The sequence below is a fragment of the Bradyrhizobium oligotrophicum genome (assembly GCF_051168495.1).
Classification (GTDB): Bacteria; Pseudomonadota; Alphaproteobacteria; order Rhizobiales; family Xanthobacteraceae; genus Bradyrhizobium; species Bradyrhizobium oligotrophicum_A.
In genome coordinates, this window is the sequence record NZ_JBNPVB010000009.1 from 110,793 (window position 1) to 166,291 (window position 55,499).

Sequence of the window (55,499 nt, forward strand, 5' to 3'; positions counted from 1 at the left end):
AAAAATCCCGGCCGCGCGCGGCCGGGAAGCTGTCGTTCGACGTTTCTTCTTCCTATCCCGTGTTGCTATCAGAAATGGAAGTTGATGCCTGCGCGCACCAATCCAAACCGATAGTCGTTCTTCGCCCCCGTGATCACGAAATGATTGCTGTCGAGATCGACATAGAGATATTCGATCTTGGCCGACCAGTTCTGCGCCAGGCCGAATTCCGTGCCGACCCCGAGCGTCCAGCCGACGGCCGTGTGCGATTCCGATAGGCCGAAGGTCTCGGCGCGCAGGCTGCCGAGCGCGAGACCACCGGTGCCGTAGAACAGGATGTTGTTGAAGGCGTAGCCGGCGCGGCCACGCAGGGTGCCGAACCACGGGTTCGAGAACTTCCACGGCGCGAAGGTGTCGTTGGCGCCGGTGAGGTTGAAGTCGCCCTCGGCTCCGAACACCCAGGGACCGTTCTGCCAGTTGTAGCCGGCGGTCAGGCCGCCGGTGAGGCCGGACGGCTTGGTCGCGTTGTTGCCGACCGTGCCCCATTCATAGCCCAGCGTACCGCCGAGATAGGGGCCGGCCCAGCTATAGGCGTTGAGGGGCTGATTCACCGTATAGGGCGCGCCGCGCCCGTAGCCGAAATCAGCGGCCTGCGCCGACACCGATCCGAGAGCCGCTGCGCCAAGACCCATCGCGCCAAGGCCCGCCATAGCGGCGGCACCGACCAAGAACCTGTTCATCGCTCACTCCACGCAACTCGCCGTCACCACCCGGAGCATGCGCCGCGCGACCGTCGCGCGCCGGCTGTCGTGGTTACGGAACTCCTGCTGTTTTCGTGAGCATTTATCGAGAGTTTTAGGTTAAGCACTTGTTAAGCCGGGTTACCCGCCGATTAATGTGCTTAACGAAGCGTTACCGCGCGGCCCTGTGCATGGCGCCACCGCACGCTGGCGGGAGCGGCCGCCAGCGCTTAATTTGCAGACATGACCACCCAAAGCCCCGATCCACCCAACGCGCCCGCGACCCGGCGTGGCGCCACGGCAGACCTGCCGCCCGAGGCCATCGACACGCCCGATCTCGATCCCGCCGCGTCCTCCGCCGACGAGGACGATGACGGGCGGCTGCCGGAGCTGACCGAAGAGAGCCTGGAGGCGGTCGGCGAAGGCCCGCTCGCGATCGGCCATGCCGCCATCGAGAACGCCGTGCGGCTGGCGCCGACCTCGCCCGGCGTCTACCGCATGCTCAATGCGGCCCACGACGTGCTCTATGTCGGCAAGGCCAAGAACGTCAAAAAGCGCCTGTCGTCCTATGCGCGCGCCAACGCGCCGCTGCCGGCGCGCATCCTGCGCATGATCGCGGCCACCGTGACCGTCGAGATCGTCTCGACGACCACGGAGACCGAGGCGCTGCTGCTGGAGGCGAACCTCATCAAGCAGCTCAAGCCGCGCTTCAACGTGCAGCTGCGCGACGACAAGTCGTTTCCCTACATTCTGATCACCGGCGACCACTGGGCGCCGCAGATCCTCAAGCATCGCGGCGCGCAGTCCAGGCCGGGCCGCTATTTCGGTCCGTTCGCCTCGGCCGGCGCGGTCAACCGCACCATCACGGCGCTGCAGCGCGCCTTCCTGATCCGCTCCTGCACCGATTCCTTCTTCGAGAGCCGCACCCGCCCCTGCCTCCTGCACCAGATCCGCCGCTGCGCAGGGCCGTGTACCCAGGAGATCGACTTCCCCGGCTATACCGAGCTGGTGCGCGAGGCGACCGACTTCCTGTCCGGGCGCAGCCAGGCGGTGAAGGCGCTGCTGGCGACCGAGATGGAGAAGGCCTCCGGCGAGCTCGAATTCGAGACCGCCGCCGTCTACCGCGACCGCCTCGCCGCGCTCTCGGCGATCTCGTCGCAGCAGGGCATCAACCCGCGCACGGTGGAGGAGGCCGACGTGTTCGCGATCCACCAGGAGGGCGGCTATTCCTGCGTCGAGGTGTTCTTCTTCCGCACCGGCCAGAACTGGGGCAACCGCGCCTATTTTCCGCGCGCGGAGAAGAGCTATTTGCCGGAGGAGGTGCTGTCCGCCTTCATCACGCAGTTCTACGACGACAAGCCGCCGCCGAAGCTGATCCTGCTGTCGCACGAGATCGAGGAGGCCGAGCTGCTTGCGGAAGCGCTATGCGTCAAGGCCGGCCACAAGGTCGAGGTCTCCACGCCCAAGCGCGGCGAGAAGAAGGATCTCGTCACGCATGCGCTCACCAATGCGCGCGAGGCGCTGGGCCGTAAGCTGGCGGACACCGCGACGCAGAGCCGCCTCCTGGAGGCGATGACCGCGACGCTCGGCCTGCCGCAGATCCCGAAGCGCATCGAGGTCTACGACAACAGCCACATCCAGGGCACCAACGCGGTCGGCGCCATGATCGTCGCAGGGCCCGACGGCTTCATGAAGAACCAGTACCGCAAGTTCAACATCAAGTCGGAGGGGCTGACGCCCGGCGACGACTACGCGATGATGAAGGAGGTCTTGCAGCGCCGCTTCAAGCGGCTGGTCGCGCCGTCCGAGAAGGACGTCGCCCGCGCCGCCAAGGAGGACGACGTGCCGCAATGGCCCGACCTCGTCATCATCGACGGCGGCCGCGGCCAGCTCAACGCCGTGCGCGAGATTTTCACCGAGCTCGGCGTCGACAAGGTCGCGCTGATGTCGGTCGCCAAGGGCCCGGATCGCGACGCCGGTCGCGAGACGCTGTTCATCCCGGAGCGCGAGGCGATCAAGCTCGAGCCGCGCGACCCCGTGCTGTATTTCATCCAGCGGCTGCGCGACGAGGCGCATCGCTTCGTCATCGGCTCGCACCGCAAGCTGCGCAAGAAGGACATCCGCGAGGCCGGCCTGCAGGAGATCCCCGGCATCGGCCCGTCCCGCAAGCGCGCGCTGCTGATGCATTTCGGCACGCTGAAGGAAATCGAGCGCGCCTCGATCGCCGACCTCGGCAAGGTCCCCGGCGTCAGCGCGGAGAGCGCGCGCAAGATCTTCGAGTACTTCCACAGCAACGCCAGCTGACGGAACGCCCTCCGTCCAAGCCGGCCGCTCAGAACGGCTTGACGACGACGAGAACGGCGATCGCCGTAACGCCACCTGCGATCAGCGGCGGCAGATGAGAGAACCAGCGCGGCACCACGGCGTCCGGCTGGCCAAGCCGCCGCAGCGTTCCCGCCAGCACGCCGTGCAGCGCGGACAGCCCGACCACGACAGCGAGCTTGACCGTCAGCCAAAGCGAGCCGAACCATTCACCTTGCATCGCGAGCGCAAGGCCTGCGCCCCACACGATCAGCATCGCCGGCATGGTGACCCGCCGGTCCCAGCGGCCGACGGTCTCGATCAGTGCCGTGCCGCTGGCTGCGTCTGCCCTCGCCGCATGCGCAGCGATGGTCACCGCTGAGGCCAGCATCCCGCCGCTCCAGCACAGCACGGCGGCGACATGCAGCGCCTTCAGCCAGAGATAGATCATGGCGCGGCCAGCTGCATCTCGCGTCGTGCCAGGACGCGGGCATTGACGAAGCCACCGAACGGCACGAGCGCTGCCACCGTCATCCGGATGATCTCCGCCCGCCGCCAGCCGCCATTGGTGGAGAGCTGCATCAGCATCCAGATGTAGGCCAGGAAAGCGAGTCCATGGATCGGACCGATGATCCGGGTCGCGATGGCCAAGCCGGCAAAGTGCTTCAGCGGCACCGCCACCAGCACCAGCAGCAATAACGTACTGCCTTCGATCAGCGAGATCGCGCGCATCCGCTTCAGCTCCGCCAATTCCTCCGCCCGATGGTGAGGGGTCATCATTCGACCTCCTTCAGCACCTTTTCGACCTGGGCGAGCCGCAGCTCGATCTGCCCAAGACTGCCCTTGAGCGCGGCGAGCAGCTCTGCACTCGTCTCCTGCGCCCGCACGGCCCGCTCGGTCAGGGCGCGATAGCTTTCCGCGGTCGCGACCTGCAATCCGGCCTGACGAGCGGCCGCGAAATACTTCATCGCAAAGACCAGGATGATGGTGACGAGCACGAGGATCGTCACCAGCAGGAAGATGGCGGCCTTGTCAGCCATGAGGGTCTCCTTCCGGTTTCATGGAGGGTCGAATGATGGTCAGCGTCTGAGCCGCCTCGGCGATCGAGGACGGCGTGAGCGCGATGTCGAATGGAGCGATCTCGAAGTAGTTCAGCGCTTTGCCATCGGCGGAGAGCTCCAGCCGGCTGGTGACGAGTCCCGCCTCTTCGAGCTTGCGGAGATGGAGGTGCAGCAAGGGCCGGCTGATCCCGAGCTCCCGCGCGAGCTGGCTGACATAGGTCCGCCCGTTGCGCTGAAGCGCCGCCAGCACCCGCAGCCGATGCGGGTTGGCCAGTGCCGCCAGCCTGTCCAGCAGTTGATCGCCCGCGTTCGGCACGCCCGCACTCCACCTGTCAGAGTTTTCTTACGGGTAGAGGACGCTAGCGTCAATCGATGAGAACATATGTCAGAAAAATATTTCACATGCGCAGCAAGCCGCAATCGTTCTGCACCGGGAGGCGCCACGGCAACGCCAATGACGCCGTCGCAGCTTCATTTCCCAGCCGGCGGCTCCTCCTTCACGGCATCGGCGAACTTCCGCATCAGCCGCACCAGCTCATCCACATCGCTGATGTCCCAGCTTTCGAAGATGGCTCGGCCGATCCGCTCGCGCGCGGCGTCGACGAGGTCGGTCATCGCCTTGCCCTTCGGCGTGATCACGGCCTCGCGCACCCGCCGGTCCGCGGCGCTGGACTGGCGCGCCACCAGCCCGAGACTCTCGAGCTTGGCGACCTGCCGGCTGACGGTGGTGTAGTCGCGGCCGACCCGGTCCGCCATTTCCACCACGCCGATCGGGCCGAAGCGCTCGATCCCGACCAGCAGCGGGAACAGCGCGCGGTCGAGCGCAATGCCGGCTTCCCTGATCAGCCCCTCGTCGCGCTGCGGCCGGTTCATCACGGCGACGATGTCGAGCAGCGCCCCGTGCAGGACGCGGAGCTGCTCACTTATATGTGTATTTTGCACATTATTCCTTGTCGACATCGGCACCCTCCGGATATATGTGCATTATACACATATGATCCGGAGCTCCACCATGAAAGCCGCCATTGTCCAGAAGGCCGGGCAGCCGCCGGTCTACGCCGATTTCGCCGATCCGATCGCGGCTCCCGGCGAGCGTCTGATCACCGTGACCGCCGCCGCGATCAGCCAGATCACCAGGGCGCGCGCCTCCGGCACGCATTACAGCTCGACCGGCGCGTTTCCCTTCGTGCCTGGGATCGATGGGGTCGGCCGCTGCGAGGACCGCAGCCGGGTCTACTTCGTGCTTCCCAGGGCCCCCCATGGCGGCATGGCCGAACAGACGGTGGTGCCGAAGGCGCGATGCCTCGCCCTGCCCGACGATCTCGATGATGTCACCGCGGCCGCCATTGCCAATCCCGGCCTGTCGTCCTGGGCGGCGCTGCGCGAGCGCGCACACCTCCGCGCCGGCGACACCGTACTGGTGAATGGCGCCACCGGAACGTCCGGTCGGCTCGCGGTCCAGATCGCCAAGCATCTCGGCGCGGCCAAGGTGATCGCGACCGGGCGCAACGCCGCGACGCTGCAATCCCTGACCGCGCTCGGCGCCGACGCCGTCATTCCCCTGGTCGGCGATGGCGAGGCGCTGGAGGAACGTTTCAAGCCGCATTTCGCAGGGGGTGTCGACGTCGTGCTCGACTATCTCTGGGGCGCCAGCGCCGAACGGCTGCTGATGGCAGCAGCCAAGGCCGGCGCGGAGGCGGGGCCGATCCGATTCGTCCAGATCGGCTCCGTCAGCGGCGGCGACATCACGCTGCCGAGCGCGGTGCTGCGCGCATCGGCGATCGAATTGATGGGCAGCGGCATCGGCAGCATCCCGCTCGAACGCCTGATCGCGCTCACCGGTGAGCTGTTGCAGGCGGCCATCCCTGCCCGACTCGAGATCGCAGTCGATCCGACCCCGCTGAGCGCGATCGAACGCCATTGGGCCAGGGACGATGCCACCCGCCGCATCGTGCTCACCATGTGAAAGTCGGACGGTCACGGACCGACAAGCTGGCCGGCGGCGTGCGAAAGTAATTTACCCGGATACAAATATAGGGTATTTACCCGGGTGAAAAATGGAGTCCCGCCATGACCCCTGCTCAACGCAAGGCCGCCGTCGCCGCCTACAAGGAACGCAAGACGCCGGCCGGTATCTTCGCCGTCACCTGCGCCGCCACGGGCGAACGCTGGATCGGCTGCGCGCCGGACCTCGACAAGATCCAGAACCGGCTGTGGTTCACTCTGCGCCAGGGCGGCCACCGCCGCGGCGGGCTGCAGGCGGCATGGACGACCCACGGCCCGGACGTGTTCAGCCTCGAGATCATCGAGACCTTCGATCAGGAGGCGCTGGCTTACTTGCGCGACCGCGCGTTTGCGGAGCGCCAGGCGCATTGGTGCGCGGTTCACAGAGCCGAGGCGATCTGACGCAGGAGCGGCGGTCGCGCCACTGCCATTGCACCGCAGCAGATTCGGCGGCGCGCACCGCTGCGCGCCGATCTGAGGACTGGCGCGACTGCCTCCCGTTGCTTAAGGAAGCGTTATCGATCTCTTTGTCCGGCGTGGGAGAGTTCCTATCTCCCATGTGACGTCAAGCGATTCGCGTCATATCTGCGTCATCCCAGCGGAGCGGCTCGGCTCGGAGGTTGACGTTCGAACGGCGGCAGTATTGGTACACCGGATGAATATTGCGACCACACGCGTGCCCAGTAAGACATCGACGTCCCTGCCGAACATCCTGACCTATACGCGGATCGCCGCGATACCGGTCGTGGTGGGCTGCATCTACGCGCAGTCGATCATGGACTACCCGCTGTGGCTGCGCTGGGTCGCGGTCGCCGTGTTCATCGCCGCCGGCGTCACCGACTATCTCGACGGCTATTACGCCCGCATCTGGAACCAGCAATCGGCGTTCGGCCGCATGCTCGACCCGATCGCCGACAAGCTGCTGGTGGCGTCCTGCCTGCTGATGCTGGCCGCCGACAACAGCATCCATGGCTGGACCCTGTGGGCCGCGATCGTGATCCTGTGCCGCGAGATCCTGGTGTCGGGCCTGCGCGAATATCTGGCGGCGCTGCGCGTCAGCGTGCCCGTGACCAAGCTCGCCAAGTGGAAGACCACGATGCAGCTGATCGCGATCGGCTTCCTGCTCGCCGGCGAGGCCGGTGACCAGGTCGTGCCGGTGGTGACCATGATCGGGATCGTGCTGCTGTGGGCGTCGGCGCTGTTCACGATCTATACCGGCTACGACTATTTCCGCGCCGGCATCCATCACCTCATCGAGGAAGATTCGCGATGAAGGTGAAGTATTTCGCCTGGGTGCGCGAGCGCATCGGCAAGGCCGAGGAGACCATCGAGCCGCCTGCGGAGGTGCGCACGGTGGGCGACTTGATCGGATGGCTCAGCGAACGCGGCGAGGGCTATGCCTATGCGTTCGAGAAGCCGAAAGTGATCCGCGCCGCCATCGACCAGACCCATGTGCAGCCGGACGCCGCCATCTCCGGCGCCCGCGAGATTGCCTTCTTCCCGCCGATGACCGGCGGCTGAAGCGAAGCCAGCGGAACGCCCCATCGATGACCGCGATCGTCACCGTCCGCGTGCAGCAGCAGGATTTCGACACCGCCGCCGAAATCGCGGCACTCAGCCATGGCCGCACCGACATCGGTGCCGTCGTCAGCTTCTCCGGCCTGTGCCGCGGCAACGACCATGACACCCCGATCAGCGCGCTGACGCTCGAGCACTATCCCGGCATGGCGGATGCGGAGATCATGCGCCACGCCGAGGAGGCGATGGCGCGCTGGCCGCTGCAGGGCCTGACGGTGATCCACCGCTTCGGCCGCATCAGGCCGGGCGAGAACATCGTGCTGGTGGTCACCGCATCCAGCCACCGTCAGGCGGCGTTCGAGGCCGCGGAATTCCTGATGGACTATCTCAAGACCAACGCGCCGTTCTGGAAGCGCGAGGAAACGGAAGACGGCGGCAGCTGGGTCGAGGCCAAGAGCCACGACGACGACGCCGCTTCGCGCTGGACATCGTGATGGCAAAGAAGGTCAAGACGGCAGCGCCGCGCAAGGCGCCGGCTGCCAAGCTGCCGAAGGTCAATGCGGGCGAGTTGCTGACCGTGCTCGACCATCTGCGCTATGCCGTGAGCCGCTTCCAGGACGCCGATCTGGTGTTCGCCCACGGCACCCCCGATCCGGTCTCCGAGGCTGCCTTCCTGATCGGCGAGGCGCTGCATCTGCGTCCCGAGCAGTTCGAGACCTTCGTCACGGCGCGGGTCACCGCGGCCGAAGGCAAGGCGATCCTCGACCTGATCGCGGCCCGGATCACCACGCGCAAGCCGGCGGCCTATCTGGTCAACAAGGTCTACATGCGCGGCCTGCCGTTCTACGTCGACGAACGCGTCATCGTGCCGCGCTCGTTCATCGGCGAACTCTTGGAGACCCATTTCGGCGGCGCCGAGGGCGACGGCACCTCGCTGATCGACGATCCGCTCGCCGTCGACAGCGTGCTCGACCTCTGCACCGGCTCGGGCTGCCTCGCGATCCTCGCCAGCCGCCACTTCCCCAACGCCGTGATCGATGCGGTCGACATCTCCAAGGATGCGCTCGCGGTCGCCGCGCGGAACGTCGCCGACTACGACCTCGCGGGGCAGATCTCGCTGCATCGCGGCGACCTGTTCGCGCCACTGAGCCAGCGCCGCTACGACCTGATCATCAGCAATCCCCCCTATGTCGATGCCGAAGGCATGGCCGGCCTGCCGAGCGAATGCCGCGCCGAGCCGGCGCTGGCGTTCGACGGCGGCGCCGACGGGCTCGACATCATCCATCGCATCCTCGGCGCGGCCCGCGACCACCTGACGGCCGAGGGCGGGCTGCTGTGCGAGGTCGGCCGCGACCGCCCGCAGATCGAGGCCGCCTATCCCGACCTGCCGCTGCTGTGGCTCGATACCGAGGAGTCCGAGGGCGAGGTGTTCTGGATCACCGCGCGCGATCTGGTGTAATCGGCCGGCCGTGACGGCTGCCACGAAATGACGCAGCGACTTCCAATAAACGGCACTTTCTGCTGTTGTTGTGCAGAAACCGCTCATCAGGGCAGCAGGAACGCCGGGCCTTCAGCGTTTCCGTCTGCGCGCGAAACTGATAACTTGGCACCGGCCCGGATCAGCGGCTGACGACGTCGGCGTACGCATTCAGGCCCCATCAGCACGATCCGTTCGCTAGTCCCGGCAGCCGGTTTGCCACCTTTTGCGGATCAGGCTGCCGCCGTCGCCCATTCTGCTTTGAACGTCCGAAGAGGTCCCCATGCTGGACAAGAGCCCCCGCCCCGCCGTCACCGTCCCGAACGATCTTGCCGCGCATTGGATGCCGTTCACCGCGAACCGCGCCTTCAAGAAGAACCCGCGCCTGCTCGCCGGTGCCAAGGACATGCACTACATCACCGTCGACGGCCGCAAGATCATCGACGCCGCCGCCGGCATGTGGTGCTGCAACGCCGGCCACGGCCGCAGCCAGATCGCCGAGGCGATCGGCAAGCAGGCCGCAGCGCTCGACTACGCACCGCCGTTCCAGTTCGGCATCCCGCAGGCGTTCGAGCTCGCGACGCGCATCGCCGACCTCGCGCCGGCCGGCCTCGACCACGTGTTCTTCTGCAACTCCGGCTCGGAGGCGGCCGACACCGCGCTGAAGATGGCGCTCGCCTATCACCAGATCAACGGCCAGGGCAGCCGCACCCGACTGATCGGCCGCGTCCGCGGCTATCACGGCGTCGGCTTCGGCGGCACCTCCGTCGGCGGCATCGTCAACAACCGCAAGCTGTTCGGCACCCTGCTGACCGGCGTCGACCACATCCCGGCGACCTATGACCGCGACAAGCAGGCCTTCACCAAGGGCGAGCCGGACTACGGCGCGCACTTCGCCGAGGAGCTCGAGAATCTCGTCGCCCTGCACGGCGCCAACACGATCGCCGCCGTCATCGTCGAGCCGATGGCCGGCTCCACCGGCGTGATCCCGGCGCCGAAGGGCTATCTCAAGCGCCTGCGCGAGATCACCCAGAAGCACGGCATCCTCTTGATCTTCGACGAGGTCATCACCGGCTTCGGCCGCCTCGGCCACGCCTTCGCCGCCGAACGTTACGGCGTGACGCCGGACCTCTTGACCTTTGCCAAGGGCGTCACCAACGGTGCGGCGCCGATGGGCGGCGTGGTGGTGCGCGACACCATCCATGACGCGTTCATGAGCGGCCCGGAGCACATGGTCGAGTTCACCCATGGCTATACCTACTCGGCGCATCCGATCGCCTGCGCCGCCGGCCTCGCGACGCTCGACATCTATCGCGACGACAAGCTGTTCGAGCATGCCAAGGCGCTCGAGCCGAAATTCGCCGACGCCGTGATGTCGCTGAAGGGCCTGCCCAACGTGCTCGACATCCGCACCGTCGGTCTCACCGCCGGCATCGACCTCGCAGCCCTGCCGGACGCGCCCGGCAAGCGCGGCTACGCCGCGATGGAGGAAGCCTTCCACAACACCGACCTGATGCTGCGCATCGCCGGCGACACCCTCGCTTTGACCCCGCCGCTGATCATCAACGAGGACCAGATCGGCGAGATCGTCGAGAAGGTCGGCAAGGTGATCAAGGCGGTGGCGTAAGCTGCGCGGACATCGAGCCTCGATCAGATGGCGGCCCTTGTGGCCGCCATTTTTTTCGACCGCATAAAAGTGCTATCGTGCCGGAGCGAACATCAATGCGAGGGCCCGGATGGCGCAGCCATCAAGGTGAAGTGAAATCGCGTGTCCAGATCGTCCGGCACGAAATGAAGCGTGTCCGGATACGAGTCCGATGGGTCGCCGGTGTCATCCGCGTTGTTGAATCTGAATGATGACCAGCATTCGAGAACCAGCTTGCAGAACGCGTCCCTCAAAATCAAAATCGTGGCGTCGCTGGTCTTCGCAGGCACCTCGAACAGGCGCACCTCGAACGTATGTCCATGTTCGGCAGCGTAGCGCTCGACATATGTCCTCACTTGCGTCGGGTGCAAGGACCAGAGACTCGCGCCACCCTCGCCAAATTGCCGGGCGGCAGCCATGTCCGTGACAATCGCGAGGATTGCATGCACATCAACATTGCCAGAGGGCGCCCTGAACCTGAACAGGTACTCGAATCCTCCCACATCCCTGCTCGTGTTGACCTTCAAGAATTTGATCGACGCGGCGCCATCATCGGTCTGAAGATTTTTGATGCGTGGAAAAGCGAGACGCATTTTGACCCCCTCTTCGCGGCGGGCCGCTCCACTCGCATTCCCCGCGCAACAATGCTTCGGCTGCCCCTATCGCCGGCGCTTCGCCAACGCGAGACCGAGCCCAGCAGGTGCAGCCCCCCTTGACGATCTGAACCATCCTCAAACCTCTTCGAACAGCGGAGCATCATAAAACGAGCGGACGTCCGCGTCCTGAAGCCTCCTGAACAATGCCTCGGAGACGAGCGGCCCCTTCGTTGGCATGTGCGGATCGATCCACATATGGACGTCACCCATGCGGTCCTTGTCGAACGAAAATATCTCGCCGGCCCTAGGTTGCCATAGCCCGCCGCGAGCCGTCGGTACCCAATTGGCATTTGTCCTTTCGCGATTCACCGCATCGAGCAGCACCGTCGTAAAAAAGAAGTAGAACTGACCAGCGTCGGAGCCGTCGCCCCAGACGCATTGCACCGGGAAAACCTGAATGTCCTTCTGAAGGCTCTCGACCAAGTCAATGAAGCGGCGGCTGACCAGGAGCATGTGGTACTGGTTGTCGAAGTCGAGCAGCTTCCGCTTGCGTCCTTTCAGACGGAGTCTGGTAGGCATGTGGCGGCTCGACACCCGAGCGCCGCCGCCAAACCCTCGCCACGGAGAATAAAGCTCCAGCGCGTAAGGAACGGGCTCTTCGAAGGCAACCTTGTCCACGTCCCCGTCGAGCGCGTCGGAGCCGTACTCGTACATACCTGGAGCTTTCGGCAGTAGAAACCGAGCCATCGCCGAGCGACCTTCTCATTCCGTTTGCGTCATGATCGGACGAAGCGGAGTTTACCTTGAGGTTCACGCTGCGTCCCGGGGAAAGGTGCCGGCCGGCCGCCGCCCAGTGCTTGACCCCGCCGGTCTCGGCCCCCGTGACGGCTCGTTTCTGGTGCCATCGCGATATCGTCTATCCTGAAGAGATCGCCCCATAGCTGTCAACTGAGCGCCGGGAACCTTCGCAAATCCTCCACGTTCATGTCGCGAGCCGGCGGTTTCGCGGCGAACGGATGCGGAGGACGGGCATGCTGGCACCGCCAGGGGAGCTGTTGCGATTGGGGCTCGAGCAGAGGCTCAACCGCGTCAAGCGCGCCACCCAGTCCTACATGCGCGATCGCACGCGGCAGGCGACCGGCACGATGACGTCCTACGCCGTCGCCGCCGGGCTGTTTGCCGTCGCCGGAGTTTTCCTGGTCGCGGCCTGCCTCGTCGGACTGACGGCGTTGTTCCGTTGGGTGGAAATCAGCTACGGCCTGTTCACAGCGTTCGCGGTGGTCGGTGGCCTCCTGGTTGCGCTGGCCCTGATCTGCGCGGTGACCGCGGCGGTCAGGCTACGCCGCCCGACGCCGCAATATCCTTCGCTCTCGAGCCGGCTGCGGGTGGCGATCGCCTCGCCGGTGGTGCGGGATCCCATCGCCGACGGAATCGATCCGACGGCCATCCCTCTGGCGCCGTCGTCGACGTCATCGAGTCCCATGGCTGGACTCACGAATGCGCTCGGCCGGGTCGACGTGCCCGTCGGAGTTGCCGTGGTTGCTCTGCTCCTGGGCGTGGCCGCTCTGCGAAGGCGTCGACGCAGCGCGTAACACGGCCCTGGTACGAGCGCGCGTCGTTCGACCTTCGTCGAAACATCTTCGAATCGTTGAGTTGATCAGCAATGCGATCGCGCGGCGGCGCGGCGGTCGCCTGCTGATGGCGGTCTGCCCCGGCATCGCGCCAATTCGAAAGAGCCTTGATTGCACGAAGCGGAGCGTGCGAGACGGCGGACCAAAGCCGGTGAGCCGATCGACGCCGGCCGAACTATCCCACATCGCGGGCACATCCTCCGTCGTTCTACGGGACGACACACTACGATGACACTCCACCTTTCCGCGTAGACTTGCGTAAATGACACGCCACCGGGAAATCATCGGCGCGTCCCGGTATTTGAATCCTGCCGACTATCCTCGCGAATCAACAGAAGTGCTAAGGTTGCATCTGGTTGGGAGCGTCGCGCAGCATGATCCGCATTTCCACGATTTTCATCGCCATCTGCATGGTTCTGGTTGCGGCATCGCTCGGCCTGATCCTGTATTCGGTGGCCGGCATCAGTGGATCGGAATCAGCGATCATCTCGCTGGCCGCACTGACCTTCCTCATTCTCTACAACGCCGTGTCGATGCGGCTGCGCGACCGCTCCGACGTCGGCAGCCAGATCGCCGATCTGTCGCGCGGCACCGCCGATCTCGCGCGTCAGATCGCCGAATTCGGCCGGCGGTTGTCCGCGGTCGAAGGGCGCATGGTGTCGTCGAACTCGGTCAGTGCCGACCGTCTGCAGGGCGTGATCGGCGAGATCAACGAACTCGGCGGACTGATGAAGCAGCTCGCGGTCACCGTCGCCCAGCATGAGGACCTGATCGCCGCCATCTCGCCGGCAGCAGCCGACGCTGCCGCGGCGGCTGTTCACGATGTCGCCCCTGCCGCCGCTGCGCCGGCCGTGTCCACCGCTGTTCCGGACGCGAAGCCCGCTGCCTCCAGCAGCGCGGACACGCCGAAGGAGGCGACCGCAACGTTCAGCGCAGCACCGGCGCCTGCCCCCGTTGCGAGGGCACCGGTCGCGCCGCCCGCGGCGTCGACGGTCGCAACGCCGGCGCCCGTCGCCCCGTTGGTGCCACGGAGCCAGCCGCAGATCCTCGCGGCGGTCAAAGGCGCGATCGAGGACAACCGCCTCGACATCTATCTGCAGCCGCTGGTGACGCTGCCGCAGCGCAAGGTCCGCTTCTACGAAGCGGTGACACGGCTGCGCGACGACCACGACCAGGTGGTCGCGGCCGAGGACTTCATCGGCATCGCCGAGGCGGCCGGACTGGTCGGACGCATCGATCACATGGTCCTGCTCCGCTGCGTCCAGGTGCTGCGCCGCCTGATGGTGCGCAACAAGGACGTCGGCATCTTCTGCAACATCTCGTCCGCGACCCTGAGCAGCCCTGCAAACTTCTCGCAGTGCCTGGATTTCCTCGAAGCCAACCGGGCGCTGGCGCCCTCCTTCGTGCTGGAATTCAAGCAGTCGACCTTGCGCAGCCTCGGCCCGACAGAGACCGAGCATCTCGCGGCGCTGGCGCAGCGCGGCTACCGCTTCTCGATCGACCACGTCACCGACCTCAGGTTCGAGCCGCGCGAGCTCGCCGATCGCGGGGTCCGCTTCATCAAGGTGCCGGCCGCGCTGCTGCTCGATCCCAAGCAGAGCTCGCTGTCCGACATTCACCCCACTGATCTGTCCGACCTGCTGGGCCGTTTCGGCATCGATCTGATCGCCGAGCGGATCGAGGGCGAGAACAGCGTCGTCGACCTGCTGGACTACGACGTCCGGTTCGGCCAGGGCTTCCTGTTCGCACCGCCCCGCCCATTGCGACCGGATGGCGCATCTGGTACCGGCGAGCCCGCCGCCGGCCGTGCCGGCGGGCAGGACATCAAGATTCAGGACCCCAATGCCGCCGGCCCCACCTCACTCGACGTGTCGAACACCAGCGCCGCAACGCGCAGCGGCAACGCGGCACTGGCCCGCCGTATCGCCGGGACCATCTGATCTGCGACGCCTGCCATGACCGGACTTCGGTTCGAACAGCGGCTGCGCGATGTGGTCGGCCGCAAGCGGGTGCTGCTGAGCGATATCTGGGGCGTGGTCCATAACGGGCTGGAATCCTTCCCCGAGGCCTGCGACGCGCTGCATCGCTTCAGGCGCGAGGGCGGAACGGTGATTTTGATCACCAACGCGCCGCGGCCGGCGGATTCGGTGCAGCGGCAGTTGCGTAAGCTCGGCGTGGCGGACGAGGTCTACAGCGCCATCGTCTCGTCCGGCGACCTGACGCGCCATTATGTGGCGGACCATCCGGGCGGCAAGGTGTTCTGGCTCGGCCCCGAGCGCGACAACTCCATCCATCGCGGCCTGGAGCTGACGTTGTCGCCGCTGGAGGAGGCCTCCTACATCATCTGCACCGGCCTCTACGACGACGAGACCGAGACCGCCGAAGACTACCGGCCGATGCTGCTGCGCGCCCGTGAGCGCAAGCTGCCGCTGATCTGCGCCAATCCGGACATCGTGGTCGAGCGCGGCGACCGGCTGATCTACTGCGCCGGCGCCATCGCGGAGCTCTATCGCGAGCTGGGCGGCGAGGTGATCTTCTACGGCAAGCCGCACCGGCCGATCTACGACCGCGCCATGGCGCTGGCCGAACAGCATGCCGGCCGGCCGGTCGGGCGCGACGAGGTGCTGGCGATCGGCGATTCCGTCCGCACCGACCTCGCCGGCGCGCACGGCTTCGGCATCGACTGCCTGTTCGTGACCCGCGGCATCCATTCGGAGGAGTTCACCGGCGTGGAGCAGCTCGATCCGGCCTCGGTCAAGGAGCTGTTCGGCCACCCGCCGCGCGCGCTGATGCGCGAGCTGAAGTGGTAAAATGAAATACGCCCGGCACTGCCGGGCGTATTTCCTTGGATTGGGAAGATTCAGCCCGTTGGATCAGGCCGTCGCCATGTCCGGGAACACGGCGTCGATCTTGGTCTTCAGGGTCGCGGCGTTGAACGGCTTGACGATGTAGTTGTTCACGCCGGCCTTCTTGGCCGCGATCACGTTCTCGGTCTTGGATTCCGCCGTGATCATGATGAACGGCGTGGTCGCCAGGTTCGGGTCGGCGCGGACCTCGCGGAGCAGGTCGTAGCCGGTCATCGGCTCCATGTTCCAGTCCGAGATCACGAGGCCGTACTTCTTGGCGCGCATCTTGTTGAGCGCCATCGAGCCGTCGCTCGCGTCGTCGATGTCCTCGAAACCGATCTGTTTCAGAAGATTCCTGATGATCCGGATCATGGTGCTGTAATCGTCGACGACGAGCACCGGCATCGTCAAATCAACCGCCATCTTGACTCCCCCAGACGCGAACACAACGCGCAGACTGTTACCAGAACACTTATTCGGCTCAGGTCCCTCAGCGACCCCCGCCATCCATTCTCAGGAGTAGCACCTGCCGTTAAACAGCGCGTTAACTGCACAGCTGCGGCATCTCTCTATTGCTGCACTGCATAAGCCGGGGAACCGCTCCGGCTTGACTTCGGCCGGCCGGCCGCCCACCGTCGGCCGCACTCCCGCCGGCCGGCGGCTTTCCGAATCTGCGAGATATTTCCGTCACATGTCCGCTTTCACGATCATCCGCGATTCCACCCCGCCGTCGGACATCCTCAAGGGCGCGGTGGTGGCGATGGGAAATTTCGACGGTGTCCATCTCGGCCACAGGGCCGTGATCGAGGCCGCCGTCGAGATGGGCAGGAACCAGGGCCGCCCGGCCCTCGCGCTGACCTTCGAACCGCATCCGCGGCGCTTCTTCAGCCCCAATACCCCCCAGTTTCGGCTGACCGACGAGACTGCCAAGCTGCGGCTGCTGGCGGGTGCCGGGCTCGCCGGCGCCGTGGTGATGACCTTCGACAAGGGCCGCGCCCAGACCACGGCGCAGGACTTCATTCACCATGACCTGATCGGACGGCTCGGTGTGGCCGGAATTGCCGTCGGCTACGACTTCCATTTCGGCAAGGGGCGGGTCGGCTCGCCCAGCCTGCTCGCCAACGAGGCCCCCAAGCTCGGCATCGAGGTCGACGTCCAGGCCCATGTCGACATCGACGAGCGCCCGGTGTCCTCGACCGCGATCCGCGAGGCGCTGGCCGAAGGCCAGGTGAGCGACGCAACCGCGATGCTCGGCGGCCCCTGGTTCGTGACCTCGGAGGTGATCCACGGCGAGAAGCGCGGCCGCGACCTCGGCTATCCCACCGCCAACATGCGGCTCGACCGCGATTGCGGGCTGCGCCACGGCATCTATGCCGTCCGGGTCGGGCGCGGCCGCGGCGCCGACCGGGTGCTGATCGATGGCGTCGCCAATTTCGGCCGCCGGCCGACCTTCGACAACGGCGCGCCGCTGCTCGAGACCTTCCTGTTCGACTTCAAGGACAGCCTCTATGGCGAGGTCCTGGATGTCGCGTTCATCGGTTTCATCCGCGAGGAGGCCAAATTCACCTCGATCGAGGCCTTGATCCGGCAGATGGACGACGACAGCGCCAAGGCCCGCGCCCTGCTGGCCGCCAATGCCGGCCTCTTCCCCCGGCTCGGCGAGATCGGCTGACGGGCGCGCGAACTGGACTTTGCGATTTCGCCGCCCGGCTGCTATGAGGGAGCCCCATGTTGATACGGCGCATCATCGGCATTAGCGGCCCGGCTTCCGCCTGAGCTTTCCGAGCTCGGCGCAAGACCGGGATGTGTTCGTCCGCCGCCCGCGACCCAATCGCGTCTCAGCGCCTTATCCTTTCAGCCAAGCCAGATCACGATGTCCGAGAAGCCGCAAAAGTCCGACGCTCCCGACTATTCAAAGACCCTGTACCTGCCGCAGACGGATTTCCCGATGCGCGCCGGCCTGCCGCAGCGCGAGCCGGAGATCCTGAAATATTGGGGTGACATAGACCTCTACGGCAAGCTGCGCGAGACCGCCAAGGGACGGCCGAAGTTCGTCCTGCATGACGGCCCGCCCTATGCCAACGGCAACATCCATATCGGCCACTCGCTCAACAAGATCCTCAAGGACGTCGTGACCAAGAGCCAGCAGATGCTCGGCCACGATTCCAACTACGTGCCGGGCTGGGACTGCCACGGCCTGCCGATCGAGTGGAAGATCGAGGAGGAGAACTATCGCAAGAAGGGCAAGACCAAGCCCGACTTCCGCGACTCCTCCGCCATGGTCGCGTTCCGCCGCGAGTGTCGCGCCTATGCCGAGCACTGGCTCAACGTGCAGCGCGAGGAGTTCAAGCGTCTCGGCGTGATCGGCGACTGGGACCATCCCTACGCCACCATGACCTATCCGGCGGAGGCGCAGATCGCGCGCGAGCTGATGAAGTTCGCCGCCAACGGGACCCTGTATCGCGGCTCCAAGCCCGTGATGTGGAGCGTGGTCGAGAAGACCGCGCTCGCCGAGGCCGAGGTCGAGTATGAGGACTATCAGTCCGACACGGTGTGGGTGAAGTTTCCGGTGACCTCGCCGGCGCATGGCGCACTTGCGTCAGCCTCGGTGGTGATCTGGACCACCACGCCCTGGACCCTGCCCGGCAACCGCGCCATCTCGTTCTCGCCGAAGATCGCCTACGGCCTCTACAAGGTCACGGACGCCCCCGCCGACAACTGGGCCAAGACCGGCGACCTCTTGATCCTCGCCGACGCCCTTGCTGAGAGCGTCTTCAAGCAGGCGCGCGTCACCGCCTATGAGAAGGTCCGCGACATCCCCGGCGACATGCTGGACGCGGTCGAATGCGCCCATCCGTTCAAGGGCCTCGAAGGCGGCTACAACTTCATCGTGCCGCTGCTGTCGGGCGAGCACGTCACCGACGACACCGGCACCGGCTTCGTGCACACCGCGCCCGGCCATGGCCGCGAGGACTTCGACGTCTGGATGGCCAATGCGCGCGAGCTCGACGGCAGGGGCATCGCGACCACGATCCCCTACACCGTCGACGAGAACGGCGCGCTGACCGATCATGCCCCCGGCTTCACCGGCAAGCGCGTCATCAACGACAAGGGCGAGAAGGGCGACGCCAACGAGGCCGTCATCAAGGCGCTGACCGACGCGGGCATGCTGCTCGCGCGCGGCCGGCTCAAGCACCAGTACCCGCATTCCTGGCGCTCCAAGAAGCCGGTGATCTTCCGCAACACGCCGCAATGGTTCATCGCGATGGACAAGGACATTGCGGACCATGGCACGGCGAAATCCGGCGACACGCTGCGCGCCCGCGCGCTTGCTGCGATCTCGGTGACCCAATGGGTGCCGGCCGCCGGCCAGAACCGCATCAACGGCATGATCGCCAACCGGCCGGACTGGGTGATCTCGCGCCAGCGCGCCTGGGGCGTCCCGATCGCCGTGTTCGTGCGCGAGAAGGCCGACGGCTCCGCCGAGATCCTGCAGGACGAGACCGTCAACACCCGCATCGCCGACGCTTTCGAAAAGGAAGGCGCCGACGCCTGGTACGCCGACGGCGCGCGCGAGCGCTTCCTCGGGCCTCGCGCCAACGAGGACTGGAAGAAGGTCGACGACATCTGCGACGTCTGGTTCGATTCCGGGTCGACCCACGCCTTCGTGCTCGAAGACCCCGTGCACTTCCCCGGCCTCGCCGGCATCAGGCGCAAGATCGACGGCGGCCAGGACACGGTGATGTATCTGGAAGGCAGTGACCAGCATCGCGGCTGGTTCCACTCGTCGCTGCTGGAGAGCTGCGGCACCCGCGGACGGGCGCCTTACGACGTCGTGCTGACGCACGGCTTCACGCTCGACGAGAACGGCCGCAAGATGTCGAAGTCGCTCGGCAACACCATCGAGCCGCAGAAGGTGATCAAGGATTCCGGCGCCGACATCCTGCGCCTGTGGGTGTGCGCGACCGACTATGCCGACGACCAGCGCATCGGCCCGGAGATCCTGAAGAACACCATCGAGACCTACCGCAAGCTGCGCAACAGCATCCGCTGGATGCTCGGCACGCTGCACCATTACAATCGCAGCGACGCGGTCGCGTTCGCCGACATGCCCGAGCTGGAGCGGCTGATGCTGCATCAGCTCGGTCAGCATGCCGAAGTCATCGGCCGCGCCTATGCGGCGTTCGACTACAAGACCGTGATCTCCTCGCTGGCTGCGTTCATGAACACCGAGCTGTCGGCGTTCTATTTCGACATCCGCAAGGACACGCTGTATTGCGATCCGCCGTCCTCGGTGGCGCGCAAGGCGGCGCTGACCGCGATCGACCTGATCTGCGACGCGATCCTGAAATGGCTGGCGCCGGTGTTGTCCTTCACCACCGACGAGGCCTGGCGGATGTATCGTCCGGATGCCGAGCCATCGGTGCATCTGACGCTGTTCCCGGGCGCGATGCAGCAGTATCGCGACGACGCCCTCGCCGCGAAATGGGAGACCATCCGCAACGTCAGGCGCGTCGTCACCGGCGCACTGGAGCTCGCGCGCGCCGCCAAGACCATCGGCTCCTCGCTCGAAGCCTCGCCGATCATCTTCGTTGCCGACCGCGGGCTGCTCGGCACCTTGTTCGATGCCGATCTCGCCGAAATCTGCATCACCTCGAACTACGAGGTCCGCGAGGGCGAGGCGCCGGACGGCGCATTCCGCCTCGATGCGGTGCCGGGCGTCGCGGTGGTGGTGGAGAAGGCGGCGGGCAAGAAATGCGCCCGCTCCTGGAAGATCCTCGAGAGCGTCGGCGAGGACGCGGAGTATCCCGACGTCTCCCCGCGCGACGCGAAGGCGCTGCGCGAATGGAAGGCGCTGGGGGTCGGCGTGTAGTCACCGCTGTCGCCCCGCACTCCGCTGTCGTCCCCGCGAACGCGGGGACCCATGACCACAGTCCTCGCTTGTCGGCAAAGAACGATGATCCAGAGTCTTTCAAACAAGATCCGCCGCGGCGTATGGGTCCCCGCGTTCGCGGGGACGACGGCTGTGCTGGTGGCGAGCGGTAGGGCATGACCCCCCGCCTCCGCCTCGGTGTCCTCGCCGGCCTCGTTACGCTGGTCCTCGACCAGGCCTCCAAGCTGTGGCTGCTGTACGTGTTCGACCTGCCCAATCGCGGCACGGTGAAGGTCACCCCGTTCTTCGACCTGTATCTGGCCTGGAACATCGGCATCAGCTTCGGCTGGCTGCAGAACGACTCGCCGCTGGCGCAATATGGCCTGATGGCGGTGAAGGTCGTGGCCGTGGTGTTGCTGGCCATCTGGATGGCGCGATCGGAAACCAGGCTGGCGACCACGGCGCTGGGCATGATCATCGGCGGCGCTATCGGCAACGGCATCGACCGGCTGGCCTATGGCGCGGTGGTCGATTTCGCGCTGTTCCACATCGAGATCGGCGGCACCGTTTACAACTGGTACATCTTCAACCTGGCCGACGTGGCCATCGTTGCCGGGGTGGCGGCCCTGCTGTATGACTCCTTCTTCGGGGGCCCCGCCGCAAAAGCGCCCTGATCCGGGTCGATACCGGCCGGTGCCGATCCAGGGTCAAGAGCCTGACGTCCTTCACGTTTTCGGGATCGGCGTGATGACCGGACGGCCCACCGGGGTCGTGGGTCCTTTGACCATCGGATTCGCGGCCGGTTCGTCGGAGCACGAGCACTGGACAAGCGAGGACAGGGATAGCCATGCGCAAGACCGAAGTCAGCAGCCGGATCGTGACCAGCACGGCCATTCGCACTCTGAGGCTGTCCGCCGTCGCGCTCGGCATTGGCGTCATCCTGGCCGCCGGCGCCGCTCGCGCCGAGGATGGCGATGAGGACGACAAGACCTTCGAAGAGAAGATCATCGACAACGTGATGCGCGGCCTTGGCGGCACCAACATGGAGACGCCGACGATCGACTACCGCGAGCGCTCGCCGCTGGTGGTGCCGCCCAAGCTCGATCTGCCGCCGCCGGCCGCGGCGGCCCAGGCCACCGCACCGAACTGGCCGAAGGACCCCGACGAGCAGCAGCGCCGCGCGGCCGCTGCCGCGCGCAAGAAGGACAACAAGGATCCGGTCGCCTCGTCCCGTCCGCTGACCCCGGCCGAGATGAAGATGGGACGAACGGCGGCGGCGAAGCAGACCGAGCCGGTGCAGCCTGGCGTCACCAACAATCCGATGCTGAGCCCGTCGCAGCTCGGGTTCAAGGGCGGCCTGTTCGGGATGTTCAAGGGCAATGACAAGGAGGAGGCGAAGTTCAGCTCCGAGCCGCAGCGCGAGAGCCTGACCCAGCCGCCCCCGGGCTACCAGACCCCGTCGCCGAATTATGCCTATGGCACCGGCCCGAAGGAGCCGCTCGGCGGCAAGCAGATGGACATCATGACCGGCAAGGAACGGTGACGGCGGCCGCCCGCCGGAGTTCCCCGGACTGGCCGGCTTTGCCGGCATTAGCGAAATTTAACGTCTTGCGACGGCACCATGCCGTCGCTGTTTTGTGACGCCGGGGCTATCCCCGCGCGGTGTAGCATGCTGCGCTCAAACCCGATCGCCCTCCCCGCGGGCCTTCAGAAGGATCATGATGTCCTCGCACCGGTTAACTCACCTCGCCGCCGCGCTCGTCTCCCTCCTCGCGTTCACGGCCGGCGCTTCGGCGCAAACGACGTTCGCCTCCGAGCCTCCCGCCAGCTTCACCCTCCCCAACGGCCTGCAGGTGGTCGTGATCCAGGATCACCGCACCCCGGTGGTCACCCAGATGATCTGGTACAAGGTCGGCTCGGCCGACGAGACACCCGGCAAATCGGGGCTGGCGCATTTCCTCGAACATCTGATGTTCAAGGGCACCGAGAAGCATCCGGCCGGCGAGTTCTCCAAGACCGTGCTGAAGATCGGCGGCAATGAGAACGCCTTCACCTCGGTCGACTACACCGGCTATTTCCAGCGCGTGCCGCGCGACCAGTTGGCGAAGATGATGGAGTTCGAGGCCGACCGCATGACCGGCCTGGTGCTGAAGGACGAGAACGTGCTGCCCGAGCGCGACGTCGTTCTCGAAGAGTACAACATGCGCGTCGCCAACTCTCCGGAAGCCCGCCTCAACGAGCAGGTGATGGCCGCGCTCTACGTCAATCATCCCTATGGCCGGCCGGTGATCGGCTGGAAGCCTGAGATCGAGAAGCTCAGCCGCGAGGATGCGCTGGCGTTCTACCGCCGCTTCTACGCCCCCAACAACGCGATCCTGGTGATCGCCGGCGACACCGACGCCAAGGAGGTGCGGCCGCTGGTCGAGCAGACCTTCGCCAAGGTCCCCGCGCAGGCCGACATTCCGGCGCGCCGGCTGCGGCCGCAGGAGCCCGAGCCGGTCGCACCGCGCACCGTCACCCTGGCCGACCCGCATGTCGAGCAGCCGTCGATGCGCCGGTTCTATCTGGTGCCGTCGGCCACCACGGCCGCGCCCGGTGAATCGGCTGCGCTCGACGTGCTGGCGCAGCTGATGGGCGGCGGCAGCAATTCCTATCTGTATCGCGCGCTCGTCGTCGACAAGCCGCTCGCGATCAGCACCAGCGCCTCCTATCAGGGCACGTCGCTCGATCCGAGCCAGTTCTCGGTCGCCGCCGCGCCGCGGCCCGGCGTCGAGTTCGCCCAGGTCGAGGCGGTGGTCGACAGCGTCATCGCCGAGCTGGCGCAGAACCCGGTTCCGGCCTCCGATCTCGAACGGGTCAAGACGCAGCTGATTGCCGAGGCGATCTACGCCCAGGACAACCAGGCGACGATGGCGCGCTGGTATGGCGGCGGCCTCACAACGGGACTCAGCATCGAAGACATCAGGAGCTGGCCGGATCGCATCCGTGCCGTATCAGCCGACCAGGTGCGCGCCGCGGCGCAGAAATGGCTCGACAAGAAGCGCTCCGTCACCGGCTATCTGATCAAGGACAATGCCGCCAAGCGCGAGGAGAAGCGGTCGTGATGAACCCAATGACCTTCACCCGCCGCCTCGCCTGCGCGCTCAGCGTCGCTGCCGCAGCCTTCGCCCTCACCCCCGCAGCCCAAGCGGCGACCAAGATCCAGCGTCTGGTCTCGCCCGGCGGCATCGAAGCCTGGTTCGTGCAGGACGCCACCGTGCCGCTGATCGCGATGGAATACGCCTTCCAGGGCGGCGCCTCGCAGGACCCGGCGGGCAAGCCCGGCGTCGGCAATCTCGTCGCCGACCTGCTCGACGAGGGCTCCGGCGATCTCGATTCCAAGACCTTCCACGAGCGGCTCGACCGCCGGGCCATCGAACTCTCGTTCCAGGTGGCGCGCGACAATTTCCGCGGCTCGCTGCGCATGCTGCGCGACAACAAGGACGAGGCGTTCGAGCTGTTGCGCACCGCGCTGACCTCGCCGCATTTCGACAGCGCCGACGTCGAGCGCATCAAGTCGCAGGTGCTGTCGGGGCTGCGCCGCGAGACCACCAATCCGAGCTCGCTGGCGGGACGCAAGTTCCTCGAGCTCGCCTTCCCCAACCATCCCTACGGACGCCCGGCCAATGGCACGCTCGACAGCGTGCCGACCATCACCGTCGACGATCTGAAGGCCTATGTCGGCCGCGTGCTCGCCAAGGACACGCTGAAGGTTGCCGTCGTCGGCGACGTCGATCCGGCCACGCTCGGCAAGCTCCTGGACCAGACCTTCGGCAGCCTGCCGGCCAAGGCCAGCCTGACGGCGGTGCCCGACGTCGTCGCCACCACGCCGCCGCAGCGCGTGCTCGTGCCGCTCGACGTGCCGCAGACCGTCATCACCTTCGGCGGCCCCGGCATCCGCCGCCACGATCCGAACTTCATGGCGGCCTACGTCGTCAACCACATCCTCGGCGGCGGCGGCCTGTCGTCGCGGCTGTACAAGGAGGTGCGCGAGAAGCGCGGCCTCGCCTACTCCGTCTATGACGCGCTGCTGTGGATGGAGCATTCGGCGCTGTTCATCGGCAACACCGCCACCCGCTTCGACCGCGCCGGCGAGACCATCGCCGCCGTCGAGGGCGAAATCCGCCGCATCGCCGAGGACGGCCCGAGCCAGCAGGAGCTCGACGAGGCCAAGTCCTACATCAACGGCTCGCAGATGCTGGCGCTCGACACCTCGTCGAAGCTGGCGCAGGCGATGCTGCAATATCAGCTCGACAAGATGCCGATCGACTACATCGAGAAGCGCAGCGAGATCGTCAACGCCGTGACGCTGGAGGACGCGAAGACGGCGGCGAAGCAGCTCTGGAGCCAGGGCCTGCTGACGGCGGTCGTCGGCCGCACCCCGCAGGCCGCCGCCGAACCGTCCCAGGCGCCGGCCACCGCGCCGGTGACGAAGACGAACTGAGCGGGCGGCGGGGGCGCTGCCTGACGCTGTAACTCCGCTGACCACGGCTGCATCGACAACAATGGTGTCGTCCCGGCCTTGAGCCGGGATCCATACCCCCAGGGAGTGGCTTGAGGCACGCTCGCCATGGGCATTTCGCGCCCCACGCCGGCTGCGGCGTATGGGTCCCGGGTCGGCGCCATCAACGCCGCTTCGCGGCGCCGATAGCTCGCCCGGGACGACAGCGGAGCGTCATCACATCGACTTCCGATAAAAATAATCTTCTTGCTGTTTTTCAGAATTCATGATCTTATCCCCCCATCCCGCCTCACCGCAGAGGGGCGTCAGCGCGCGATCGTCACGACACGCGAGGTGGGGATGCGATGGCCGCGGTCTGCCGCAGCGTGTCTTCGGGCGCGCCGACGAACGGTTGGACCGTGGACGTGAAGTCGCAGCGTCCTGATACCCCGACGCTGGTATCACCCGCGCAATGCGCAAGCATTGTCGCGGCATGGTGGCCAACAAGCCCGGCGCACCAGGGAGACTGCGTATAAGCGTGAAGACCATCGCGCAGGGAATGCCGGTTGTCGGCTTTGCCTGTGGTACCTGCCGCCTGCATTTTTTTCGCAGGCGGGCCATGGGTGAGGCCTTCACCCGGCATTCCCTGCGCCCTCTGCACTCTCGCGAGGGCCATGACGACCGGAAGCCTCGGGCACGAGTTGCCGCGAGAACGCAGTTCCGTGATTGAGCTGATCGACACCTGCTGTTTGAGCCGTGAATCCGCCACCCCTACCGCTGTCGTCCCGGACAAGCCGCGACGCGCGCCAGCGCGGCGCGCGGCCCATCGGGACCATACTCCGCGCCAGATGTGAGTGCGAGGCACCGCGCATGGCTGCGCCCTCTCCCCTTGTGGGAGAGGGCATGTAGGACAGAGCGGCAAGCTCGGTCGGGTGAGGGGTATCTCTCCGCGAGCGTCGCTTGCCGAGAGACACCCCTCACCCAACCGCGTGCGTGGATGGGCCGGAGATGCCCTCTCCCACAAGGGGAGAGGGCGCTATAATGCACACCGCGATCGCTCGCCAATGACGACCCGCGCACGTGGCCCTTAAACCCGCTATGGTGCACGCGAAACCTCGATTCCACCTGGTGCCCCCATGCTGCGGATTTCCCGCGACCTCGCCATCGACGAAAACGACATCGAGATCACGTTCGTCCGCGCCTCCGGCCCCGGCGGCCAGAACGTCAACAAGCTGTCGACCTCGGCGCAGCTGCGCTTCGACACGACCCGGATCACCCTGCCCGAGGATGCCGCCGCACGTCTCGCGCGGCTGGCCGGCCAGCGCATGACCAAGAACGGCGTCATCGTGATCCAGGCCGAGCGCTTCCGCACGCAGGAGCGCAACAAAGCCGATGCGATCGACCGTCTCGTCACGCTGTTGAAGGAGGCGATGGTCCGGCCGAAGGTGCGACGCCCGACCAAGCCGACCTTCGGCTCCAAGCAGCGCCGACTCGAGGGCAAGAAGATCCGCAGCGACGTCAAGGCCGGACGCGGCGGCCGCCGCTTCGACGATTAGTCGGCAACGCTGACCATGCTGCATCGCAGAGTGTTCCTGCGCCCGCTTTGTTCTCGCTGAAACAGCCGGCTACTACCACGGCGCGCCGGCTGCGACCTACGCTTGGAAAAAAGCGAGAGCGAGGATCGATGGCGGGACGGCGTGCGGCGCAACATGCGCTTCTTCTCTGCGGGGCATTCGTGGGCGCGATGCTGAGCGCCACAATCGCATCCGCACAGATGGCGCTGCCCGCGCCGAAGCCCGTCGACGGCGCGACCTTGTTCAAGCAGCAATGCGGCGTGTGTCACACGCTGAGCAGCACCGAGCCGATGCGCCAGGGCCCACCGCTGGCGAAAATCGTCGGCCGCCGCGCCGGCTCGGTCGAGGGCTTCCGCTATTCGGCCGGCTTCGCCAAGATCGATTTCACCTGGGACGAAGCCAGGCTCGACGCCTGGCTCACCAATCCGCAAGAGCTGATCCCCGGCGCCGTGATGGCCTACCGCCAGGCCAAGCCCGATGTGCGTGCCGCGATCATCACCTACCTGAAGGACAATTGAGATGGCAAAACCCGTTCACTCCATGATCCGCGTCCTCGACGAGGCCAAGGCGCTCGACTTCTACAAGCGCGCCTTCGGCCTGGAGATCGCCGACAATCTGCGCTTCGACGGCTTCGCGCTGATCTATCTGCGCCACCCATCGTCGCCGTTCGAGGTCGAGCTGACCGTCAATTTCGACCGCACGGAGCCCTACACGCTCGGCGACGGCTACGGCCATCTCGCGGTCGTGGTCGACGATGTCGACGCCGAGCATGCCCGCTTCGAGCGCGAGAACCTCGCGCCGGGACCGCTCCGCGACTTCAAGCACAATGGCGCGACGCTCGCGCGCTTCTTCTTCGTCAGCGATCCCGACGGCTACAAGATCGAGGTCATCCAGCGCGGCGGCCGCTTCGGCTGAAGCCGCTGAACTACGACACGACATAAGTAAAAAACAAACGGAGGAAAGTGCCATGAGAGAAGTCGATCGCCGCAACACATACGACCGCCGCGTCTTTCTCAAGGGCGCGGCCGCGACCGTGCCGGCCGCCGCCGTCGCGTCCGCGACTGGCATCGGCGTCACCGATGCCTGGGCCGAGGATGCCAAGGCGCTGACGCCGGCCACGCTGAAGACGCTGGTGAAGGTCGCGCGCGACATCTACCCGCACGATATGCTGGCGGACCGTTACTACATCACCGCGGTCAAGCCGTGGGACGGCAAGGCCGTGGAGGATGCCGCGGTCAAGGCGATGATCACTGACGGCATCGCCCGGCTCGACCAGGACGCGAAGGACCGCCACAAGGTGCCCTATGCGCAGGTGCCGTGGGAGGCCGACCGCGTCGCGCTGCTGCAGGGCATCGAGCAGACCACCTTCTTCAAGACGCTGCGCGGCGACCTCGTCGTCTCGCTCTACAATCAGAAAGAGCTCTGGCCGAAGTTCGGCTACGAGGGCTCCTCCGCCGAGCATGGCGGCTACATCAACCGTGGCTTCTCCGACATCGACTGGCTGCCCAAAGCCTGACGTCAAGGCCTGACGCCGGCGAACAACAGAAAACACGGAGGACACCACCATGGCAAAATTCGATCAGAACGATTCGAGTGTCGTCGTCATCATCGGCTCGGGCGCCGGCGGCGGCACGCTCGGCAACGAACTCGCGCAGAAGGGCATCAAGGTCGTCATTCTCGAAGCCGGCAATCGCTACGAGATTCCCGACTTCATCAACGACGAATGGGAGAGCTTCACCCAGCTCGCCTGGACCGACATGCGCACCACGTCCGGCAGCTGGCGGGTGGCGAAGGACTTCGCCAATCTGCCGGCCTGGATCGTCAAGGCGGTCGGCGGCTCGACGGTGCACTGGGCCGGCGCCTCGCTGCGCTTCGACGAGCACGAGTTCAAGGCGCGCACCACCTATGGCGGGGTGCCCGGCACGAGCCTGTTGGACTGGCCGGTGACCCTGGCCGAGATGGAGCCGTGGTACGCCAAGGCCGAATTCAAGATGGGCGTGACCCGCACCAACGACATTCCCGGCCTGCCCGGCAACAACAATTTCAAGGTGCTCGAGGCCGGCGCACGGAAGCTCGGCTACAAGACCGTGCACACCGGCAACATGGCGATCAACTCGCAGCCGCGCGACGGCCGCGGCGCCTGCCAGCAGATCGGCTTCTGCTTCCAGGGCTGCAAGTCCGGGGCGAAATGGTCGACGCTCTACACCGAGATCCCGAAGGGCGAGGCCACCGGCAATCTCGAAGTGCGGCCCGGCAGCATGGCGATCAAGATCGAGCATGACGCCTCGGGCAAGGTGACCGGCGTGGTCTATGCCGACGGCCAGGGCAAGATGCAGCTGCAGAAGGCCCGCATCGTCGCGGTCGCCGGCAACTCGATCGAGAGCCCCAGGCTGCTGCTCAACAGCGCCTCGAACCTGTTCCCGGATGGCCTCGCCAACTCATCCGGCCAGGTCGGGCGCAACTACATGCGGCACATGACCGGCAGCGTCTATGCGACGTTCGAAAATCCGGTACACATGTATCGCGGCACCACGATGGCCGGCATCGTCCGTGACGAGGCGGCGTTCAATCCGAAGCGCGGTTTCGTTGGCGGCTACGAGATGGAGACCTTGTCGCTCGGCCTGCCCTTCATGGCCGCGTTCCTCAATCCCGGCGCCTGGGGCCGCAGCTTCACCGCGGCGATGGAGACCTATCCGCGCATGGCCGGCATGTGGCTGGTCGGCGAGGACATGCCGCAGGAGACCAACCGCATCACGCTCGATCCGGCCGCCAAGGACAAGTTCGGCATGCCGGTGGCGTCAGTGCATTTCGACGATCATCCCAATGACGTCGCGATGCGGGCGCATGCCTACAAGCAGGGCTCGGCGATCTACGAGGCGGTCGGCGCCACCGTGACCTATCCGACCACGCCCTACCCCTCGACGCACAATCTCGGCACCAACCGGATGAGCGAGAAAGCGAAGGACGGCGTCGTCAACAAGTTCGGCCAGACCCACGACGTCAAGAACCTGTTCGTCTCCGACGGCAGCCAGTTCACGACCGGCGCGGCGTGCAATCCCACGCTGACCATCGTGGCACTGGCGATCCGGCAAGCCGACTACATCGCGGGCGCGATGCAGAAGAAGGAGATTTGAGGCCGCTTAGTATTATGGGGCACACCCGACACTGCGATCTCGGTCAGCGCCTCCCCCGCCTGCGGGGGAGGTCGCATCGCATCGTGAGATGCGATGCGGGTGGGGGACGCTCAGCAAAGACTGCTGATGATGAAGCTTACGCAGCAAAGACTACCCGTGCGGCGCCCCCACCCCGCCCTCCCCCGCAGGCGGGGGAGGGAGACGAGACAGCGGGGCTGCGGCTACTCCGCGGCGTCCATGATCGCCGCCGCTGTAAACTCCGGCAGCGCCGCGTTCGCCTTCGCCCGATAGATCAGACAGGAGCAGCGCAACAGCGACGCAAAATTCTTCACCTCGCCGTGGTGATCGAGCACCTCGGCGTAGAGCGTGGTCACGAACTTGGCGAGGCTCATGCCTTCCTTGGCGGCGATCTCCTCCAGCGTGTCCCAGAACGACAGTTCGAGCCGGATCGACGTGCTGTGGCCACCGATCCGCAAACTACGGGTCTGCGACTCGTAATCGCGCTGAGGCTGGTGTGCGAACAGATGGCACATGGGTTTCCTCCGGCTGATCGCTATTTTGGCAAAACGATATACTGGCCCCGCCCCCCTCACAATCCCGTTGGAGAACGCGGTATTCGTCTGCCGTGCGGCGTGAAAGGCGCTATTCTGCGCGTCACACATGTGGCGCGACCCGCGTGCCGCCGCGGCGGTTACATTCAACCGTCAGACACCTTACGACAGTCCGTCTCATGCCCGTCCGCCAGCTTCCCGAACAGATCGTCAACCGCATCGCCGCCGGCGAGGTGGTCGAGCGGCCCGCGAGCGTGGTCAAGGAGCTGGTCGAGAACGCGATCGATGCCGGCGCCAGCCGTATCGACATCTTCACCGACGGCGGCGGCCGGCGAAAGATCGCGATATCGGACGATGGCGGCGGCATGACCGCTGATGATCTCGCGCTCGCGGTGGAGCGCCACGCGACCTCCAAGCTCGACGACGAGGACCTGCTGCAGATCAAGACGCTCGGGTTCCGCGGCGAGGCGCTGCCCTCGATCGGCTCGGTGGCGCGGCTGTCGATCACGACGCGGCACAAGAGCGAGCCGCATGCGTGGTCGCTCGTGGTCGACTGCGGCGACAAATCACCGATCGTGCCGGCTGCGCTGAATCAAGGCACCCGCGTCGAGGTCGCCGATCTCTTCCACGCCACGCCGGCGCGGCTGAAGTTCCTGAAGACCGACCGCACCGAGGCCGAGGCGATCCGCGAGGTGGTAAGGCGCCTCGCCATGGCGCGGCCCGACATCGCCTTCACGCTCGCCGGCGAGGAGCGCGCGCCGGTGACCTGGGCCGCCGCTTTGCCCGGCGCCCCCGGACAGCTGACGCGGCTCGGCGACATCCTCGGCGCCGACTTCCGCAGCCATGCGATCGCGGTACGCAGCGTGCGCGAGAGCGTCGCGGTCGAGGGCTTCGCCGCAGCGCCCGCGCTGACCCGCGCCAATGCGCTCGGGCAGTATCTGTTCGTCAACGGCCGCCCCGTGCGCGACAAGCTGATCCTCGGCGCGGTCCGCGCGGCCTATGCCGACTATCTGCCGCGCGACCGCCATCCGGTGGTGGCGCTGTTCGTGACGCTCGATCCGCGCGAGGTCGATGCCAACGTGCATCCGGCCAAGACCGAAGTGCGCTTCCGCAATGCCGGCCTGGTGCGCGCCCTGATCATCCACGCGCTGAAGGAAGGCTTGGCACGCGAGGGCCGCCGCACCGCGGCCAATGACGGCGGCGCGACCATTGCCGCGTTCCGTCCGGCGTTCACGCCGCCGCCGCGGCCCAACATGGGTCCGATGAACTGGGACTGGCAGCGCTCGCCCTCGGCGCCTGCCGCGCCGGTGCCGCGCTATGACGAAGCGGGCGGAATGCCCTCCGCCAGCTTCGGGTTGGCCGAACCGGCGCAGGCCGCGTTCGACGTCGGCACGCCACGCGCCGATCTGCGGCTGCACGAGCAGCCGGCCGCGCCCGATCTGCTCGATCACCCGCTCGGCGCGGCGCGGACCCAGATCCACGACACCTACATCGTGGCGCAGACCCGCGACGGCCTCGTCATCGTCGACCAGCACGCCGCGCATGAGCGCATCGTCTATGAGCGGCTCAAGGCCTCGCTGGCGGCGCACGGCGTGCAGCGGCAGATCCTGCTGATCCCGGACATCGTCGAGCTCGACGAAGCGACCGTCGAGTCGCTGCTCGCGCGGACTGATGAGCTCGCCTCGTTCGGGCTGGCGATCGAATCCTTCGGCCCCGGCGCGGTCGCGGTGCGCGAGACGCCGTCGTTGCTCGGCAAGATCAATGCGGCCGGGCTGCTGCGCGATCTCGCCGAGCACATGGAGGAATGGGGCGAGGCGCTGCCTCTGGAGCGCCGCCTGATGCATGTCGCCGCCACCATGGCCTGCCACGGCTCGGTCCGCGCCGGCCGCCGCCTCAAGCCGGAGGAGATGAACGCGCTCTTGCGCGAGATGGAGGACACGCCGAACTCCGGCCAGTGCAATCACGGCCGCCCGACCTATGTCGAGCTCAAGCTCGCCGACGTCGAGAAGCTGTTCGGGAGGAGGTAGGAAGACGACTTCGTCAACGACCAATCCGGTGTCGTCCCGGGCAAGCCGTAGCGGCGCAACGCGCCGCGGAGGCGCAGACCCGGGACCCACACGCCGCAGCAGAAGTGAGCGAAAAGATCGGCGTGGCGAGCAGCACGCATCCCAACGTGATCCTGTGGCTATGGGCCCCCGCGTTCGCAGGGGCGACAGCGAGCGAGGATCAGGAGCTGCGCAAAAAAACGAACTCGGTGTCGTCATAGGCGCGGCGTTCGAGCTCTTCGAACCCGTCGGGCGCCGTGAACGCCGCGGCTTTCGACTCCTCCACGACCAGCAGCGCCGACGGCACCAGCCAGCCGCCGTCGCGCAGCGAGGCCAGCGCCTTGTCGGCCAGGCCCCGGCCGTAAGGCGGGTCGAGAAACACCAGCGCGAACGGCTCGACCGGATGTGCCGGGCCGAGATCGGTGGCGTCGCGGCGATAGACCTTGGTCACGCCGCCGAGTCCGAGCGCCTCGACATTGTTGCGCAGCAGCGCGCGCGCCTCGGCGCCGTTGTCGACGAACAACGTGAACAATGCGCCGCGCGACACCGCCTCGATGCCGAGCGCGCCCGTGCCGGCGAACAGATCGAGCACCCGCGCGCCGTCGATCGGATCGTCGTAGGCGTGGACGAGGATGTTGAACAGCGCCTCGCGCAGCCGGTCCTGGGTCGGCCGGATGTCGCGCGAGACGGGCGAGGCGATGTTGCGGCCCTTCAGCCGTCCACCGACGACACGCATCGCACCACCCTACTCGTCCAGCGGCGTGATATCGCGCTTGCCGTGATAGCCGCGCTTCGGCCGCCGCGGCGGGCCGTAGCCGGCCGCCTCGTTCTCGTTGCGCGCACGCGCCTCGTCGCTGCCGGTCCGCTGCACCAGCACGCGGCGGCCCTTGCGGTCGGCGACGACCTCGCGCTTCGGCTTGGGTTTCGGATCCGGCAACGGCTCGCGATTGGACCTGCTGCCGCCCGGTCCGAGATCGGCGCCCGACTGTGCGATCACCTTCTCGCCGAGCTGCTCGCGCAGCACCCGGGTCTTGACCTCAGCCACCTCGCCCTCGGAAAGCTCCAGCAGCTGGAAAGGGCCGTAGGAGACGCGGATCAGCCGGTTCACGTCGAGGCCGAGATGGCCGAGCACGTTGCGCACCTCGCGGTTCTTGCCTTCGCGGATCGCAACGACGAGCCAGACATTGGCGCCCTGGTCGCGCTCCAAGGTCGCTTCGATCGGACCGTATTTGACCCCGTCGACCTCGACACCCGCGGCGAGCTGATCGAGCTGGCCCTGCGTGATCTCGCCATGGGCACGGACGCGATAGCGCCGCGTCCAGCCGGTGTCGGGCAGTTCGAGCACGCGCGCCAGCCCGCCATCATTGGTGAGCAGCAGCAGGCCCTCGGTGTTGAAGTCGAGCCGGCCGATCGAGATCAGGCGCGGCAGGCCCTCGGGCAGATTGTCGAACACGGTCGGGCGGCCCTCGGGGTCGCTGTGCGTCGTCATCAGCCCGCGCGGCTTGTGATACAGGAACAGGCGTGTGCGCTCGCGCTCCGGCAGCGGCGCGCCGTCGATCTGGATGACGTCGTTCTCGGTGACGTCGAGCGCGGGCGAGTTGATGACGCGGCCGTTCACGGTGACGCGCCCCTGCGTCACCATCTCCTCGGCGTCCCGGCGCGAGGCGAGACCGGCGCGGGCCAGCACCTTGGCGATGCGCTCGCCGGTCTTGCCGGGCTTCGGTGCCTCGTCGGGCACGACGCGCTTCACGCGCTTCTCGGTCTCGGGCTTGCGCTCGCGATACGGACCACGGCCGCCAAACGCCGGGCGCTTGGCGAAGACCTTGCTGTCATCCTCATTGTCGCGGCGCGGCCGCTCCGTGAAGCCGTCGCCGCGGCGCTCGCTGCGCGGATGCTCCTGCCAGTCGGTCCGCCCCTCGGGACGGCGACGCGGCCGGTCGGCGCCACGATCATCATCGCGATCGCGCGGACGATCGAACTTCGGCCTGTCGAACTTAGGCCGATCAAATTTGGGCCGGTCGAATTTCGGACGATCGTCCTGGCTGCGCTCGGTACGCGGACGATCGAAGCTGCGGCCGCCGTCGCGCGGCGGACGCGCGCCGCGGTCCGGACGATCGCCATCGGCGCCCCGCTTCTGCCACGGCTTGGTCTCGCCACGGGCGGGACGATCGCCGAACTCCTTGCGCGGCCCGCGCGGGCCCGCTCCGAACTTGCGCTCGCCACGTTCGCCGTCGGCACCGCGCGAAAAATTCCTGTCGCCGCCGAACTTCCGTTCCGGCCGATCGCCGCTGCGCTGCGGACGGTCGCTGAAGCTGCGCTCCGCGCGCGGCCGGTCGCCACGGTCGCGGGCGCCTTCGCCGCGCGGCGTGTATGGCCGCTTGTCGCCATCGCGCTCCCGCGGAGCGTAGGGCTTGCGCTCGCCGAACTTGCGCTCGGAGGAGCGCGCCGCGGGCCGCGCCTCGTCGCGATCGGTGCGCGGGGTGTAGGGACGCTTGCTGCCGCCGCGCTCGTCGCGATCGAATTTCGGCCGGTCACCGCGCGGCTTGAAGGCGCGCTTCTCGCCATCCTCGCCACGCGGAGGACGCGCGGCAAACGGCCGGTCGCCACGCGGCCGCTCGTCGCGGTCGAAGCGCGGCTTGTCGCCAAAGGATTTGCTGCCGAAGGATTTGCGCGGCGCATCGCCGTCCTCGCGGCGGCGCGGTGCGCGGCCCTCGTCGAAGGACCGCTTGCCGCCGTCGCGCTTCCCGAAGCTCTTGCCGGCACCATCCTTGGGACCGGCACCGCGCTTGGCGAACTTCTTCTCCGGCCCGCGTGCGGCGCCCGAGCGTCCTTTGGCCCCCTCGGACCGCCCCCGCGGGGGGCCGCCGCGGCGGCCGCGGGAATCGTTGTCTTTGTCGGTGTCGCGGGGCATGAAGGTCTCACTTTGAGGTGCGGGACGTCGCGTGGTACGCGCGCTCTGAGCAGCGCCTGTCACGCGGGAAATCGAGGTCCGGTTTTGCTGAAGGGCGATGCAGTAGCAGACTTGTCCGGGCATTACGAGCCATGAACAGCCCCTCTTTCATGGATTTGGCGCTCGAAGTGGCCGAATCGGCCGCAATTTCCGGTGAGGTACCGATCGGCTGCGTCGTGGTGCGGGAGCATCAGGTCATCGCCACCGCGTCCAACCGGACCCTGACCGACCGCGACCCGACAGCCCATGCCGAGATCCTGGCGCTACGGCAGGCCGCGCGGGTGATCGGCAGCGAGCGGCTGGTCGATTGCGACCTCTACGTCACGCTGGAGCCGTGCACGATGTGCGCGGGCGCCATTTCTTTCGCCCGCATCCGCCGGCTGTATTATGGCGCGGCCGATGCCAAGGGCGGCGCGGTCGAGTCCGGCGTCCGCTTCTTCGCCTCCCCCACCTGCCACCATGCACCGGAGATCTATTCGGCGGTCGGCGAGCAGCAGGCGGCGCAGCTGCTCAAGGAGTTCTTCAAGGCGCGGCGCTGAGGCCCCGTTTCGCCGCGTCACGAGGAGCGCGAAAGGCGATGCGGATGGGAAGGCTGGAGACGCCGCTCATGAACTGAGACTGCACCCGGCGCACGCGGCCGGCCAATTCAATCCGCTCGGTGCGGCGCATCAGCTCGGCGAACATCGCGCGCATCTGCATCCGCGCCAGCTGCAGCCCCATGCAGATGTGCGGACCGCGGCCGAAGGCGATATGCGGGTTCGGGCTGCGATCGATCCGGAAAGAGCCGGCGTCCTCGAACACCGCCTCGTCGCGATTGGCAGCGTGGAAGAACAGCGCCAGCGCCTCGCCTTCGCGAATCGGCTGGCCGGCCAACTCAGTATCGCAGACGGCGGTGCGCATGAAATGGCGCACCGGCGTGGTCCAGCGCAGCATCTCCTCGATGGCGCTATCCATCAGCTCCGGCTCTTCGCGCAGCCGCGCCAACCGATCGGGCGCCGCGAGCAGCGCCTCCAGGCCGCCGGACAAAGCGAGCGCCGTGGTGTCGTGGCCCGCAGTCACGAGCAGGATGAAGTAGGAGATCAGCTCGTAATGCGGCATCGGCTGGCCATGCGGCGCGGCATTGGCGATCACACTGGCGAGATCGTCGCGCGGCCTGGCGCGGCGATCGGCGACGATCGCTTCGAAATAGTCGCGCAGCGCCAGCATCGCCATGCGCATCGTCTCACCGGGCGATTCCGCAAGGCGCCGCTGCGGGTCCTCCGCGCCGACGAAAGCCTGGGCCAGCCGTGCCAGCCGTACGTCATCGGTTTCCGGCGTGCCCAGCATGCGGCCGATGACGCGGAAGGTGAACGGCAGCGCCACGTCGACGGCGAAGTCGCAAGGCGCACCGCGCGCAGCCACGCGATCGATGATCTCGGCCGCCCATCCCGACAGCCAGGCCTCCATCTCGCGCAGCGCCGGCGGCGCGAAAGCGCCCTGGATGATGGCGCGATAAGCACCGTGATCGGGTGGATCCATCTCGGTCAGGCTGCGCACCAGCTGCGGCTTGCCGGTCACGCGCTGCAGCACCGCCTCGGAGGTCTCGCTCGCGAGATAGGTCCGCGGGCCCGCCGCGAATTCCCGGCCGCGCGTCTCCATGGACACGATGTCGGCGTGGCGCGTGACGGCCCAGAACGGGCGCACCCCCGGTCGTTCGACCCAATGCAGCGGCGCATTCCGGCGCAGCAGCGCGCAGGCGCGCTCCAGCTGCGCGGGGTTGGCATGCCCCCGCGAGGAGATCAGCACGTCGACCGCGCGCTCGATGGCGACGCTGCGTCGATCGGCCTTCGAAGATGGCAGCGGAGTTGCGGACATCAGTGCGACGGACACGCCGTCGGCTGTGCAGCCTCGGGCCTGCGCCGCACCAAGAGCGTGAACTCCTTCATGCCGTAGTTGCTGACGACCTCGACCTGCGCGTCGAGCTGATGTTCGCAATAGGCGGCCCAGCCGTCGGGCGTCGTCCGATAGAGGCGCGACGCAGTCGACTCGCCGTCCCATTCGCCGTCGCCGGCCCGCATGAAATTGACGGCAAAGCCGCGCCGGCTGGCCGCGAACATGCGCTGCAACATGGCCCTGACGTAGTCTTCCCAGGCCTGCCGCGAATAGCCGACATTGACGTTCATGATGCCCGAGGCGACCGAATAGTCGGCGATGCGCGGGCTTTCCGCCGCCACGACGAAGCGCCGCCGCGGTCCGGAAAAGCGCCTCCGCGCCCGGCTGATCATGGCGCGGGACAGGTCGATGCCGAGATAGTCGATCTCACAGGATGGAAAGCGCGCCGCGAGAAACGGCACCAGCGCGCCATAGCCGCAGCCGATGTCGTCGAGGCTGAACGGCGCCGACACATCGCACAGCTTCATCAGTTGCACGAAGCGCAGCCCCTGCGTCGCCTCGCACGACCAGTCCACACCGCGCGGCGTCGCACCATGACGCGCGACGCACGCGGAGTAGTAGGCATCGACGTCCGCCTCGATCGCACCGAAGATCGGACCGGCCGGTCGAGCATTCCCGACGCGACGGCCCGGATTTCCCGTCACTTCTTGCGCTTCTCGACGCGCCTTGTCCGCGCGGTCTCAGCCGCCTGCTTGCGTGCCTCGCGGCCCGGCGTCGTCGGAATCGAGATGATGACGTGCGTGTCGAGCGAGAAGATGATGGGACGCCCCTCCGATACGGTCACGCGGGGATCTTGTGCCGCGGAGTGGCAGACGATCGAGACCGGCAGCGGCTTTTCGGATTCGAGATCGTCCTTGAACGCCTGGATCACACGATCATGCCCGTTCACGTTGGGAAGGTCCGACGGGTACGTCTTGAGAAAGTCGAGGAATTTGTACCAGCGCCGCCGCTCGGACCAATCGGACGGCACGATGCCAAGCAGAGCAAACGACTGTTGCAGACCGTGACTACGCGAGAAGACTCCGAATTCCCGTTGCAGCTCAACCATTTCAGCCAAGGCTTCAGCGTCGAACCGCCTGTTCAGCTGCACGACGATATCAAGCGTCGTGCTGTCCTTAATCATCGCGCCCATTGCCATCCCCTAATTAAATCGCCACGTAAAACGACGGTACTCTGCGTGAGTCACCGGGCATGTTCAAGGGTGGATCGCAACTTCATCAACAGCGGTCGATAGAGTCCGGCAGCCGAAACATCTAACAAGCGCTCCGATTGAGCTAACAATTCGTACGCCTCTTCGTCGTTGCGAAGCGCAGAGTTCGACGCGCGAATGAGGCCACTCAGCAGTGATCCCTGCAACTCGGCGATCCGGTCCGTGCGCCGCTGACCGAGATCGATCGCCTGCCGGGCAACGTGGAGCGCTTCGTCGAGGCGGCCAGCACGGAAAAGCAGATCGGCATGACCCGCAAGCATGCGCGCCTCGAATTCTAGCGCCGCCTTGGCCTGACGCGCGAAGGCAATCGTGTCGTGCAGCCTGTCGACGGCCGCAGCCAGATCGTTGGCGGCCGCATCCGAGAGGCTAAGGCAAAGAAGAGCCAGAACGCGGATGTAGGGCATGCCCGATTGTTCGGCGATGTCGGACACGCAGGCGGCGTGCTGACGTAGCAGATCGTCCTGGCCGCGCGCCCAGGCCAGCTCGACCGACGCGAAATGCGGAATGAAGCGAACCACGGGCGCCATCTGGGCAGCATCGGCTCGCAAGAGCTCGGCCAGCAGGGCATCAACCTCGGCAAAATGCCCGATTTGAATCAGGGTCCGCGCCTTCAGGCATTTGATCCAGTACTCGATGTCGAAACCGAGGAGCTGATTGGGGTTCAAGCCCAGCGTGACATTGCTGTCGACGCCTCTCCGTTTCGAGATCGCAGCATCCGCGGTCTCGACGGCACTCAATGCTTCGTTGAGACGCCCCGACATGAAGAAGGCCTGTGCGAGCATTGCGCTGACCGTCGCGTAAATGTCGATGTCGCCTTCTTCGAAGGTCAGGTCGACCGCGTTCCGTGCCAGATTGACGTAGTCGTCGACTGCACCGGTCGAGGCAAGAACTCGCCCGTAAGCGCCGATGATGAGCGGCTCATGCATCTTGTCCGAGGACCGGGCATATCGCAGCGCCTCTTCGGCAAAAGGCTTGACCTCCTCGGCAGAGATGCCCTCGCGCCATCCGCAGTTGAGGATCTGGGCGCTGGCCAACGCTCGCAATCGATCGACGTGCTCCGATTGCGGCAAGACCTGCAACATGGCACGAATCTTCTTCCACAGCCGCAGCGCCTCCGCGGTGTTGGTGCGGCCGATCCAGCGTGCGGCACGCTGCAGATGCTCGACGGCCTGCATGGTCTGGCCGGCGAACTCGTAATGCGAGGCGATCAGGGCGGCGAACTCGTCCTGCGCGCCCCAATCGAGCGCCTCGATCGCCTTCGCCACGGCGGCGTGGACGGAGCTCAGCCGGGACCGCAGCTGCATCGAATAGGCCACCTCCTGAATCATCGGATGGCGAAAGGCGAGCACGCCCATGTCGAACGGCGGCAGGTCGTAGAGAAGATCGGCCTGTCTCAGCTGAGCCAGCGCGTCGAACAGCTCAGCCTCGGCGAGCCCCGTCACCGGCTTGAGCACCGCGAGCGCGACCGAACGGCCGATCACGGCCGCCGTCTCCAGCACGTTCTTGGCGGCTTCGCTGAGTCGATCGATGCGGGCCGCCACGACGGCGTGCACGGTGGGCGGCAGTGGAATCGGACTGATGCCGCCCTTCAGCCGGTAGGCGCCGCGCTCGCCCTCGAAACCGCCGCTCTCGGAGACCGCGCTGGCGAGTTCCTCGAGGAAGAACGGATTGCCCTGTGCGCGCTCGACGATGTCGCCGGCCAGCGCTTCCAGCGATGGATCGTCGCCGAACACCCCCCGCAGCAATTCGCGCGCCTCGGGCGAGGCGAGCGGGACGATGTGCAGTTCGTGAAACGGCGCCTGCTGCATGAAGAAGGCGGCGAAGCCGGGCCTGTAGTTGACGACCAGCAGCGTCTTGGTGCCGATCGTGGCCTCGGCCAGCGCTTCGACGAACTCCTCGCTCGCCTCGTCGATCCAGTGCAGGTCCTCGATCAGAATGACCATGGCGCTGTCGGCAGGCGCGGAACGGAACAACGTCTTGAACACCTGCAGGAGGCGCGTCTTGAATACGCCGGGATCGAGCCGTAGCGCAGCGCGCGTCGGATCGGCGAGGCCCATGAAGTCGAGCAGCAGCACCAGCGCCGTATCCGGGATCCCGATCGCCTCGAGCCTTTCGACCACGCGCTGCCGCGACGTCTCGACCGGCTCCTTGGGCCTGATGCCGAAGAAGTCGCGCAGGAGTTCGAGCACCGGCTGAAACGGCGTGACGCGGCCATGCGCCAGCACGCGCGCCTCATAGACGCGGATGCCCTGGCGGCGGCAGTGCTCGGCGAACTCGAAGCACAGCCGGCTCTTGCCGATGCCGGCCTCGCCGACGATGCCGACCACGGCCCCGCGCGCCGCCAGCACGTTGTCGAGCTCGCGTGCGAGAACCGCGAGCTGGGCGTTGCGGCCGATGAGCGGCAACAGCCGCTGCCCGCTGCGGAAGACATCGCTCGCCGGCGCGTTGAGGCGGCCGATCAGTTTGTAGATCGTGACCGGCGAGGCTATTCCGCGCACCGTATGCGTGCCGAGCGACTCGGCTTCCACGAATTGCCGGGCGCCGGCGTAGGTCTCCTTGCTGATCAGAATGGTCCCGGGCTCGGCCATGTGCTCGAGACGGTTGGCGAGGTGGACGTTGGCGCCGGCTGCGTCATAGGTCTGGTACATGCTGTTTTCGACGACCTGGACGATGACCTCGCCGGTGTGCAGCCCAACGCGGACCTGCAGGCGCGGGTCGGCCAGGCGGCCGATCGAGTCCTGCATCGCCAGCGCCCCGAGACAGCCGCGCACCGCATGATCCTCGTGCGGCACCGGCGCGCCGAACAGGGCCATGACGCCGTCGCCCTGCGTCTTGTTGACGACGCCGTCATAGCGGTGGACCGCCTCCTTCATGAGGTTGAGCACCGGATCGAGCCGCTGCATCGCGAGCTCGGGATCGCCGAGACTGTCGATCAGCTGGGTCGAGTCGCGAATGTCGGCAAACAGAATGGTGAGTCGCTTGCGCTCGCCGCCCTTGCTGCTCAGCGTCCGCAGCACCCGCTGTGCGTTCTGATCAGGCTGAGCGAGCCGCCCCGGCAGCAGTGAACCGCATTGGCCGCAGAAGCGATTCGACAGCGAGTTCATGTGACTGCAGGCCTCACATTTGAGGCCGAGCGGCTCACCGCAGAGTTCGCACGAAGCTCTCTCCGGCTGATTCTGGTTTCCGCAGCGCGCGCATTTCATGGCCCCTCCGTTCCCCGGCGGAACTGACCCATCCGATCAAGGCATGAGACTTATGGAACTGCCACAATTTTCACGGGAAACATAGTCTGAACGAGAGATTGGCAACGGTGTCGAAATCGGGAACTGGAATCGCCGCGGCCGCTCGCCGGCACCGGCGCCGTTTCTCAGCCGTCGCCACGCTCCTGCGCCACCGCCTGCCACGCGATGTCGCGTCGACAGAAGCCGTCGGCCCAGCGGATGCGGTCGACGGCGCGATAGGCCTGCTGCTGCGCTTCGCCGACTGTCTTGCCGGAAGCGCAGACGTTCAGGACGCGCCCTCCATTGGCAACGATCGCACCGTCCTTGGCCACCGTGCCGGCATGAAAGATCTCGACGCCGTCGATCTTGGCGGCCTCATCCAGTCCTTCGATCACGCTCCCCTTCTTGTAGTCACCGGGATAGCCGTTCGCCGCCATCACCACGGTGACGGCCGCGTCGGGAAACCAGCGCAGATCGAAATTCTTCAATTGCCCGTCGCAGGAGGCCAGAATGGCGGGCACCAGATCGGACATCATCCGCAACATCAGCACTTGGCACTCCGGATCGCCGAAGCGCACGTTGTATTCGAACAGCTTGGGACCCTGGGCCGTCAGCATCAGGCCGGCGTAGAGCACGCCCTTGAACGGCGTCCCGCGTGCATTCATGCCGGCGATGGTCGGAAGAATGATCCGATTCATGATGTCGTCATGAATCGCCTGCGTCACGAACGGCGTCGGCGAATACGCCCCCATGCCGCCAGTGTTCGGTCCCTGATCGTGATCGAACACCCGCTTGTGATCCTGCGCCGACGCCAGCGGGATCGCGGTTTCGCCGTCGCACAGCGCGAAGAACGAGACCTCGCGGCCTTCGAGAAACTCCTCGATGACCACCTCGGCGCCGGCGGCGCCGAAGCCGCCGTCGAACATCATCCTGACGGCGTCCTCGGCCTCGGTCAGGGTCTTCGCGACGACCACGCCCTTGCCGGCCGCGAGGCCATCGGCCTTCACGACGATTGGCGCGCCGTGCTCGCGGACATAGGCCAGCGCCTCCGGCGCATTGTCGAAGCGGCAATAGGCGCCGGTCGGGATGCCGTACTCGGCGCAGAGATCCTTGGTGAAGCCCTTGGAGCCCTCGAGCTGGGCGGCGAGCCTGCTCGGCCCGAAAATCTTGATGCCGGCGGCCCCGACGTCATCGACGATGCCGGCCGCGAGCGGCGTCTCCGGCCCCACCACCACCAGGTCGACCTTGTTCGCCCTGCAGAAATCGATCACGGCGGCATGATCGGTCACGTCGAGCGCGACGCATTCGGCCTCCTTGGCGATGCCGGCATTGCCCGGCGCGCACCAGAGCTTGGTGAGCAGCGGCGACCCGGCGATCTTCCAGGCGAGAGCGTGTTCGCGGCCGCCGGAACCAATGAGGAGAATGTTCATGATCGATGCCGTCGCAGGAATGTGGGCCGATTTGGGACGCCCCAATTGCCCGGCCGTCGCAACAGAGTCAAATCATGCATCGGGCGGTTTTACGGCGGCGCCGGCGATGATGTCCTGCAGGCTCGCCACATGGCGGGCGAAGGCGGTCCGGCCGCCGGCGGCCAGCGTCACGGTGGTCTGCGGCTTCTTGCCGACGAAGGCCTTGTCGATGGTGACGTAGCCGACCCGGGCCAGGGTGTCGATATGGGCCCCGAGATTGCCGTCGGTGGCGCCGGTCAGCTTCTTCAGCCGTGCGAATTCGAGCCCCGTCCCTGCGGGCAGCGCATTCAGGGCCGCCATGATCCTGAGCCGCAGCGGCTGGTGGATGATCTCGTCGAACGCCGCCAACGCCGCTAGCTCCGCCGCATCCACAGGCCACCGATGATCAGGCCGCCGCCATTGACGAACGCCATCCACAGCGGGAACGCCGCGCCGATGAAGGCATAGCCGATCAGGGTCAGCGCCGTGACGACGAGCCCGAAGACCGTGAACGCGATGCCGAACCACAGGCCGGCGAGAGCGTAGAACAGCATGAAATAGATCGGCCAGAACGCGCCCATCTCACGCGGCCCGAAACGGCCGATCGCCTCGACGAAGAAGCCGAAGGCAAAGAACATGACGAAGGCAAGCAGCGCCCTGACATCGAAGCTGCGCACCCCCGAACGCGCCTTTTCGGCCGCGCCCAATCCGACCGAGCCGGCAATGCCGAGGACATAGACCGACAGCCAGGCCTTGTCGGCGTAGGACGGCGTCAGATAGGTCACGAGATTGCCGACGAAGACCAGCGCGCCCCACAGGATCATCATCAGGCTGGAGAGCCGGTAGATCTGCGATGTTCGGACGCGCCGGGTGATGTCCTCAATGTCATCCAGCGCACGCGCGGCTTCCAGGCTGTCGATCATGCGGATTGAACCTCTAGCGCGTGGCCACGTCCTCGGCGATCGCACTGACGGCCTGCGGCGCCGACACGATCGCCATGTGATTGACGCCTGCGATCAGCTTCACGTCAACACCGGGCACGACGGCATGCACGGCATCGGCATATTTGTCGGCGAGCATCAGCTCGTCGTCGGCGCCGGCGATCAAGGTGACCGGGTGCTTTGCCGCCGCGAGATCGGCCTTGTAGCCGCGCGTCGCGAAATTGCGCAGCAGCCGATAGCTATAGGTCGAAACGACGTATTTCTCCGCGTTTGGCCTGACGGCAAAGGCCAAAGCCGGCAGCGCCTCGCAGCATGACAGGCCGACGCGGTTCAGCACGGCGAGAGCGAGGATGCGCGGAATGTCGGGGCTGGCCCAGCCGCCGGAATTGTCGCGGTTGGTCGGCGCGTCATAGCCGAGATAGGGCGAGAGCAGGATGGTACGCGCGAACAAGTCCTGGATCGGCGCGGTGGCCGCGCGCAGCGCGAAGCCGCCGCCGGCCGAATGCCCGAGCAGCACGATCGGCTGGGTCGGTACGGTCTTTCTGACCTCTGCGACGAGATCGGCCAGATCGTCCTCGAGCTGCCCGAGATAGCCGATGTCGCCACGGGTGCCGGAGCCGCCATGGCCGCGGATGTCGGGCGCGAAGGTGTCGATGCCGCGGCCGGCGAGCCCGTCCGCCAGCGCATGCACGGCGACGCTGGAGCCGGACGAGCCGTGGACCAATACGGCGACCTTGCCGACCGGGGTCGCCCGCGCCGGATAATGGCGATAGGCGAGCTCGGTCCCGTCTCGGGCGCTGAACCGCTGCAGCGCAGGCATGGTGCTGCGGTCGACGCGGCCGGCGGTTTCCGAGATCGATGTCAGCTCGGGCGGCCGCACCAGGGGCGAAGCGATCATCGCGACCAGAACCAGCGCAACGGCCCCGGCGAGGCCCAGTCCCCAGGCGACCAGCCGGCCCATGACCTTGATGATCCTCCGCATGCGTACCCTCTCTCGCTCTTTTTAGAGTACTCTGTATCATAGAGTTATCGAAAAGGCAACGGCTTGATTGGCGGTGGCGACCGAAAGCCCCTACCTTGGCGGCTGCCCCCAAACCCGAATCAGCCAGCAATGCCGCCTGCGGAAGCCCTGCCCAACGCGCCCGAATTCACCGTCTCCGAGCTGTCCTCCGCGCTGAAGCGCACGGTCGAGGACCAGTTCGGCCACGTCCGCGTGCGCGGCGAGATCACCGGCTTCCGCGGTCCGCATTCGTCGGGCCATTGCTATTTCGCGCTCAAGGACGAGAGCGCCAAGATCGAGGCCGTGATCTGGAAGGGCGTGCACGGCCGCATGCGCTTCAAGCCCCAGGAGGGGCTCGAAGTCATCGCGACCGGCAAGCTCACCACCTATCCGAACTCGTCGAAGTACCAGATCGTCATCGAGGCGCTGGAGCCGGCCGGCATCGGCGCGCTGATGGCGCTGATGGAGGAGCGCAAGCGCAAGCTCGGCGCCGAGGGTCTGTTCGATCCCGCCCGCAAGCAGCTGCTGCCCTGGCTGCCGGAGGTGATCGGCGTCGTCACCTCGCCGACCGGCGCCGTCATCCGCGACATCCTGCACCGGCTCGAGGACCGCTTTCCCCGTCATGTGCTGGTCTGGCCGGTCAAGGTGCAGGGCGAAGGCTCGGCCGAGCAGGTCGCGGCGGCGATCCGCGGCTTCAACGACCTGCCCACGGCCGGCCCCATCCCGCGGCCGGACGTGCTGATCGTCGCCCGTGGCGGCGGTTCGCTCGAGGATCTGTGGTCGTTCAACGAGGAGATCGTGGTCCGCGCCGCGGCCGAGAGCGTGATACCGCTGATCTCGGCAGTCGGCCACGAGACCGACGTGACCTTGATCGACTTCGCCGCCGACAAGCGGGCGCCGACGCCAACGGCTGCGGCCGAAATGGCGGTCCCGGTCCGCAGCGAACTGATGCAGGAGGTCGCGAGCCTCGCGCGCCGCGTCAGCGTGTGCTGGCAGCGCGGCCAGGAGAGCCGCCGCAACGAGCTGCGCGCGGCCGCACGCGCCCTGCCCGGCGCGACCGAACTGCTGGCCATCCCGCGGCAGCGGCTGGATTCGGCGGCGGCAACCCTGCCGCGGGCGCTGAAGACCAACACGCATGTGCACTTCCGTCAGTTCGCAGCCGCCAGCGCCAAGCTGACCTTGCGCGTGCTGCATGGCCAGATCGCCCAGGCCGATCATCGACTGGTCGTATCCTCCGAGCGGCTGGCGCTGTCGGCGCGGACGCTGCTGCACCGCAGGCGGGAGCGGTTCGAAACGCTCGAGGCTCGCTTCAAGGCGTCACGCCTCGCCTATGCGCAGGCCAAGCGCCAGGTGATCGCGCGCGAGCGCGACCGCACCGAACGGCTGGCCGATCGCGCCGGCCGCGCGCTGGCGACGTCGATCTCGCGACTGTCGGCGCGCGTCGATCACGCCGGCCAGTTGCTGGCCGCGTTGTCCTATCGCAGCGTGCTGGCGCGCGGCTTCGCGCTGGTGCGCGACGAGGCCGGTCATCCGCTGCATCAGGCCGCGAACATCGGTCCGGGCGCAGCGCTCTCGATCGAGTTTGCCGATGGCGTGGTTGCGGCCACGGCCGATGCGGGACGTCCTGTCCCGATCGCGGCGCCGACGGCACCGAAGCCTGCCCGCGAGAGCAAACCGGCGGCATCGAAACGAACGACGGATCCCGCCGATCAGGGCAGCCTGTTCTGACGGCGCATCAACGCGCCAGCCATTCGGACACCAGCTTCTGCGCGTCGGCGCGGGCTTCGGGATCGGAGCCGACATGACCGCGCTCGGGTGCCGCGGCATCGGCACCCACCTGATGCAGCGGCAGATTGAGCCGATCGAAATCGTGATAGGCGCCGGGATAGACGACGATCCGGGTCAGCGCGCTGCGGCCGCGCGCGCCATCGATCATCTGCCGGCAGGCGGGCGGCGAATAGACATCGTCCAGACCGCCGATCAGGATCAGGGTGGGAACGCGTGCGCTCCAGCCCAGCCCCGACGAGGCACGGCAATCCGGATAGAAGGCCACGGCGGAGCGAAAGTCCGGCGCGACATGCTCGGGCAATTGCGGCCGCACCGCCCACAACAGCGCGCTCGCGCCGCTGGCCCAGCCGACGAGGCTGATGCGGTCCGGCATGGCCCAGTTCTGCCGGGTCAGCCATTTCTGCGCGATCACGATGTCGGCGACGCGCTCGCGCCGGCCGCTGATGCGGCGCTCCTTGACGCGGCATTGCGGGCCGAGCCCGCGCGAGCCATAGCTGTCCGGAAACAGCACGGCCTTGCCCTCCCTGACGAGGTCCACGGCCCAGTCGCGATAGCGCGGCAGCACCGGGTCGGCGCGGCCCGCAAGCCCGCCGCAACCATGCAGCGCGATGACGGTCGGAAATGGTCCCTGCCCGGTCGGCCTGTACAGCTGCGCATGCAGCACGTAGCCTTCCGAGGAAATCTCGATGGCGGCCGGCGCCGGCAGCGACTCCGCCGATGCCGGGAAAACCGTTGCATGGAGCAGACAGACGATGACGGCAACGAGGGAGCGCATCAAACCAGCCGGGCGAGACGAGCGGCGGACAGCCTGAATTCTAGCTAGCATGGAGTATCTTGCCGAAACATCACAAATCAGTGGGTTTTGCGGAAGCGACAGGGGCCCCCATCTGTGATAGGAAACCCCACGAATGGCGTGTCGTGCGCCCGCTGGCGTACATGGATTGGAGATCGCGGACGTGCTCAACAAGTTCGGTCCCTCGGGTCAGGGGGAAGCGCAGGTGCAGTATCTGGATGGCGATTTTCGCGTGATTTCGCCGGGAAGCTACGTGCGATGCGCCGTGACCGACGCACGGATACCGCTCGATGAGCTGAAATATTGGAGCGTCGACCTGCAGGAGGCCTATGCGGTGCCGAGCGCGGTGCTGCAACGGCACTACCCCGGCGCTCTGAAGGCGAACCGCTAAGGGCCGCGGCTGGCGGACAGCCGTTGCGTGACGAACATCCGCAACGCCCGCTGATCGTCGAATTGCAGCGTCACCGGAAATGCGGTGATGGCAAGGCCGGAGCGGACCGGCGTGCAGCCGCCGAGCCGCGCCAGATCTTTCTCCGTCGTCACCAGGCTCAGACCCTGACGCTTCGCCTGCGCCGTCAGAGAGGCGATCTCGTCCGGCGAAAAAGCATGATGATCCGGGAAGGCGCGCTCGGCTTCGACGTCGAGCCCGCTGGCGCGAAGGGTGCGGAAGAAGCGCTGGGGATCGCCGATGCCGGCGAAGGCCAGGATCGGCCGTCCGGCGAGCGCCGCGACGATCTGCGCATCCGGCTGCAGACGGGCCCTGAAAACCGGTTTTCCCGCGGCCTCGACACGCGATGCAACGGCATCGCCGGCATCGCCGCTGCCGACCACGACCAATCCGTCGGTGCGCTTCAGTTGCGGCGGCAGCGGCGCCCGCAGCGGCCCGGAGGGAAACACCCTGGCATTGCCGAGCCCCCGTGCGCCGTCGATCACGATCAGCGCGAGGTCCTTGGTGATCGACGGGTTCTGAAAGCCATCGTCCATCAGGATGACGGAGGCGCCCTGCGCCTTGGCGAGGCCGACGCCGTCCGCGCGCGCGCGCGATACCACCACGGGCACCCGCGCCGCCATCATCAGCGGCTCGTCGCCGACATCGGCCGCGGCGTGAGCGCCGCGATCGACCAGCACGGGTCCACGCAGCCGGCCGCCGTAACCGCGGCTCAGCACGACCGGCTGCTCGCCGAGTTCGCGCAGCAGCGTCGTCATGGCCAGCACGGTCGGCGTCTTGCCGGCGCCGCCGACATGGAAATTGCCGACACAGATCACGGGCACGCCGGCGTCGACCCCGCTCTGCGCCATGCGGCGCGCGGCCACGGCGCCGTAGAGCAGCGAGAGCGGGGACAACAGACGCGATTGCCAGGATCGTGGCCGATGCCAGAAGGCCGGCTCACGCATCGCCGGCGGCCCCCATCTCGAGCCTGACCTGCAGCAGATACGGCTCGAGCGCCGACAGCGTTCGCTCCAGCGCCCCGCCGAGTTGCGCGACGACGCGCGTTCCCGCCCCCGCCAGGCCGTCGCAGGCCGCGGGATCGGCGAGCAGCTGCCGGAATTGCCGGACCAGCGCCTCCGGATCCTGGGCAAGCCTTGCGCCCGCGGCCCGGTCCAGCGCCTCGTAGACTTCGGTGAAGTTGAAGACGTGCGGCCCGTGCACGATGGCGGCACCGAGCTTGACGGCCTCGATCGGATTCTGGCCGCCATGCTCGACCAGCGAGCCGCCCATGAACACGACCGGCGCGAGCCGATAGAACAGGCCGAGCTCCCCCATCGTGTCCGCAACGTAGACATCGGTTCCGGCGAGCGGCTGCGCCTCGTGCGAACGCAAGGCCCCCCGCAGCCCCGCGCCCGCGACGAGTTCGGCGACGGCAGGTCCGCGATGGGGATGGCGCGGCACGATCACCGTGAGCAGCGACGGATGCGACCTGGACAAGGCCTTGTGGGCCGCGATCAGGATCTCGTCCTCGCCCGGATGCGTGGACGCGGCGACGACCACCGGGCGGCCGCGCGTCATGGCCATGAGCCGTTCGAGCTTCGCCGGATCGGCGGGCGGGGCCGGCACGTCGAGCTTGAGATTGCCGGTCGTGATGACGTTGCGCGCGCCGAGCGCGGAGAACCGGTCGGCATCCGCCTGCGACTGCGCGAGAAAGAGGTCGAAGCGTCCGAGCAAGGCGGAGATGGTGCCGGACATGCGGCGCCAGCGCGGGAACGAGCGCGGCGACATGCGGCCATTGATCACGACCATCGGCACCCGCCGCGAGGCCCCGGCCAGGATCAGATTCGGCCAGAGATCGGATTCGATGAACAGCCCGAGCGAGGGACGCCAGTGGTCAAGAAACCGCTCCACGAAGCGCGGCGTGTCATAGGGGACGTATTGATGGATGACGTCGGCCGGGAAGCGCTTGGCCACGATCGCCGCCGACGTCACCGTGCCCGAGGTGATCAGGATGCGGATGTTGAGCGCACGCAGCCGCTCGATCAGCGCTGCGGCCGCCAGCACCTCGCCGACGCTCGCCCCGTGAATCCAGACCAGCGGCCCCTGCGGGCGCGTGTCGTGGCTCAGCCCGCGCCGTTCGTCGGTCCGCTCCGGGTCCTCCTTGCCGTGCCTGAGCCGCTGCCTGATGAAGGCCGGCGCAAGCGGCACCGCCGCCGAGGACAACCCGCGATAGACGCGCAGGGCCATCGGCAGCGGGCTAGCCACTGGACGCTCCCGACACCGGCGGGGGACATGCATCGGGCCGGCCGACGATCTCATAGGCGCGGCGCATGCACTCGTTCAGCGTGGCCTCGAGATCGAGGCGCGCCTGCTCCATCATCGCGGCGTCGGCATCGCGCGGCACGTTGATTTCCTTGATTCCCACCAATGCGCCGCGGCCGAATGGCAAATTGATGGTGGTGCTGTCCCAGTTCTTCAGTCGGACGAAGCGGCTCGTGACCATTGCGAACGGCATGATCGGGCGTCCTGATTCGCGCGCGAGCATGATGATGCCGAGACCCGCTATCCGTGCACGTTTCGGCACATCGGCTGTCGATGCAACATTATAGTTGTCTTCCAGCGCCCGCACCATCTCCTTGAATGCCCCCACTCCGCCTTTGCGGTGGAAGGAGGAGCCATGGTCGCCGGAGCCGCGGATGGTTCCGATGCCAAGCCGCTCGGCCGCGATCGCGTTGAACTCGCCGTCGCGATGCCTGGAGATCAGCACCTTGGCGCGATAGCTCGGCTTGTTCTTGATGAACGGCGTCAGCAGATGCTGGCCATGCCAGAACGCGAAGATCGCCGGCATCTGCGGCTCGACGATGTCGTAGACATCGGGCGGCTCGTAGGTGAAGCGGTTGGTCAGCCACACCAGGCGGAGGTACTCGGCTGCGAGGAACCCGACAGCGCGCTGGAACCAGCCGCTGCGCAGCATATTGCGGATCAGATGTTGCAAGTGAGAAGCTTTGCGTCTTACGTCTTCGCGTCCTGACCGGGATCGAGCAGCCGGTGCAGATGCACGATGAAATAACGCATGTGGGCGTTGTCCACCGTCATCTGCGCCTTGGCTCGCCAGGCGGTGTGGGCCGAGGCGTAGTTGGGATAGACGCCGACGATGTCCACCTTGTCGAGATCTTTGAATTCGTTCGTGTCGAGGTTGACGAGCTCGCCGCCGATCACGAGGTGGAGGAGCTGCTGCGAGGCGCTATCTGTCATCGGTCTCGTTCCTAATCAACGCGCCTTGCGGGCGGCCTGGCCGGTGCGATCCGAGGGGTAATCAGCTCTGCGGCAACTGGCGATAGTGGCTGACGATGTCAGCATGTCGATCGCGTCCCGCTGCTACCAGCACCCCATGGGCCACGTCCGGACGATTATAGAGGATCGCCTCGCCCGACAATGCGCTCATTTTACCACCCGCTTCCTGCACGATCAAATGAGCCGCCGCAAGGTCCCAATCGCGGCTTTGTCCGCCTGCAAAAGCGGCATCGAGCGCACCGTGCGCGACACGGCAGAGCCGCAGCGCCAATGATCCGATGCGCGGATGGAGTTCGACGCGAGCCGAATCCGTCGCAAGCCGCTCAACCAGCGGTTTGGGACCGGCAACCCGCGCAAAGTCGATGCCCGTCCCGGTCGAAGCCGCGACCTTCTCGTCGTTCAGGGTGGTGCCGCCGCCGCGCGCGGCGAAGAAGAACTCCTCGCTGGCCGGGACATAGACCGCAGCGAGGATCGGCGCACCATGCTCGACCAGTGCCACGCTCACGCACCAATCGTTACGGCCCCCGAGATAGGAGCGGGTGCCGTCGATCGGATCGACGATCCAGACCCGCGAGCGGGCGAGCCGCGACGGATCGTCGGCGCTCTCTTCGGACAGCCAACCATAATCCGGCGTCGCCGCTCGCAGCCGGCGTTCGAGCAGCGCATCGACGGCCATGTCGGCTTCGGACACCGGGGACGACGCCCCCTTGGTCCATTTGCGCAGCTCCGTGCCGAACATCGCGCGCGCCAGCTCGCCGGCTTCGCGCACCGCCTGCTTCAGAAGTCCGGCCTCCGCGGCCAGCTTCGCCTGGTCGGAGCTGTCGATGTCACCGTCCGCCAAGCGTGAGTCCTTCGATGCGCACCGTCGGCGCATTGACCCCATAGCGGAACTGCAGATCGCTGGCGGGCGTCATCGACTTGAAGATCTCGAACAGGTGGCCGGCGATCGTCACCTCGCTCACCGCATAGCCGATCTCGCCATTCTCGATCCAGAAGCCGGAAGCGCCCCGGCTGTAGTCGCCGGTGACGCCGTTGACGCCGGAGCCGATCAGGTCGGTGACATAGAAGCCCTGCTTGATGTCAGAGATCAGGTCTCTCGCGGTGACCACGCCGGCCTCGAGATGCAGATTGAACGGTCCCGGCGAGGGCGAGGACGATACGCCGCGATGGGCATGGCCCGTCGTCACCATGCCGAGCTCGCGGGCGGTGCCCGAATCCAGCAGCCACGTCGTCAGCACGCCGTCATCGACCAGCGCCGTTGGCTTCACCTTGACGCCTTCGGCATCGAATGGCTGCGACCGCAGGCCGCGCCGACGCAGCGGATCATCGATGATGCGGATGCCCTTGGCGAACAGCTGCGCGCCGAGCTTGTCCTTCAGGAAGCTGGTCTTGCGGGCGATCGAGGCGCCGTTGATGGCGCCGACGAGATGGCCGACCAGCGAGCCGGAGACGCGCGGATCGAACACCACCGGCACCTTGCAGGTGGCGACCTTGCGCGGATTGGCGCGGGCCACGGCGCGCTCGCCGGCGCTGCGCCCGACGGTTGCGGGCGGCAGCAGATCGGCGCCGTGGGGAGCCGCCGTGTAGTCGTAGTCGCGTTCCATGCCGGTGCCTTCGCCGGAGATCGCGGTCGTCGAAATGCTCTGGCTCGAGCGCAGATAGGCGCCGTGAAAGCCGTCGCTCGTCACCAGCACCATGCCGCCGATGCCCGTCGAGGCCGATGCGCCACCGGACTTGGTCACGCCCTTGACGCCGAGCGCTGCAGCCTCCGCCTCCTGGGCGCGCCGCTCCAGTTCCGCGGTCGAAGGGATTTCCGGATCGAGCAGATCGAGTTCGGGAATGTCACGCGCCAAGAGCGCGGGATCGGCGAGGCCGACATATTTGTCGTCCGGCGCCACCCGCGCCATCGCCACCGCGCGCTCGGCCAGCCGTGCCACGCCATCGCCGCTGACGTCGTTGGTCGACACCACCGCCTGGCGCTTGCCCACCAGCACCCGCAGGCCGACATCGTCGCCTTCCGAGCGTTCCGACTCCTCGACGCGCCCGTCACGGACCTCGACGCCTTGCGAGACGCCGCGCACCGCGATCGCGTCGGCGGCATCGGCGCCGGCCTTGCGCGCCGCCTCGACCAGCCGTTCGGCGAGCGTTCGGAGGGCGGACTGATCGAGCAGATCTGATTGGGCGGAAGTCGAGGATGCAGCGGCTGAGGGGGAAGAGGTCACGAACACGATCCGATCGATGTCAGGTGGGCGGCGAAGACGGCTCAATCCAGACGAAATGTGGCCTGCTCACGCCGACTTCAAGCAGCCAGGCAGACACCACAACGGATTGTCGGCAAATCGGCAAGGTCTCGTCAATCATGCGGGGCAAGCGGTTGTCAATCATGACGGTAAGAGGATCATGCGTGACGACTGATTAACCAGGCTTCTTAAGCTGATACGGGCGGGGCGCGTGGCAAGGTCTCACGCATCGACCGGGAGCATAATCCCGGCGGGGAGATCAAGCCGTGAGGCGTCAAACAGCAACAGGCGGAAGCAATTCCGCTGGGTCGAGCCGCGTACTGCGGCTCGACCCTCTTTCCCTGCCCGTCTCGTACAGCGCGCACGACACCCGTGCCGATGGCGGAATCCGGCAGATCGAATTGCACCGGGAGCGCGTGGTCCTGCGCCGTGCCGTGAGCGGCATGCGCATGGCCGTGAATCTCCGGGTCAGCGATTTTCTCGGCATCGCGCTCCGCGAGATCGACGACGCGCAGGTGATGCTGGTGCTGGTCCACCGTGACCCCTCGCTCACCATCCCGCTATGCGTCAGCGACGACCAGGATGAGATCGTTGCCGCCTGGGCGATGTGGAGCGAGACCTTCGCGCTGCCTCAGTTGCAGGACGCAAGGCGCGAGGCTGCGCCGCGTCGCCGCCGCCGCAACGCCATCCGTTCCCGCCGTCCGCGCTTCCTGATGCGCCGCCGTGTCGGACATCTGCTCAACCCGGCGTCGATCCATCGCGGCGAGCACGAGATCATCGCGCGGAACTGATCAGCTCGCGCGCATTACGGCATCGACCAGCAGGCCTGCGAACAGCAGCAGTCCTGCATCGCGGTTCGACTTGAACACCCGCAGGCACAGCGCGGAATCGGCAATGTCGAGACGCCGGATCTGCCAGCCGAGATGTACTGCGAAACAAGCAAGCCCGACCCAGGCCGCGACGTGCACATGGGCGGTGACGAACGCCCCCGCGATCAAGACGACGGCAAGTGCGTAGAAGATGACGAGCGCCAGATGCGTGCGCTCGGCGAACAGGCGCGCCGTCGACTTGATGCCGATCAGCGCGTCATCCTCCGCGTCCTGATGCGCATAGATCGTGTCGTAACCGATCACCCATGAGATCGCGCCGGCATAGAGCAACAGCGCCGTGGCATCGATGCGGCCGAACGCGACGGCAAATCCCATCAGCGCGCCCCATGAGAAGGCGAGGCCGAGCACGAGCTGCGGCCACCAGGTGACGCGCTTCATGAACGGGTAGATCGCGACGATCAGCAGCGATGCGATGCCGGTGCCGATCGCGAAGCGGTTGAACTGCAGCAGCACCACGAGCCCGACCAGGGCCTGCGCCACCAGAAACGCCAGCGCCTGCCTGACGCCGACCTGCCCCGCGGGAATCGGTCGCGAGCGCGTGCGCTCCACCCTGGCGTCGAGATCGCGGTCGGTGATGTCGTTCCAGGTGCAGCCGGCACCGCGCATGGCAAAGGCGCCGACGAAGTAGAGTCCGATCCACGCCGGAAGCATCGACAGGCTTCCTGCCATCCCGGCTGCCAGCGCGGCCGCCCACCAGCACGGCATCAGCAGCAGCCAGGATCCGATCGGGCGATCGTATCGGGCGAGCCGCAGATAGGGCCGGCTCCAGGCCGGCGCCAGCGTGTCGACCCAATTGCCGGTCGCGTCAGCAACGCGGACGGCGGTGTCGCTCATCGCGTGAGAACGTTGCCGGTGAGGGTGTCGAAGGCCGAGCCGCCCTTCTTCGCCGTATTGGCTTCAGGCAGCG

The 55,499-nt window shown here is 66.7% G+C and carries 56 protein-coding genes (1 of these 56 only partly in view); 27 read left to right on the forward strand and 29 right to left on the reverse strand.

From position 1 onward, the window contains the following. Window positions 1-68: 68 nt before the first annotated feature. Entirely contained in the window at window positions 69-719 is a 651-nt protein-coding gene (locus ACQR1B_RS18530) for an outer membrane protein (RefSeq protein ID WP_434836137.1), read from the reverse strand. Between the two features lie 243 nt (window positions 720-962). Between ACQR1B_RS18530 and uvrC the strand changes: the two genes are divergently transcribed. Then, entirely contained in the window at window positions 963-3,023 is a 2,061-nt protein-coding gene (gene uvrC / locus ACQR1B_RS18535; RefSeq protein ID WP_434836136.1) for an excinuclease ABC subunit UvrC, read from the forward strand. A gap of 28 nt (window positions 3,024-3,051) precedes the next feature. Here the strand turns inward: uvrC and ACQR1B_RS18540 are convergent, their stop codons facing one another. The 5 genes from ACQR1B_RS18540 to ACQR1B_RS18560 all read right to left on the reverse strand — a co-directional run bounded on the left by ACQR1B_RS18540 (window position 3,052) and on the right by ACQR1B_RS18560 (window position 5,041). Then, window positions 3,052-3,471 (reverse strand): CopD family protein, encoded by a 420-nt coding sequence (locus ACQR1B_RS18540; protein WP_434836135.1) that lies wholly within the window; start codon window positions 3,469-3,471, stop codon window positions 3,052-3,054. Continuing rightward, a complete protein-coding gene (locus ACQR1B_RS18545) occupies window positions 3,468-3,752 on the reverse strand; it encodes a DUF3817 domain-containing protein (RefSeq protein WP_434836134.1) in 285 nt (94 codons plus the stop codon). Before ACQR1B_RS18545 ends, ACQR1B_RS18540 begins: the two co-directional genes overlap by 4 nt. 44 nt (window positions 3,753-3,796) lie before the next feature. Continuing rightward, window positions 3,797-4,060, reverse strand: a complete 264-nt coding sequence (locus tag ACQR1B_RS18550; protein WP_231319573.1) for a hypothetical protein — start codon at window positions 4,058-4,060, stop codon at window positions 3,797-3,799. After that, the gene (locus ACQR1B_RS18555) at window positions 4,053-4,397 is read right to left on the reverse strand and encodes an ArsR/SmtB family transcription factor (protein ID WP_434836133.1); all 345 of its coding nucleotides are present in this window, start codon (window positions 4,395-4,397) and stop codon (window positions 4,053-4,055) included. The genes ACQR1B_RS18550 and ACQR1B_RS18555 overlap by 8 nt, the downstream gene beginning before the upstream one ends. 155 nt (window positions 4,398-4,552) lie before the next feature. Then, window positions 4,553-5,041, reverse strand: coding sequence for a MarR family winged helix-turn-helix transcriptional regulator (locus ACQR1B_RS18560; protein ID WP_434836132.1), 489 nt, complete (start codon window positions 5,039-5,041; stop codon window positions 4,553-4,555). Between the two features lie 52 nt (window positions 5,042-5,093). Here ACQR1B_RS18560 and ACQR1B_RS18565 point away from each other — a divergent pair, with 52 nt between their 5' ends. From ACQR1B_RS18565 to ACQR1B_RS18595, 7 genes are all read left to right on the forward strand, one after another. Then, entirely contained in the window at window positions 5,094-6,047 is a 954-nt protein-coding gene (locus tag ACQR1B_RS18565) for a quinone oxidoreductase family protein (protein ID WP_434836131.1), read from the forward strand. 104 nt (window positions 6,048-6,151) lie between these two features. Further along, entirely contained in the window at window positions 6,152-6,487 is a 336-nt protein-coding gene (locus ACQR1B_RS18570) for a GIY-YIG nuclease family protein (RefSeq protein ID WP_434836130.1), read from the forward strand. 253 nt (window positions 6,488-6,740) lie between these two features. Then, complete coding sequence (gene pgsA / locus ACQR1B_RS18575) at window positions 6,741-7,358, forward strand: CDP-diacylglycerol--glycerol-3-phosphate 3-phosphatidyltransferase (RefSeq protein ID WP_434836129.1); 618 nt, start codon at window positions 6,741-6,743, stop codon at window positions 7,356-7,358. Further along, on the forward strand, window positions 7,355-7,606 hold the full coding sequence (gene moaD / locus ACQR1B_RS18580) for a molybdopterin converting factor subunit 1 (protein ID WP_434836128.1): 252 nt from the start codon (window positions 7,355-7,357) through the stop codon (window positions 7,604-7,606). Before pgsA ends, moaD begins: the two co-directional genes overlap by 4 nt. Before the next feature lie 26 nt (window positions 7,607-7,632). Further along, complete coding sequence (locus ACQR1B_RS18585; RefSeq protein ID WP_434836127.1) at window positions 7,633-8,097, forward strand: molybdenum cofactor biosynthesis protein MoaE; 465 nt, start codon at window positions 7,633-7,635, stop codon at window positions 8,095-8,097. Beyond that, a complete protein-coding gene (prmB, locus tag ACQR1B_RS18590; RefSeq protein ID WP_434836126.1) occupies window positions 8,097-9,062 on the forward strand; it encodes a 50S ribosomal protein L3 N(5)-glutamine methyltransferase in 966 nt (321 codons plus the stop codon). Before ACQR1B_RS18585 ends, prmB begins: the two co-directional genes overlap by 1 nt. A 301-nt stretch (window positions 9,063-9,363) precedes the next feature. After that, entirely contained in the window at window positions 9,364-10,707 is a 1,344-nt protein-coding gene (locus ACQR1B_RS18595; RefSeq protein ID WP_434836125.1) for an aspartate aminotransferase family protein, read from the forward strand. A gap of 92 nt (window positions 10,708-10,799) precedes the next feature. Here the strand turns inward: ACQR1B_RS18595 and ACQR1B_RS18600 are convergent, their stop codons facing one another. Together ACQR1B_RS18600 and ACQR1B_RS18605 are read right to left on the reverse strand one after the other, a co-directional pair. Beyond that, window positions 10,800-11,318, reverse strand: a complete 519-nt coding sequence (locus ACQR1B_RS18600) for a hypothetical protein (protein WP_434836124.1) — start codon at window positions 11,316-11,318, stop codon at window positions 10,800-10,802. A 138-nt stretch (window positions 11,319-11,456) separates the two neighbouring features. Continuing rightward, a complete protein-coding gene (locus tag ACQR1B_RS18605) occupies window positions 11,457-12,035 on the reverse strand; it encodes an imm11 family protein (protein WP_434836123.1) in 579 nt (192 codons plus the stop codon). A gap of 317 nt (window positions 12,036-12,352) precedes the next feature. Here ACQR1B_RS18605 and ACQR1B_RS18610 point away from each other — a divergent pair, with 317 nt between their 5' ends. The 3 genes from ACQR1B_RS18610 to ACQR1B_RS18620 all read left to right on the forward strand — a co-directional run bounded on the left by ACQR1B_RS18610 (window position 12,353) and on the right by ACQR1B_RS18620 (window position 15,762). After that, a complete protein-coding gene (locus ACQR1B_RS18610; RefSeq protein ID WP_434836122.1) occupies window positions 12,353-12,913 on the forward strand; it encodes a phage holin family protein in 561 nt (186 codons plus the stop codon). A gap of 413 nt (window positions 12,914-13,326) precedes the next feature. Continuing rightward, the gene (locus ACQR1B_RS18615; RefSeq protein WP_434836121.1) at window positions 13,327-14,892 is read left to right on the forward strand and encodes an EAL domain-containing protein; all 1,566 of its coding nucleotides are present in this window, start codon (window positions 13,327-13,329) and stop codon (window positions 14,890-14,892) included. A gap of 15 nt (window positions 14,893-14,907) precedes the next feature. Further along, window positions 14,908-15,762, forward strand: a complete 855-nt coding sequence (locus ACQR1B_RS18620) for a TIGR01459 family HAD-type hydrolase (RefSeq protein ID WP_434836120.1) — start codon at window positions 14,908-14,910, stop codon at window positions 15,760-15,762. Window positions 15,763-15,825: 63 nt separating this feature from the next. Here the strand turns inward: ACQR1B_RS18620 and ACQR1B_RS18625 are convergent, their stop codons facing one another. Next, on the reverse strand, window positions 15,826-16,221 hold the full coding sequence (locus ACQR1B_RS18625) for a response regulator (RefSeq protein ID WP_006613531.1): 396 nt from the start codon (window positions 16,219-16,221) through the stop codon (window positions 15,826-15,828). A gap of 268 nt (window positions 16,222-16,489) precedes the next feature. Here ACQR1B_RS18625 and ACQR1B_RS18630 point away from each other — a divergent pair, with 268 nt between their 5' ends. The 11 genes from ACQR1B_RS18630 to ACQR1B_RS18680 all read left to right on the forward strand — a co-directional run bounded on the left by ACQR1B_RS18630 (window position 16,490) and on the right by ACQR1B_RS18680 (window position 29,859). Further along, window positions 16,490-17,470 (forward strand): bifunctional riboflavin kinase/FAD synthetase, encoded by a 981-nt coding sequence (locus ACQR1B_RS18630; RefSeq protein ID WP_434836119.1) that lies wholly within the window; start codon window positions 16,490-16,492, stop codon window positions 17,468-17,470. Between the two features lie 201 nt (window positions 17,471-17,671). Next, window positions 17,672-20,671 (forward strand): isoleucine--tRNA ligase, encoded by a 3,000-nt coding sequence (gene ileS / locus ACQR1B_RS18635; RefSeq protein WP_434836118.1) that lies wholly within the window; start codon window positions 17,672-17,674, stop codon window positions 20,669-20,671. A 176-nt stretch (window positions 20,672-20,847) separates the two neighbouring features. Continuing rightward, a complete protein-coding gene (lspA, locus tag ACQR1B_RS18640; RefSeq protein WP_434836117.1) occupies window positions 20,848-21,345 on the forward strand; it encodes a signal peptidase II in 498 nt (165 codons plus the stop codon). Between the two features lie 173 nt (window positions 21,346-21,518). Then, complete coding sequence (locus ACQR1B_RS18645) at window positions 21,519-22,214, forward strand: hypothetical protein (RefSeq protein ID WP_434836116.1); 696 nt, start codon at window positions 21,519-21,521, stop codon at window positions 22,212-22,214. Window positions 22,215-22,389: 175 nt separating this feature from the next. Beyond that, window positions 22,390-23,775 carry a M16 family metallopeptidase gene (locus ACQR1B_RS18650; RefSeq protein WP_434836115.1) on the forward strand — a complete coding sequence of 462 codons (1,386 nt, stop codon included), beginning with the start codon at window positions 22,390-22,392 and terminating at the stop codon, window positions 23,773-23,775. Then, window positions 23,775-25,154, forward strand: coding sequence for a M16 family metallopeptidase (locus ACQR1B_RS18655; protein ID WP_434836238.1), 1,380 nt, complete (start codon window positions 23,775-23,777; stop codon window positions 25,152-25,154). The genes ACQR1B_RS18650 and ACQR1B_RS18655 overlap by 1 nt, the downstream gene beginning before the upstream one ends. Window positions 25,155-26,287: 1,133 nt before the next feature. Next, window positions 26,288-26,707, forward strand: coding sequence for an alternative ribosome rescue aminoacyl-tRNA hydrolase ArfB (gene arfB, locus ACQR1B_RS18660; RefSeq protein WP_434836110.1), 420 nt, complete (start codon window positions 26,288-26,290; stop codon window positions 26,705-26,707). 218 nt (window positions 26,708-26,925) lie between these two features. Next, window positions 26,926-27,243 (forward strand): c-type cytochrome, encoded by a 318-nt coding sequence (locus tag ACQR1B_RS18665; protein WP_434836114.1) that lies wholly within the window; start codon window positions 26,926-26,928, stop codon window positions 27,241-27,243. Window position 27,244: 1 nt separating this feature from the next. Next, window positions 27,245-27,640, forward strand: a complete 396-nt coding sequence (locus tag ACQR1B_RS18670) for a VOC family protein (protein ID WP_434836109.1) — start codon at window positions 27,245-27,247, stop codon at window positions 27,638-27,640. A 52-nt stretch (window positions 27,641-27,692) separates the two neighbouring features. Next, window positions 27,693-28,241: a gluconate 2-dehydrogenase subunit 3 family protein gene (locus ACQR1B_RS18675; protein WP_434836108.1), complete on the forward strand. Its 549-nt coding sequence runs from the start codon at window positions 27,693-27,695 to the stop codon at window positions 28,239-28,241. A gap of 49 nt (window positions 28,242-28,290) precedes the next feature. After that, window positions 28,291-29,859 carry a GMC family oxidoreductase gene (locus ACQR1B_RS18680; protein WP_434836107.1) on the forward strand — a complete coding sequence of 523 codons (1,569 nt, stop codon included), beginning with the start codon at window positions 28,291-28,293 and terminating at the stop codon, window positions 29,857-29,859. 221 nt (window positions 29,860-30,080) lie between these two features. Here the strand turns inward: ACQR1B_RS18680 and ACQR1B_RS18685 are convergent, their stop codons facing one another. Continuing rightward, complete coding sequence (locus ACQR1B_RS18685; protein ID WP_434836106.1) at window positions 30,081-30,392, reverse strand: ribbon-helix-helix domain-containing protein; 312 nt, start codon at window positions 30,390-30,392, stop codon at window positions 30,081-30,083. Window positions 30,393-30,589: 197 nt separating this feature from the next. Between ACQR1B_RS18685 and mutL the strand changes: the two genes are divergently transcribed. Then, on the forward strand, window positions 30,590-32,437 hold the full coding sequence (gene mutL, locus ACQR1B_RS18690) for a DNA mismatch repair endonuclease MutL (protein WP_434836105.1): 1,848 nt from the start codon (window positions 30,590-30,592) through the stop codon (window positions 32,435-32,437). A gap of 199 nt (window positions 32,438-32,636) precedes the next feature. On the opposite strand, the gene rsmD is transcribed toward mutL, so the two are convergent. Continuing rightward, the gene (gene rsmD, locus ACQR1B_RS18695; protein WP_434836104.1) at window positions 32,637-33,191 is read right to left on the reverse strand and encodes a 16S rRNA (guanine(966)-N(2))-methyltransferase RsmD; all 555 of its coding nucleotides are present in this window, start codon (window positions 33,189-33,191) and stop codon (window positions 32,637-32,639) included. Window positions 33,192-33,200: 9 nt separating this feature from the next. Further along, entirely contained in the window at window positions 33,201-35,366 is a 2,166-nt protein-coding gene (locus ACQR1B_RS18700; protein ID WP_434836103.1) for a pseudouridine synthase, read from the reverse strand. A gap of 131 nt (window positions 35,367-35,497) precedes the next feature. Between ACQR1B_RS18700 and ACQR1B_RS18705 the strand changes: the two genes are divergently transcribed. Next, window positions 35,498-35,944, forward strand: a complete 447-nt coding sequence (locus tag ACQR1B_RS18705) for a nucleoside deaminase (protein WP_434836102.1) — start codon at window positions 35,498-35,500, stop codon at window positions 35,942-35,944. Here ACQR1B_RS18705 and ACQR1B_RS18710 read toward each other — a convergent pair. The 8 genes from ACQR1B_RS18710 to ACQR1B_RS18745 form a co-directional block, all read right to left on the reverse strand. Further along, complete coding sequence (locus tag ACQR1B_RS18710) at window positions 35,928-37,259, reverse strand: cytochrome P450 (RefSeq protein ID WP_434836101.1); 1,332 nt, start codon at window positions 37,257-37,259, stop codon at window positions 35,928-35,930. The two genes, ACQR1B_RS18705 and ACQR1B_RS18710, sit on opposite strands and share 17 nt — an antisense overlap. Beyond that, a complete protein-coding gene (locus tag ACQR1B_RS18715; RefSeq protein WP_434836100.1) occupies window positions 37,259-37,981 on the reverse strand; it encodes a class I SAM-dependent methyltransferase in 723 nt (240 codons plus the stop codon). The genes ACQR1B_RS18710 and ACQR1B_RS18715 overlap by 1 nt, the downstream gene beginning before the upstream one ends. Beyond that, a complete protein-coding gene (locus ACQR1B_RS18720) occupies window positions 37,978-38,469 on the reverse strand; it encodes a hypothetical protein (protein WP_434836099.1) in 492 nt (163 codons plus the stop codon). Before ACQR1B_RS18720 ends, ACQR1B_RS18715 begins: the two co-directional genes overlap by 4 nt. A gap of 50 nt (window positions 38,470-38,519) precedes the next feature. Continuing rightward, complete coding sequence (locus ACQR1B_RS18725) at window positions 38,520-41,750, reverse strand: adenylate/guanylate cyclase domain-containing protein (RefSeq protein ID WP_434836098.1); 3,231 nt, start codon at window positions 41,748-41,750, stop codon at window positions 38,520-38,522. A 164-nt stretch (window positions 41,751-41,914) separates the two neighbouring features. Continuing rightward, window positions 41,915-43,198 (reverse strand): phosphoribosylamine--glycine ligase, encoded by a 1,284-nt coding sequence (gene purD, locus ACQR1B_RS18730; RefSeq protein WP_434836097.1) that lies wholly within the window; start codon window positions 43,196-43,198, stop codon window positions 41,915-41,917. Between the two features lie 72 nt (window positions 43,199-43,270). Beyond that, a complete protein-coding gene (locus ACQR1B_RS18735) occupies window positions 43,271-43,585 on the reverse strand; it encodes a winged helix-turn-helix domain-containing protein (RefSeq protein WP_434836096.1) in 315 nt (104 codons plus the stop codon). A 5-nt stretch (window positions 43,586-43,590) separates the two neighbouring features. After that, window positions 43,591-44,139 (reverse strand): hypothetical protein, encoded by a 549-nt coding sequence (locus ACQR1B_RS18740; protein ID WP_434836095.1) that lies wholly within the window; start codon window positions 44,137-44,139, stop codon window positions 43,591-43,593. A 13-nt stretch (window positions 44,140-44,152) separates the two neighbouring features. Then, the gene (locus ACQR1B_RS18745) at window positions 44,153-45,118 is read right to left on the reverse strand and encodes an alpha/beta hydrolase (RefSeq protein ID WP_434836113.1); all 966 of its coding nucleotides are present in this window, start codon (window positions 45,116-45,118) and stop codon (window positions 44,153-44,155) included. A gap of 150 nt (window positions 45,119-45,268) precedes the next feature. On the opposite strand from ACQR1B_RS18745, the gene xseA reads away from it, so the two are divergent. Further along, window positions 45,269-46,885: an exodeoxyribonuclease VII large subunit gene (xseA, locus tag ACQR1B_RS18750; protein ID WP_434836094.1), complete on the forward strand. Its 1,617-nt coding sequence runs from the start codon at window positions 45,269-45,271 to the stop codon at window positions 46,883-46,885. Window positions 46,886-46,892: 7 nt separating this feature from the next. Here xseA and ACQR1B_RS18755 read toward each other — a convergent pair whose 3' ends face one another. Next, complete coding sequence (locus ACQR1B_RS18755; protein ID WP_434836093.1) at window positions 46,893-47,720, reverse strand: dienelactone hydrolase family protein; 828 nt, start codon at window positions 47,718-47,720, stop codon at window positions 46,893-46,895. Window positions 47,721-47,901: 181 nt separating this feature from the next. On the opposite strand from ACQR1B_RS18755, the gene ACQR1B_RS18760 reads away from it, so the two are divergent. Further along, on the forward strand, window positions 47,902-48,129 hold the full coding sequence (locus tag ACQR1B_RS18760) for a DUF2093 domain-containing protein (protein WP_434836092.1): 228 nt from the start codon (window positions 47,902-47,904) through the stop codon (window positions 48,127-48,129). Here the strand turns inward: ACQR1B_RS18760 and lpxK are convergent. The 6 genes from lpxK to ACQR1B_RS18790 all read right to left on the reverse strand — a co-directional run bounded on the left by lpxK (window position 48,126) and on the right by ACQR1B_RS18790 (window position 53,684). Further along, window positions 48,126-49,133 (reverse strand): tetraacyldisaccharide 4'-kinase, encoded by a 1,008-nt coding sequence (gene lpxK, locus ACQR1B_RS18765; protein ID WP_434836091.1) that lies wholly within the window; start codon window positions 49,131-49,133, stop codon window positions 48,126-48,128. The genes ACQR1B_RS18760 and lpxK overlap by 4 nt on opposite strands. Continuing rightward, entirely contained in the window at window positions 49,126-50,433 is a 1,308-nt protein-coding gene (locus ACQR1B_RS18770) for a 3-deoxy-D-manno-octulosonic acid transferase (protein WP_434836090.1), read from the reverse strand. Before ACQR1B_RS18770 ends, lpxK begins: the two co-directional genes overlap by 8 nt. Beyond that, complete coding sequence (locus ACQR1B_RS18775) at window positions 50,426-51,163, reverse strand: lysophospholipid acyltransferase family protein (RefSeq protein ID WP_434836089.1); 738 nt, start codon at window positions 51,161-51,163, stop codon at window positions 50,426-50,428. Before ACQR1B_RS18775 ends, ACQR1B_RS18770 begins: the two co-directional genes overlap by 8 nt. Window positions 51,164-51,180: 17 nt before the next feature. Next, the gene (locus tag ACQR1B_RS18780) at window positions 51,181-51,423 is read right to left on the reverse strand and encodes a DUF4170 domain-containing protein (RefSeq protein ID WP_434836088.1); all 243 of its coding nucleotides are present in this window, start codon (window positions 51,421-51,423) and stop codon (window positions 51,181-51,183) included. Window positions 51,424-51,484: 61 nt separating this feature from the next. Further along, window positions 51,485-52,303 carry a 3'(2'),5'-bisphosphate nucleotidase CysQ gene (locus ACQR1B_RS18785; protein ID WP_434836087.1) on the reverse strand — a complete coding sequence of 273 codons (819 nt, stop codon included), beginning with the start codon at window positions 52,301-52,303 and terminating at the stop codon, window positions 51,485-51,487. Beyond that, complete coding sequence (locus tag ACQR1B_RS18790; protein ID WP_434836086.1) at window positions 52,290-53,684, reverse strand: TldD/PmbA family protein; 1,395 nt, start codon at window positions 53,682-53,684, stop codon at window positions 52,290-52,292. The genes ACQR1B_RS18785 and ACQR1B_RS18790 overlap by 14 nt, the downstream gene beginning before the upstream one ends. 284 nt (window positions 53,685-53,968) lie before the next feature. Here ACQR1B_RS18790 and ACQR1B_RS18795 point away from each other — a divergent pair, with 284 nt between their 5' ends. After that, window positions 53,969-54,493: a DUF6101 family protein gene (locus ACQR1B_RS18795; RefSeq protein ID WP_434836085.1), complete on the forward strand. Its 525-nt coding sequence runs from the start codon at window positions 53,969-53,971 to the stop codon at window positions 54,491-54,493. Here the strand turns inward: ACQR1B_RS18795 and ubiA are convergent, their stop codons facing one another. Beyond that, window positions 54,494-55,426 carry a 4-hydroxybenzoate octaprenyltransferase gene (ubiA, locus tag ACQR1B_RS18800; RefSeq protein ID WP_434836084.1) on the reverse strand — a complete coding sequence of 311 codons (933 nt, stop codon included), beginning with the start codon at window positions 55,424-55,426 and terminating at the stop codon, window positions 54,494-54,496. Further along, a protein-coding gene (locus ACQR1B_RS18805) for a hypothetical protein (RefSeq protein ID WP_434836083.1) crosses the window boundary here: on the reverse strand, window positions 55,423-55,499 show its 3' end. Its footprint extends 589 nt past the window's final position; the window shows 77 of its 666 coding nt (coding positions 590-666); its start codon lies beyond the right edge, outside the window; its stop codon occupies window positions 55,423-55,425. Before ACQR1B_RS18805 ends, ubiA begins: the two co-directional genes overlap by 4 nt.

Excerpts from the sequence above, each read along its gene's own strand:
- ACQR1B_RS18650 (WP_434836115.1), top strand. The coding sequence starts at position 22,390 with ATGATGTCCTCGCACCGGTTAACTCACCTCGCCGCCGCGCTCGTCTCC.
- ACQR1B_RS18725 (WP_434836098.1), bottom strand. The coding sequence starts at position 41,750 with ATGAAATGCGCGCGCTGCGGAAACCAGAATCAGCCGGAGAGAGCTTCG.
- ACQR1B_RS18540 (WP_434836135.1), bottom strand. The coding sequence starts at position 3,471 with ATGATCTATCTCTGGCTGAAGGCGCTGCATGTCGCCGCCGTGCTGTGC.
- ACQR1B_RS18625 (WP_006613531.1), bottom strand. The coding sequence starts at position 16,221 with ATGGCGGTTGATTTGACGATGCCGGTGCTCGTCGTCGACGATTACAGC.
- ACQR1B_RS18600 (WP_434836124.1), bottom strand. The coding sequence starts at position 11,318 with ATGCGTCTCGCTTTTCCACGCATCAAAAATCTTCAGACCGATGATGGC.
- mutL (WP_434836105.1), top strand. The coding sequence starts at position 30,590 with ATGCCCGTCCGCCAGCTTCCCGAACAGATCGTCAACCGCATCGCCGCC.
- ACQR1B_RS18680 (WP_434836107.1), top strand. The coding sequence starts at position 28,291 with ATGGCAAAATTCGATCAGAACGATTCGAGTGTCGTCGTCATCATCGGC.
- ACQR1B_RS18720 (WP_434836099.1), bottom strand. The coding sequence starts at position 38,469 with ATGGGCGCGATGATTAAGGACAGCACGACGCTTGATATCGTCGTGCAG.
- xseA (WP_434836094.1), top strand. The coding sequence starts at position 45,269 with ATGCCGCCTGCGGAAGCCCTGCCCAACGCGCCCGAATTCACCGTCTCC.
- ACQR1B_RS18610 (WP_434836122.1), top strand. The coding sequence starts at position 12,353 with ATGCTGGCACCGCCAGGGGAGCTGTTGCGATTGGGGCTCGAGCAGAGG.
- ACQR1B_RS18670 (WP_434836109.1), top strand. The coding sequence starts at position 27,245 with ATGGCAAAACCCGTTCACTCCATGATCCGCGTCCTCGACGAGGCCAAG.
- ACQR1B_RS18755 (WP_434836093.1), bottom strand. The coding sequence starts at position 47,720 with ATGCGCTCCCTCGTTGCCGTCATCGTCTGTCTGCTCCATGCAACGGTT.
- ACQR1B_RS18620 (WP_434836120.1), top strand. The coding sequence starts at position 14,908 with ATGACCGGACTTCGGTTCGAACAGCGGCTGCGCGATGTGGTCGGCCGC.
- ACQR1B_RS18700 (WP_434836103.1), bottom strand. The coding sequence starts at position 35,366 with ATGCCCCGCGACACCGACAAAGACAACGATTCCCGCGGCCGCCGCGGC.
- ACQR1B_RS18630 (WP_434836119.1), top strand. The coding sequence starts at position 16,490 with ATGTCCGCTTTCACGATCATCCGCGATTCCACCCCGCCGTCGGACATC.
- ubiA (WP_434836084.1), bottom strand. The coding sequence starts at position 55,426 with ATGAGCGACACCGCCGTCCGCGTTGCTGACGCGACCGGCAATTGGGTC.
- ileS (WP_434836118.1), top strand. The coding sequence starts at position 17,672 with ATGTCCGAGAAGCCGCAAAAGTCCGACGCTCCCGACTATTCAAAGACC.
- ACQR1B_RS18780 (WP_434836088.1), bottom strand. The coding sequence starts at position 51,423 with ATGACAGATAGCGCCTCGCAGCAGCTCCTCCACCTCGTGATCGGCGGC.
- ACQR1B_RS18675 (WP_434836108.1), top strand. The coding sequence starts at position 27,693 with ATGAGAGAAGTCGATCGCCGCAACACATACGACCGCCGCGTCTTTCTC.
- moaD (WP_434836128.1), top strand. The coding sequence starts at position 7,355 with ATGAAGGTGAAGTATTTCGCCTGGGTGCGCGAGCGCATCGGCAAGGCC.
- ACQR1B_RS18585 (WP_434836127.1), top strand. The coding sequence starts at position 7,633 with ATGACCGCGATCGTCACCGTCCGCGTGCAGCAGCAGGATTTCGACACC.
- ACQR1B_RS18685 (WP_434836106.1), bottom strand. The coding sequence starts at position 30,392 with ATGTGCCATCTGTTCGCACACCAGCCTCAGCGCGATTACGAGTCGCAG.
- rsmD (WP_434836104.1), bottom strand. The coding sequence starts at position 33,191 with ATGCGTGTCGTCGGTGGACGGCTGAAGGGCCGCAACATCGCCTCGCCC.
- ACQR1B_RS18595 (WP_434836125.1), top strand. The coding sequence starts at position 9,364 with ATGCTGGACAAGAGCCCCCGCCCCGCCGTCACCGTCCCGAACGATCTT.
- ACQR1B_RS18655 (WP_434836238.1), top strand. The coding sequence starts at position 23,775 with ATGAACCCAATGACCTTCACCCGCCGCCTCGCCTGCGCGCTCAGCGTC.
- ACQR1B_RS18565 (WP_434836131.1), top strand. The coding sequence starts at position 5,094 with ATGAAAGCCGCCATTGTCCAGAAGGCCGGGCAGCCGCCGGTCTACGCC.
- ACQR1B_RS18710 (WP_434836101.1), bottom strand. The coding sequence starts at position 37,259 with ATGTCCGCAACTCCGCTGCCATCTTCGAAGGCCGATCGACGCAGCGTC.
- ACQR1B_RS18665 (WP_434836114.1), top strand. The coding sequence starts at position 26,926 with ATGGCGCTGCCCGCGCCGAAGCCCGTCGACGGCGCGACCTTGTTCAAG.
- ACQR1B_RS18605 (WP_434836123.1), bottom strand. The coding sequence starts at position 12,035 with ATGTACGAGTACGGCTCCGACGCGCTCGACGGGGACGTGGACAAGGTT.
- ACQR1B_RS18545 (WP_434836134.1), bottom strand. The coding sequence starts at position 3,752 with ATGCGCGCGATCTCGCTGATCGAAGGCAGTACGTTATTGCTGCTGGTG.
- ACQR1B_RS18570 (WP_434836130.1), top strand. The coding sequence starts at position 6,152 with ATGACCCCTGCTCAACGCAAGGCCGCCGTCGCCGCCTACAAGGAACGC.
- ACQR1B_RS18745 (WP_434836113.1), bottom strand. The coding sequence starts at position 45,118 with ATGGGCCGGCTGGTCGCCTGGGGACTGGGCCTCGCCGGGGCCGTTGCG.
- lpxK (WP_434836091.1), bottom strand. The coding sequence starts at position 49,133 with ATGCGTGAGCCGGCCTTCTGGCATCGGCCACGATCCTGGCAATCGCGT.
- uvrC (WP_434836136.1), top strand. The coding sequence starts at position 963 with ATGACCACCCAAAGCCCCGATCCACCCAACGCGCCCGCGACCCGGCGT.
- ACQR1B_RS18740 (WP_434836095.1), bottom strand. The coding sequence starts at position 44,139 with ATGATCGACAGCCTGGAAGCCGCGCGTGCGCTGGATGACATTGAGGAC.
- lspA (WP_434836117.1), top strand. The coding sequence starts at position 20,848 with ATGACCCCCCGCCTCCGCCTCGGTGTCCTCGCCGGCCTCGTTACGCTG.
- ACQR1B_RS18615 (WP_434836121.1), top strand. The coding sequence starts at position 13,327 with ATGATCCGCATTTCCACGATTTTCATCGCCATCTGCATGGTTCTGGTT.
- ACQR1B_RS18705 (WP_434836102.1), top strand. The coding sequence starts at position 35,498 with ATGAACAGCCCCTCTTTCATGGATTTGGCGCTCGAAGTGGCCGAATCG.
- purD (WP_434836097.1), bottom strand. The coding sequence starts at position 43,198 with ATGAACATTCTCCTCATTGGTTCCGGCGGCCGCGAACACGCTCTCGCC.
- arfB (WP_434836110.1), top strand. The coding sequence starts at position 26,288 with ATGCTGCGGATTTCCCGCGACCTCGCCATCGACGAAAACGACATCGAG.
- ACQR1B_RS18560 (WP_434836132.1), bottom strand. The coding sequence starts at position 5,041 with ATGTCGACAAGGAATAATGTGCAAAATACACATATAAGTGAGCAGCTC.
- pgsA (WP_434836129.1), top strand. The coding sequence starts at position 6,741 with ATGAATATTGCGACCACACGCGTGCCCAGTAAGACATCGACGTCCCTG.
- prmB (WP_434836126.1), top strand. The coding sequence starts at position 8,097 with ATGGCAAAGAAGGTCAAGACGGCAGCGCCGCGCAAGGCGCCGGCTGCC.
- ACQR1B_RS18645 (WP_434836116.1), top strand. The coding sequence starts at position 21,519 with ATGCGCAAGACCGAAGTCAGCAGCCGGATCGTGACCAGCACGGCCATT.
- ACQR1B_RS18530 (WP_434836137.1), bottom strand. The coding sequence starts at position 719 with ATGAACAGGTTCTTGGTCGGTGCCGCCGCTATGGCGGGCCTTGGCGCG.
- ACQR1B_RS18550 (WP_231319573.1), bottom strand. The coding sequence starts at position 4,060 with ATGGCTGACAAGGCCGCCATCTTCCTGCTGGTGACGATCCTCGTGCTC.